General features: G+C 38.0%; 49 protein-coding genes (2 of these 49 running past the window's edge). 34 read left to right on the plus strand and 15 right to left on the minus strand.

Annotated elements, in window-relative coordinates; genetic code table 11:
* Positions 1-2,317, plus strand: partial view of a TonB-dependent receptor domain-containing protein gene (locus PSF28_RS07910; protein WP_272684875.1) — the 3' portion only. 692 nt of this gene lie to the left of the window's left edge; 2,317 of the gene's 3,009 nt are visible here — the last part of the coding sequence; the start codon falls outside the window, past its left edge; the stop codon is at positions 2,315-2,317.
* Between the two features lie 67 nt (positions 2,318-2,384).
* Positions 2,385-3,155 (plus strand): energy transducer TonB, encoded by a 771-nt coding sequence (locus tag PSF28_RS07915; RefSeq protein ID WP_115167291.1) that lies wholly within the window; start codon positions 2,385-2,387, stop codon positions 3,153-3,155.
* Between the two features lie 152 nt (positions 3,156-3,307).
* On the opposite strand, the gene minE is transcribed toward PSF28_RS07915, so the two are convergent.
* From minE to minC, 3 genes are read right to left on the minus strand one after another with little or no spacing between them, the layout of a single operon-like run.
* Complete coding sequence (minE, locus tag PSF28_RS07920) at positions 3,308-3,592, minus strand: cell division topological specificity factor MinE (protein ID WP_004910733.1); 285 nt, start codon at positions 3,590-3,592, stop codon at positions 3,308-3,310.
* Positions 3,593-3,595: 3 nt separating this feature from the next.
* Complete coding sequence (gene minD / locus PSF28_RS07925) at positions 3,596-4,411, minus strand: septum site-determining protein MinD (RefSeq protein ID WP_004910734.1); 816 nt, start codon at positions 4,409-4,411, stop codon at positions 3,596-3,598.
* A 23-nt stretch (positions 4,412-4,434) separates the two neighbouring features.
* Complete coding sequence (gene minC, locus PSF28_RS07930; RefSeq protein ID WP_210839209.1) at positions 4,435-5,136, minus strand: septum site-determining protein MinC; 702 nt, start codon at positions 5,134-5,136, stop codon at positions 4,435-4,437.
* A gap of 129 nt (positions 5,137-5,265) precedes the next feature.
* On the opposite strand from minC, the gene PSF28_RS07935 reads away from it, so the two are divergent.
* From PSF28_RS07935 to PSF28_RS07980, 10 genes are all read left to right on the plus strand, one after another.
* The gene (locus PSF28_RS07935; protein ID WP_210839207.1) at positions 5,266-5,535 is read left to right on the plus strand and encodes a YcgL domain-containing protein; all 270 of its coding nucleotides are present in this window, start codon (positions 5,266-5,268) and stop codon (positions 5,533-5,535) included.
* 48 nt (positions 5,536-5,583) lie between these two features.
* Positions 5,584-6,672 (plus strand): lytic murein transglycosylase, encoded by a 1,089-nt coding sequence (locus tag PSF28_RS07940; RefSeq protein ID WP_272684876.1) that lies wholly within the window; start codon positions 5,584-5,586, stop codon positions 6,670-6,672.
* A 19-nt stretch (positions 6,673-6,691) separates the two neighbouring features.
* Positions 6,692-7,348, plus strand: a complete 657-nt coding sequence (locus tag PSF28_RS07945) for a fumarylacetoacetate hydrolase family protein (RefSeq protein ID WP_102140654.1) — start codon at positions 6,692-6,694, stop codon at positions 7,346-7,348.
* A 20-nt stretch (positions 7,349-7,368) separates the two neighbouring features.
* Positions 7,369-7,809 (plus strand): YcgN family cysteine cluster protein, encoded by a 441-nt coding sequence (locus tag PSF28_RS07950; protein WP_210839203.1) that lies wholly within the window; start codon positions 7,369-7,371, stop codon positions 7,807-7,809.
* 466 nt (positions 7,810-8,275) lie between these two features.
* Entirely contained in the window at positions 8,276-8,485 is a 210-nt protein-coding gene (locus PSF28_RS07955) for a hypothetical protein (RefSeq protein WP_004910742.1), read from the plus strand.
* Positions 8,486-8,576: 91 nt separating this feature from the next.
* The gene (locus tag PSF28_RS07960) at positions 8,577-8,810 is read left to right on the plus strand and encodes a putative hemolysin (protein WP_210839202.1); all 234 of its coding nucleotides are present in this window, start codon (positions 8,577-8,579) and stop codon (positions 8,808-8,810) included.
* A 1,587-nt stretch (positions 8,811-10,397) separates the two neighbouring features.
* Positions 10,398-10,976: a fimbrial protein gene (locus tag PSF28_RS07965; RefSeq protein WP_210840339.1), complete on the plus strand. Its 579-nt coding sequence runs from the start codon at positions 10,398-10,400 to the stop codon at positions 10,974-10,976.
* Between the two features lie 110 nt (positions 10,977-11,086).
* Positions 11,087-11,788 carry a fimbrial biogenesis chaperone gene (locus PSF28_RS07970; RefSeq protein WP_272664955.1) on the plus strand — a complete coding sequence of 234 codons (702 nt, stop codon included), beginning with the start codon at positions 11,087-11,089 and terminating at the stop codon, positions 11,786-11,788.
* Between the two features lie 9 nt (positions 11,789-11,797).
* The gene (locus PSF28_RS07975) at positions 11,798-14,278 is read left to right on the plus strand and encodes a fimbria/pilus outer membrane usher protein (RefSeq protein WP_272664954.1); all 2,481 of its coding nucleotides are present in this window, start codon (positions 11,798-11,800) and stop codon (positions 14,276-14,278) included.
* The gene (locus PSF28_RS07980) at positions 14,269-15,300 is read left to right on the plus strand and encodes a fimbrial protein (RefSeq protein ID WP_272664952.1); all 1,032 of its coding nucleotides are present in this window, start codon (positions 14,269-14,271) and stop codon (positions 15,298-15,300) included. The genes PSF28_RS07975 and PSF28_RS07980 overlap by 10 nt, the downstream gene beginning before the upstream one ends.
* 100 nt (positions 15,301-15,400) lie before the next feature.
* Here the strand turns inward: PSF28_RS07980 and PSF28_RS07985 are convergent, their stop codons facing one another.
* Complete coding sequence (locus PSF28_RS07985) at positions 15,401-15,703, minus strand: helix-turn-helix domain-containing protein (RefSeq protein WP_272664951.1); 303 nt, start codon at positions 15,701-15,703, stop codon at positions 15,401-15,403.
* A 503-nt stretch (positions 15,704-16,206) separates the two neighbouring features.
* Positions 16,207-16,827 carry a DJ-1/PfpI family protein gene (locus tag PSF28_RS07990; RefSeq protein ID WP_210840522.1) on the minus strand — a complete coding sequence of 207 codons (621 nt, stop codon included), beginning with the start codon at positions 16,825-16,827 and terminating at the stop codon, positions 16,207-16,209.
* 179 nt (positions 16,828-17,006) lie between these two features.
* Here PSF28_RS07990 and grxB point away from each other — a divergent pair, with 179 nt between their 5' ends.
* Positions 17,007-17,645 (plus strand): glutaredoxin 2, encoded by a 639-nt coding sequence (gene grxB, locus PSF28_RS07995; protein WP_272664950.1) that lies wholly within the window; start codon positions 17,007-17,009, stop codon positions 17,643-17,645.
* A gap of 78 nt (positions 17,646-17,723) precedes the next feature.
* Here the strand turns inward: grxB and PSF28_RS08000 are convergent, their stop codons facing one another.
* Positions 17,724-18,161: an META domain-containing protein gene (locus tag PSF28_RS08000; protein WP_210838512.1), complete on the minus strand. Its 438-nt coding sequence runs from the start codon at positions 18,159-18,161 to the stop codon at positions 17,724-17,726.
* Between the two features lie 14 nt (positions 18,162-18,175).
* Entirely contained in the window at positions 18,176-19,174 is a 999-nt protein-coding gene (locus PSF28_RS08005; protein WP_272684926.1) for a 2-hydroxyacid dehydrogenase, read from the minus strand.
* Between the two features lie 234 nt (positions 19,175-19,408).
* Here PSF28_RS08005 and PSF28_RS08010 point away from each other — a divergent pair, with 234 nt between their 5' ends.
* From PSF28_RS08010 to PSF28_RS08020, 3 genes are read left to right on the plus strand one after another with little or no spacing between them, the layout of a single operon-like run.
* Positions 19,409-22,006 carry a YdbH family protein gene (locus PSF28_RS08010; protein WP_272684877.1) on the plus strand — a complete coding sequence of 866 codons (2,598 nt, stop codon included), beginning with the start codon at positions 19,409-19,411 and terminating at the stop codon, positions 22,004-22,006.
* Between the two features lie 11 nt (positions 22,007-22,017).
* Positions 22,018-22,230, plus strand: a complete 213-nt coding sequence (locus PSF28_RS08015; protein ID WP_102140371.1) for a YnbE family lipoprotein — start codon at positions 22,018-22,020, stop codon at positions 22,228-22,230.
* Positions 22,227-22,556 carry a YdbL family protein gene (locus tag PSF28_RS08020; RefSeq protein ID WP_272684878.1) on the plus strand — a complete coding sequence of 110 codons (330 nt, stop codon included), beginning with the start codon at positions 22,227-22,229 and terminating at the stop codon, positions 22,554-22,556. Before PSF28_RS08015 ends, PSF28_RS08020 begins: the two co-directional genes overlap by 4 nt.
* A 79-nt stretch (positions 22,557-22,635) precedes the next feature.
* On the opposite strand, the gene PSF28_RS08025 is transcribed toward PSF28_RS08020, so the two are convergent.
* The gene (locus PSF28_RS08025; RefSeq protein WP_272684879.1) at positions 22,636-23,235 is read right to left on the minus strand and encodes an FMN-dependent NADH-azoreductase; all 600 of its coding nucleotides are present in this window, start codon (positions 23,233-23,235) and stop codon (positions 22,636-22,638) included.
* A 215-nt stretch (positions 23,236-23,450) separates the two neighbouring features.
* Between PSF28_RS08025 and hrpA the strand changes: the two genes are divergently transcribed.
* Complete coding sequence (gene hrpA, locus PSF28_RS08030) at positions 23,451-27,350, plus strand: ATP-dependent RNA helicase HrpA (RefSeq protein ID WP_272684880.1); 3,900 nt, start codon at positions 23,451-23,453, stop codon at positions 27,348-27,350.
* A gap of 284 nt (positions 27,351-27,634) precedes the next feature.
* Here the strand turns inward: hrpA and PSF28_RS08035 are convergent, their stop codons facing one another.
* Together PSF28_RS08035 and ydgH are read right to left on the minus strand one after the other, a co-directional pair.
* Positions 27,635-28,975: a basic amino acid/polyamine antiporter gene (locus tag PSF28_RS08035; RefSeq protein ID WP_371031719.1), complete on the minus strand. Its 1,341-nt coding sequence runs from the start codon at positions 28,973-28,975 to the stop codon at positions 27,635-27,637.
* 353 nt (positions 28,976-29,328) lie between these two features.
* Entirely contained in the window at positions 29,329-30,279 is a 951-nt protein-coding gene (gene ydgH / locus PSF28_RS08040; RefSeq protein WP_210838503.1) for a DUF1471 family protein YdgH, read from the minus strand.
* A 385-nt stretch (positions 30,280-30,664) separates the two neighbouring features.
* Between ydgH and pntA the strand changes: the two genes are divergently transcribed.
* Complete coding sequence (gene pntA, locus PSF28_RS08045) at positions 30,665-32,194, plus strand: Re/Si-specific NAD(P)(+) transhydrogenase subunit alpha (protein WP_210838501.1); 1,530 nt, start codon at positions 30,665-30,667, stop codon at positions 32,192-32,194.
* A 13-nt stretch (positions 32,195-32,207) separates the two neighbouring features.
* On the plus strand, positions 32,208-33,596 hold the full coding sequence (gene pntB / locus PSF28_RS08050) for a Re/Si-specific NAD(P)(+) transhydrogenase subunit beta (RefSeq protein ID WP_210838514.1): 1,389 nt from the start codon (positions 32,208-32,210) through the stop codon (positions 33,594-33,596).
* A gap of 127 nt (positions 33,597-33,723) precedes the next feature.
* Here pntB and PSF28_RS08055 read toward each other — a convergent pair whose 3' ends face one another.
* Positions 33,724-34,920 carry an MFS transporter gene (locus PSF28_RS08055; protein WP_210838499.1) on the minus strand — a complete coding sequence of 399 codons (1,197 nt, stop codon included), beginning with the start codon at positions 34,918-34,920 and terminating at the stop codon, positions 33,724-33,726.
* Between the two features lie 169 nt (positions 34,921-35,089).
* Here PSF28_RS08055 and PSF28_RS08060 point away from each other — a divergent pair, with 169 nt between their 5' ends.
* Positions 35,090-35,722 carry a TetR/AcrR family transcriptional regulator gene (locus PSF28_RS08060; RefSeq protein WP_210838497.1) on the plus strand — a complete coding sequence of 211 codons (633 nt, stop codon included), beginning with the start codon at positions 35,090-35,092 and terminating at the stop codon, positions 35,720-35,722.
* Between the two features lie 45 nt (positions 35,723-35,767).
* Here PSF28_RS08060 and uspE read toward each other — a convergent pair whose 3' ends face one another.
* Both uspE and PSF28_RS08070 read right to left on the minus strand, forming a co-directional pair.
* Positions 35,768-36,715: a universal stress protein UspE gene (gene uspE / locus PSF28_RS08065; protein ID WP_210838495.1), complete on the minus strand. Its 948-nt coding sequence runs from the start codon at positions 36,713-36,715 to the stop codon at positions 35,768-35,770.
* A gap of 125 nt (positions 36,716-36,840) precedes the next feature.
* On the minus strand, positions 36,841-37,596 hold the full coding sequence (locus PSF28_RS08070) for an FNR family transcription factor (protein WP_004254821.1): 756 nt from the start codon (positions 37,594-37,596) through the stop codon (positions 36,841-36,843).
* A 364-nt stretch (positions 37,597-37,960) separates the two neighbouring features.
* On the opposite strand from PSF28_RS08070, the gene PSF28_RS08075 reads away from it, so the two are divergent.
* The 5 genes from PSF28_RS08075 to PSF28_RS08095 all read left to right on the plus strand — a co-directional run bounded on the left by PSF28_RS08075 (position 37,961) and on the right by PSF28_RS08095 (position 43,563).
* The gene (locus PSF28_RS08075) at positions 37,961-38,971 is read left to right on the plus strand and encodes an NAD(P)H-quinone oxidoreductase (RefSeq protein ID WP_210838493.1); all 1,011 of its coding nucleotides are present in this window, start codon (positions 37,961-37,963) and stop codon (positions 38,969-38,971) included.
* Between the two features lie 404 nt (positions 38,972-39,375).
* The gene (locus PSF28_RS08080; RefSeq protein WP_272684927.1) at positions 39,376-41,316 is read left to right on the plus strand and encodes a pyridoxal phosphate-dependent decarboxylase family protein; all 1,941 of its coding nucleotides are present in this window, start codon (positions 39,376-39,378) and stop codon (positions 41,314-41,316) included.
* Between the two features lie 20 nt (positions 41,317-41,336).
* Positions 41,337-42,545, plus strand: a complete 1,209-nt coding sequence (tyrP, locus tag PSF28_RS08085; RefSeq protein ID WP_004910783.1) for a tyrosine transporter TyrP — start codon at positions 41,337-41,339, stop codon at positions 42,543-42,545.
* 270 nt (positions 42,546-42,815) lie between these two features.
* Positions 42,816-43,367 (plus strand): PadR family transcriptional regulator, encoded by a 552-nt coding sequence (locus PSF28_RS08090; protein WP_210840240.1) that lies wholly within the window; start codon positions 42,816-42,818, stop codon positions 43,365-43,367.
* Positions 43,360-43,563, plus strand: coding sequence for a DEAD/DEAH box helicase (locus PSF28_RS08095; protein ID WP_272684881.1), 204 nt, complete (start codon positions 43,360-43,362; stop codon positions 43,561-43,563). The genes PSF28_RS08090 and PSF28_RS08095 overlap by 8 nt, the downstream gene beginning before the upstream one ends.
* Before the next feature lie 226 nt (positions 43,564-43,789).
* Here PSF28_RS08095 and PSF28_RS08100 read toward each other — a convergent pair whose 3' ends face one another.
* Positions 43,790-45,535: an ABC-F family ATP-binding cassette domain-containing protein gene (locus PSF28_RS08100; protein ID WP_272684882.1), complete on the minus strand. Its 1,746-nt coding sequence runs from the start codon at positions 45,533-45,535 to the stop codon at positions 43,790-43,792.
* 418 nt (positions 45,536-45,953) lie between these two features.
* Between PSF28_RS08100 and PSF28_RS08105 the strand changes: the two genes are divergently transcribed.
* The 6 genes from PSF28_RS08105 to ahpF all read left to right on the plus strand — a co-directional run bounded on the left by PSF28_RS08105 (position 45,954) and on the right by ahpF (position 54,199).
* On the plus strand, positions 45,954-46,430 hold the full coding sequence (locus PSF28_RS08105) for a GNAT family N-acetyltransferase (RefSeq protein ID WP_272684883.1): 477 nt from the start codon (positions 45,954-45,956) through the stop codon (positions 46,428-46,430).
* Positions 46,431-46,801: 371 nt separating this feature from the next.
* On the plus strand, positions 46,802-47,872 hold the full coding sequence (locus tag PSF28_RS08110) for an HlyD family secretion protein (RefSeq protein ID WP_272684884.1): 1,071 nt from the start codon (positions 46,802-46,804) through the stop codon (positions 47,870-47,872).
* Positions 47,869-50,625 (plus strand): ribosome-associated ATPase/putative transporter RbbA, encoded by a 2,757-nt coding sequence (rbbA, locus tag PSF28_RS08115; RefSeq protein WP_272684885.1) that lies wholly within the window; start codon positions 47,869-47,871, stop codon positions 50,623-50,625. Before PSF28_RS08110 ends, rbbA begins: the two co-directional genes overlap by 4 nt.
* Positions 50,626-50,630: 5 nt before the next feature.
* Complete coding sequence (locus PSF28_RS08120) at positions 50,631-51,755, plus strand: ABC transporter permease (RefSeq protein ID WP_272684928.1); 1,125 nt, start codon at positions 50,631-50,633, stop codon at positions 51,753-51,755.
* A 188-nt stretch (positions 51,756-51,943) separates the two neighbouring features.
* Positions 51,944-52,507 (plus strand): alkyl hydroperoxide reductase subunit C, encoded by a 564-nt coding sequence (ahpC, locus tag PSF28_RS08125; protein WP_004910793.1) that lies wholly within the window; start codon positions 51,944-51,946, stop codon positions 52,505-52,507.
* A 117-nt stretch (positions 52,508-52,624) separates the two neighbouring features.
* Entirely contained in the window at positions 52,625-54,199 is a 1,575-nt protein-coding gene (gene ahpF, locus PSF28_RS08130; RefSeq protein WP_272684886.1) for an alkyl hydroperoxide reductase subunit F, read from the plus strand.
* A 101-nt stretch (positions 54,200-54,300) separates the two neighbouring features.
* Here the strand turns inward: ahpF and PSF28_RS08135 are convergent, their stop codons facing one another.
* The gene (locus PSF28_RS08135) at positions 54,301-54,846 is read right to left on the minus strand and encodes a TetR/AcrR family transcriptional regulator (RefSeq protein WP_210837578.1); all 546 of its coding nucleotides are present in this window, start codon (positions 54,844-54,846) and stop codon (positions 54,301-54,303) included.
* An 85-nt stretch (positions 54,847-54,931) separates the two neighbouring features.
* On the opposite strand from PSF28_RS08135, the gene PSF28_RS08140 reads away from it, so the two are divergent.
* From PSF28_RS08140 to PSF28_RS08150, 3 genes are all read left to right on the plus strand, one after another.
* The gene (locus PSF28_RS08140) at positions 54,932-55,537 is read left to right on the plus strand and encodes a DJ-1/PfpI family protein (protein ID WP_210837580.1); all 606 of its coding nucleotides are present in this window, start codon (positions 54,932-54,934) and stop codon (positions 55,535-55,537) included.
* A 440-nt stretch (positions 55,538-55,977) separates the two neighbouring features.
* Positions 55,978-56,955, plus strand: coding sequence for a DUF1852 domain-containing protein (locus PSF28_RS08145; protein ID WP_210838840.1), 978 nt, complete (start codon positions 55,978-55,980; stop codon positions 56,953-56,955).
* A gap of 29 nt (positions 56,956-56,984) precedes the next feature.
* A protein-coding gene (locus PSF28_RS08150) for a methionine synthase (RefSeq protein WP_004254558.1) crosses the window boundary here: on the plus strand, positions 56,985-57,671 show its 5' portion. The gene runs 345 nt beyond the window's last position; only the first 687 of its 1,032 coding nucleotides appear in the window; its start codon is at positions 56,985-56,987; its stop codon lies beyond the right edge, outside the window.

A 57,671-nucleotide genomic window follows, 5' to 3' on the forward strand; every position in this document is an offset into this window, starting at 1 on the left:
TCACGAAATGCTTGTTGATGCTCGTAGTAAAGGTAACGCCAAATTCTTTAATCTGAAAGATAACGCAGCGCGCATTGCCATTGGGACACGGCAAGAAAAGTTTGATTTGATGTTGGCATACAGCTACCGCAACCAAGGCAACTATTTTGCAGGGCGCCGTGGGGCGGATAAATTTTATGATGATATCATTACCTATGACCCTAATAACCCGAATAAGGCGATAGACCCCTATATACCCTTTGTAGCTAGGATTTACGGGCCAAATACAGAGGTGGCGAATACCTCGAATGAAATGTCGACGTTGTTGACTAAATTAAATTTGATGTTACCGAATGCGCAAGATTTATCTCTGGGTTATATGCGTACAGTGAGTCATTATGGCGAAATCATGCCATCACAAATTCGTTACTATGATCTTGAGGGGAAAATTCCGCAATGGCCTTTGGCTAACTTAGCCTTAAATACGTTTTATGCCAATTACTCGTTCAAACCCGAGTCCATTGGTTGGATTGATTTTCGCTTAGGTTATTGGTTAACAAAGACCGATTTAAATTCAAATACCGCAGGGGGGCAACCAAGGGAACCATTAGAAAGGGATTGGAATTATGAACTCAACCGAGATAATGGTGTGGGTAAAAACCCTGCTATCAATGGCACCTTAGTTGATGGCATTAAATTAAACCAACTTAACGATCGCTATGGTGTCTCATTATCCAATAAATTTCAAATTACACCTGAATTTAAAGTGACTTTAATGGGAAGCTTAATTGATGAAACCATTGGTAGCCGTGAAGATATTTTTAATTCGGATTCTAGCCCCAAGGGGAACATGTTCCGTGCTATCCCAAGGGAAGGTAAGCGTCGGGAATATAATGGTACTGTTCGGTTTGATTGGCAGCCAACTGATTGGTTAAGCCTGAATGCAGGGGCGCAATATATTAGTTACTGGTCAAGGGATTTATTAAAAGAGAGACGCATTGCGGCCAAAGATGTAAATTATGCGCCCTATAGCCATATAACCGCTCGAAACTATAGGTTATCCCGTTTATTAAGTGCAGAAGAATACCAAACAATACAGCAGTATGTTGATGATAAAGGGAAGACATTTAAAGATACAGTAGAAAGATCTTATGAAAGGCGAATTTTTATCGAGAAAGCGCTAAAAATGAAAAAGAATGCTTTAGGATATACAGGCTTTAATCAACGCAATAGGAAAAATTTAGAATTTAGAATCACAGAAATGGACCATATAGTGAAATGGAAGGTCGATGAAAATAACCGATTTATACGCAAAAATAACCCATTCTATAATGGGGAAGTTGATTTAAAAGAAGAAGCAATAGACCCTGTAACTGGCTTAAAAGCCAAAAAACATCGATTGGGGCATAGTAATACTTATGGATTAGATGAAGTGTTCTATACAGATGACCAAAAATTTAAAGCGCCGAAAAGAAATGAAGAATCAGCTTGGGCGCCTGCATTAGGAGTAACACTTTATTTAACAGAGAATGACCGAATATTTGGGCGTTATTTAGAGACCGTTAGAATGCCAAGTATCTTTGAAGACACTATTGGTTTTTCAGGGGGACGTGAAGCAAACTATGTGCCGCCGGTTTATTTGCCAGAACGTAGCCATACAATAGAACTGGGATATGTGCGTAATTTCCAAGAACTGGTTGCGGCAGAAAATCATGCTGACTTACGTATAAATTACTACAACACCGTAGTCACAAATGCCTTTGATAGGAACGACAGGTTAGTCTTTACGCAGGTTGATAAACATAACACGGCTGGTTTGGAGCTATTGGCACGTTATGATAATGGTTGGGTATTTGGTGACTTAGGGGTAGATTACCGCTTAAAAAATGAAGTTTATGATGAAGTCTCATTGATGGTGATGGACCCCTATAACAAATTTGGGGGCTCAGAGTGTACAACAGCTGGGTTCCCCGGCGGCTATTTACGTACTCAATTGCAACCCAAATATAGTATTCATGCCAACCTAGGTTTACGTTTCTTAGATGAAAGCTTGGAAGTGGGGAGCCGTATGCGTTATCACAGTAAAGCAAAAAATGAGGATGAGGCGGAAATGATAGATAAATATCCATTCTCATATGCACCATTAAATAATAGCCCAATGAGCTGGAATGCGGTTTTTACTGCTGATGCTTATGTTAATTACCAGTTTAATAAAGACCTATCGTTTGAATTATTAGCTACAAATTTATTTGATGAATATTATATTGATCCTCTAACCCGCAGTATGATGCCGGCACCGGGTAGAACTATACGCTTCAATGTAACAAGTCGCTTCTAAAAGGGATTCCCCTTCGTTGATGTAGTTATGTTTTGGCATTAGCGAAGGGGCTATTAGGGATATTAAAATGCTTACTCTACGTTTTAATTTTGCTGTTATGGTTTCGCTATTATTTCATTTTGGTATCGTTTTTTATTGCTTAAGTGCTGAAAAAACACGTCACGCACAAATTTATACGCCAATAAAGGCGGCGATTATCTCTATTGCATTGACGCAAAATGCAATTGAAAGGCAAATAAATGATGTCACATTAAATAATAAGCGAACTGGCGGTTTACTTTCTGAGTCGCAACAAAATGAAAATGCGGTAATCAAAGTTGCTAATAAAAAAAGTACGCATAGTGATGAAAATAAAGTTTCGGATGTACAGAAAAAAGTTATCGAGAAAAAAGAACAAAAACAACCAAATAAAAAAGTGATTAAGCAGAAAGAACAACAACAAAATAAAAAAAACGATGATGTAAAACAAGAACAGCAAGCTGGCCAAAATAGTACTTTATCAAATGCCGCAGGGGAACAGGGTGCGCAAAATACGAGGGCAGTAGGGGATAATATAAGTGCGAATTATCAATCTTATATTGATAAATTACGTAGAGAAATAGAGCGCCATAAACGTTACCCAAGAAAAGCGAGAAATACCCATACCCAAGGAAAGGTTTTGGTGAACTTTACGCTTACGTCATCGGGGGAAATAACAAGAGTGAGTATTGCTAAGTCTTCTATGCATACACAACTCGACCAAGCTGCGTTAACGGCTATAGCAAAGAGTCGCTCTGTTGGTATACCACCAGAAGGTTTAAAAAAACAGATAACATTGGCCATTGAATTTGAGTTATAAATTGCCAAATAGAAGGTGGCTTTCAATCTGAATAGATGTTTGAAATTAGCGCCCGAGGGGGGTGCCTTTATTTATTTTTATATTAATAAGATAAAAGCAAGCCGCGACCTATTGAATTAATCCTAAAATTAGACAGCGGCTTTCTTTGCAAATTACTTTTCTTCTGTTGTTGTTTTTATTTCGTCACCTTCAGGTAGCGTAACGTTTAGTTCAAGAACAGAAATATCATCCCCTTTTTGCTCAAATTGCACTGATAACATCTCAGGGTCAACTTGGACATACTTACAGATAACCTGCAAAATATCTCTTTTCATATCTGCAAGATATGGGGGCTCGCTATCACCGCGGCGGCGTTCTGCGACGATGATTTGTAATCGCTCTTTTGCGATATTCGCTGTCGTTTTTTTTCTCGACAGAAAGAAATCCAATAAAGCCATTATTTATCCCCCAAATAGGCGTTTTAAGAAACCTTTTTTCTCTTCTTCAATGAAACGGATAGGGCGATCTTCACCTAAAATACGAGCAACACAATCATCATAGGCTTGGCCTGCATCAGATTCTGTATCCAAAATGACCGGTTCACCTTGGTTAGAAGAGCGCAGTACAGATTGGTCTTCCGGAATAACACCAATCAAAGGAATACATAAGATTTCCAGAACATCTTCCATGCTTAGCATATCGCCACGGGTTACACGGCCAGGGTTATAGCGTGTTAACAATAAGTGTTCTTTAATCGGTTCTTCACCTTTTTCTGCACGACGTGATTTTGACGCTAAAATACCTAAAATACGGTCAGAGTCACGGACAGAAGACACTTCCGGGTTGGTAGTGATAATGGCTTCGTCAGCAAAATAGAGCGCCATTAAAGCGCCACTTTCGATACCAGCGGGGGAGTCACAAACAATAAAATCAAAACCAAGGTCGTCGCTCAATTCGTCAAGAATTTTGCCTACTCCTTCTCGAGTTAATGCGTCTTTATCGCGTGTTTGCGAAGCAGGTAAAATAAATAAATTTTCGGTGCGCTTATCTTTGATTAAAGCCTGGTTCAGGGTTGCATCACCTTGGATAACGTTTACGAAGTCATAGACTACTCGACGTTCACACCCCATGATGAGGTCAAGGTTACGTAGGCCGATATCAAAATCGATCACTACTGTTTTATTCCCTTTTTGTGCCAGGCCAGTAGCTATGGCCGCGCTTGAAGTGGTTTTACCAACGCCACCTTTACCTGAAGTCACTACAATTATGCGTGCCATGAATAATTCCTTGTAAATAAGGTCTAATTTAAATATTCGATATTAAGTTTGTTATCAACTAAACAAAGTTTAGCTGCTTTGGCGAGAAATTCAGCAGGGATTTGATCGCTCAGCCAATATTCACCTGCAATTGAGACCAGCTCAGCTTGCAAATGAGTACAATAAATCTGACTTTCAATATCGCCAGAGGCTCCTGCTAATGCACGGCCTCGCATCACGCCATAAATATGGATATTACCATCTGCTAATAGTTCTGCACCTGCACTAACATTACTTGTGACGATCAGATCACTATTTGGTGCATAGATACGTTGTCCAGAGCGAACTGGGGTATTGATAATACGAGTTTTACGATATAAAGGCTCAGTTTGAACTGTAGCAGCCTGAGGCTCAGGCTGAATCTCAACAGGTTTTTGACTTTTACCTTCGCTTAATATCGGTAAACCAGCATCGTTTGCTTTTTGTCGCATTTGCGGGTTAGTACACCCACTGACCCCAACAATACGTAATCCCGCAGAAACAACAGAACGATGAATGCTCTGTAAATCTGCATTTGGGGATAATTCAGCAATGTTAATTACGACAGGAGCATTTTTAAAGAAATCAGGAGCTTGATTTACTTTATCTTGCAGCGCTTTTTTGATGAGTTTAGGCTCTTCACTGTATAAGTGAATAACTGAAAGAGTAAAACTGCTGCCTTTAAGTTCTATTGGCGATTGTGGCATCTATCCAGACTCAGCAAATTAAAATTTCCGAAACAATCCTCGGGTGAAGATATTCTGTAAAACAATAGCATGTTATAGTTACTATATACTTCAAGCAAGCTAATGAACTAAGAAAAAGAGTTAAATATAATGATTTGTGCAATTTATAGAAGCCCTAAACGTGACCAAACTTATCTTTATATTGAGAAGAAAGATGATTTTTCACGTGTTCCTGATGAATTATTAGCCCAATTTGGCACACCTCAGTTTGCTATGCTTATCTCATTAGATAAGCGTGAAAAGCTTGCCAATGCTGACTTGGCAAAGGTTAAATCTGACCTCTTAGAAGTTGGTTATTATTTACAATTCCCACCTCCGGTGGAAAATTTGCTTTCAGAACACAAAGAACTGAATAACTAGAGCAAATTAAGAAAATCCTGAAAAGCAATGACAGTCTGGAGGAGACAAATGAAACCAACGTTATTATATACATTAGTCGCTGGTTTGTTTTTAACAAGTTGCTCTGCAACACATAACGAATCAATTGTTACTCAACCGATTACAGCAGAACAAAATGCGGCGATAGCCCAAGAAGTCGTTGCTTTAGATCAAGCATTTCCTATTGAACAACGTGAGCCATCACAATTTCCGGCTTATGTGGAATTACTGAAAGAACATGCTATTGAACAGGGGATTAAGCCTGCCACCATTGAACGTGCTTTTGCTAATATCCATTTTATTGAGCGTGTAGTGAAAGCAGATAAAGGCCAACCAGAGAAAAAGGCGACGGTTACCTTAGAAAGCTATTTAAAAAACGTATTACCACAATCACGCATCAATGCAGGCTATGACAAATATTTAGAAAACAGATCCACTCTAGATGCCATCAGTGATAAATATGGGGTTCCACCTCAGTTTATTGTTTCATTATGGGGTTTAGAAAGTGGTTTTGGGCGCTCACAGGGTAAAGAGGATGTTATCTCGGCACTCGCGACATTATCTTTTGAAGGACGAAGAGAAGCGCTTTTTAGCAAACAACTTTTAGCTGCGCTTGAGATAATGGATAAAGGTTATATCCCAGAAGATCAACAGCTCAAAGGTTCATGGGCTGGAGCGATGGGCCAGAGTCAATTTATGCCAACTTCTTATTTGTCTTATGCAGCAGATGGTGATGGTGATGGCAAAATGGATATTTGGAATAATAAATCGGATGTTTTTGCATCCATCGCTAATTATTTATCAACAGAAGGTTGGCAAGCTAAATTACCATGGGGTTACCAAGTTAACTTACCTGTAGATTTTAATAAAACGTTGGAAGGCGTAAAAGCGGAACAAGGGAAAACTGTTAGTGAATGGCAAGAATTGGGCGTTACATTACCTGCATTTGCTCAGTTACCTTCAGGCGTAAAAACGTGGGTGGTTATTCCAGATGACCCTGAAGGCAGGGCATTTTTAGTGACCGAAAATTTTCGAACCATAATGCATTGGAACCGCTCGTATTATTTTGCATTGAGTGTATGCATGATGGCAGATGGCATCGCTAATAAAATACAATAACGATAATAGGAGTACTATTATGTATCAACATCGTGACTGGCAAGGTGCGTTACTGGATTTCCCTGCAAATAAAGTTGTTTGTGTTGGTAGTAATTATGCAAAGCATATAAAAGAGATGGGCTCTGCTACACCGGAAGAACCTGTTATTTTTATAAAACCAGAGACTGCCTTGTGTGATATTACTCAATCCATTGTTATTCCAAAAGATTTTGGTGCTGTTCATCATGAAATTGAGATGGCAATTTTAATTGGTATGCCATTAAAAAATGCAGATGAAGATCGTGTATCGCGTTCTATCGCCGGTTATGCAGTTGCATTAGATTTAACCTTACGTGATTTGCAAGCTAAATTTAAAAAAGCAGGCCAGCCATGGGAAAAAAGCAAATCATTTGATGGCTCATGTCCAATTTCTGGTTTTATTCCTGTTAGTAGTCCGAATGACTTACAAAATGTTCAGCTTTCTCTGGAAATTAATGGTGAGGTTCGCCAAGAGGGCTCGACGCGTGATATGATCACACCGATTTTACCTCTGATTAGCTATATGTCCCGCTTTTTCACATTACGTGCAGGGGACGTCATCTTAACGGGAACACCTGAAGGTGTTGGCCCATTAGCTTCTGGTGATATGCTAAAATTATCAATTAATGATCACTCGCTGACTACACGGGTTATTTAAGTATAGGATTAATAAGTATTATGTCGCAGTTCTGGCAAGTTAAAACGTTAGATGAAATGACGGATGAAGAATGGGAATCTCTCTGTGATGGTTGCGGGCAATGCTGCTTGCACAAATTAATGGATGAGGATACAGATGAAATCTATTTTACTAATGTCGCTTGCAATCAGTTAAATCTAAAAACTTGCCAGTGTAAGCATTATGAAGACCGCTTCAGTTATGAAGCGGATTGCATAAAACTTAATCGCTATAACTTAGAAACATTTGAATGGTTGCCAGGTACTTGCGCTTACCGCTTGTTATTAGAAGGAAAGTCACTCCCGGCCTGGCACCCATTAAAAACCGGTTCTAAAGCGGCAATGCATAATGAAGGTGTATCCATTCGCCATATCGCGGTCAGAGAAATTGATGTGGTGGATTGGGAAGAACACATTATGAATAGGCCGAAGGGTAGAGGGTAGTAGTATCCCTCTATGATACAGTAAATTATTATGGAAATACCGTTGTCAACTGTAGGCTTATTTGCCATCTTAAATATTGCTATTTTACCAGCAATAATTTCTTTTTTTGGAAAGTTTAGCCAAGCTGCATCGATGATAATTTATTCATTTTAATTGGTGCATTATAGTGGGTTAAATGAAAGTAAAGAATAATCACATCACAACAAGGTGTGATTTTTAATTCTATTAATCATAGAAATTTTCAATGAATATTCAATATTACCTTCTAGTTATTAGTTTTATCAGACTCAAAATTCTAACTGCATGAAAATCCATCTTTAAAACCGACCACTCACAATATTTATGTGCTATAGCTTAAAACTATCATATTTTTATTTGAGGAAAATTGTGATTTGTGACCTCCCATTTTGCTTTTATCAAGATACTTAGCTAATCTATTTTTTCAAGAGTAACATGGGGGATGGAAATGAAAACATTTGGTGTGGTACTCACAATTATAGGTCTCATTACCGCGATTATTTCTTACAATATGGATGTAAGTATTCCTATCGTTTATGGGGAGAGTGTGAAGGATTCAGGGCTAGCATTTGATAGGCAGAATTATATTATTGGCAGTTTGCTAATTGCATTTTTTGGTATTTTGATTGTTCTTTTCGACAACAAGAGGCGTAAGTAAAATGAGTTTTATTTTTTAATAAAATCAGATTATATTCATCTCATTCTATAATAATAAATGAATGTTCCAAATTAACTAAAGAATATTTCTTATGAAGAAAATACTTATGTTAGTGAGTTTAGCTGCTATTTCCGGATGTGTTTCCAATACAACCGCAATTGAGTCAAAAGCGGTAGGCATGGCCAATCCTGCTTCTGTGTATTGTGAACAAATTGGGGGGAAATTAGAAATTAAGATAACAGAGAAAGGGCAAGTCGGATACTGTATCTTACCTTCAGGTGATAAAGTAGAAGAGTGGGCTCTATACCGCCAGAACAAACATTAATCAACTACTACAGCGAAAACTTATTTAAGATTTTGCTGTAGTTCCAATCTAACAGTTCCAATCCAATAATATTTCTATTTTGTGTTAATTATTTCTTCAAATTAGCCGATATTGCTACAGGCGGTATGCGTATTTTTGTCATTCGATCAACTAGATAGCAATGGTAATACACAGGACTAATACTTATTAGGCTCATCATAAGGGTAGTTGCAATATTTTGATGGCTTCATATAGATTTAGTAAGGATGACCTCATCTGTTTATGGCAAATTATTGATATAAAATATTTTTATCCATTAATGTCTCATAATCGGTAAATTGTTGTACTAAAATAGAAACAGCTACCTTATGTTATGTAATTGCTAAATAAATTAGTCTTATTAGGGCGATTGATTTACCAAAAAGACGTTAAACTGTCTGCCAGTGGATAAGTAATAGAGCAAAACAGCATCTTTTAGCGATGACTTTTTGGATTTGATCACACTTTAACACACGTAATGAGTGATTTAGGAATATTCTTAATGTCAAAAATTGATGTGTAGATCACATTTCTGTAGGGTGTTCGTTTTAAGAAAACCTCATTATTTTCATGAAGTTATAAAACAAGAAAATTGACATAACACAGTTTATAGTTTGTACAGTTAATCGTGTTTTCTTATCCTATATCAAAAATAATGATAATTTTTTTTAACATAGGCTCGGCTAAATAATTTGGTATTTTGGTTTTTACTACAATATCAAGTTGAATGAATAAAGGATTATATTGCGATTTTATCGCTATTTCTTCTATCGCTTTTATTTCCCACATTCCATTTATTTTTTAATTTTGATTAAAATCGACATTTACCTCGCTAAAAATCACATTTTTAAATTTTAATAATGACCAAAGCAGACTGTTAATATAAAAGAGCGCTTATACACCCATGGTGTGTTAATTTGGCATTCAAGCATAATAATTCGAAATTTAATATTTGTAATTGTCAGGTGTTACATATCTTCATAGATAAATAAATATTAATTAAATTAATGTTTTAGTCTTTAATTGATATTCATTATTAGATTGATGCTGTGGATATTTTGCGACAAAAAGTATCAAAATGTGAATTAAAATATATATTCAATCTGAATATAACGATTTTCTTTGTTTCTAATAATCTTTATTTTTTAGTTTAGTTGATTTAAAAAAATAAAATTTAAAACTAAGCGATATTAAAGTCCAAATATTAAGCTTTGTGCGAGTAAATTAGTGGAATCAATGCATTAAAAAACTCAATCAATAGATCATTTTTAATAGCCTGTGGCTATCAAAAAATTAATAAGTGATGGAAAAAACGATTTAATTAAATTTAAGTTATTATGTATCCTCTCTTCGAAATCATATCGTGCATATGATTATAAATTCTAAATAGGACTAATTAAGAAAGATATTTACTTGCATTAGTAAAAATGGTTTAAAAATGAAACATAAATGACTAACTGTATTCAATATGCGGTGGAGTTTTTATTTTTCTTTATTTACCAATTAATTAAATAAAAGCTTAATAAGTTCTTTAAATGTAAGAATAAAATCTCATATTAGGAAATGAAAATGAAGAAAGTACTACTGACCGCTGTTGCTACAGCAATCATCGGCTTATCAACAGCTAACGCAGCAAATAAAGTTGGCGGTGGCCAAGTTAACTTTAACGGTAAAGTAACTGATGTTTCTTGTACTGTTTCTGTTGACGGTCAAGGTAGCGATGCAAGCGTCTACTTAGCACCAATTTCATTAGAAGAAGTTCAAGCAGGTGGTAAAGGTACATTATTAAAACCAAAAACATTTGCAATTGATGTGACTAACTGTTCTGCAACATCAGTTGGCGGCAATGCTAAAACGATCGGTGTGGTGTGGACTGGTGGTAACTTATTAAGTGGTAGCGAAAAATTAGGCTATTTAGCGAATACCGATTCTACTGGTGCGAAGAATATCCAATTTGTTTTATCGGCTGATGACGCTAAAAAATTCATCGTACCAGGCGGCGACAAACAACAGCCATCCGAGCTTATTACTCAAATTGACCAAGGTTCACGTTTCCAATATTACGTAGGTTATATCACCGATAAACCAACAGAAGTTACTGCAGGTGAAGTTAAAAGCTACGCAACTTACGAAATCACTTATCAATAAGAATAGGTTGGTTGTTTTAAATTAGTGTTATTAGACGTTGCAGTAAAACACTAATGGATATTATTGCAATAAGCGGTAGAACACTGCCGCTTTTATGTTTTGAGGTTTAAATGAAAGCTATCGTATTAGCATGTTGCTTTATCTTCAGTATTAATTCGTTTGCTAACAATATAATTGTTAATGGTACGAGATTTATTTACCCTGGAGATGAGAAAGAGATCACCGTACAACTTTCAAATACAGCAGAACGTCCAGCGGTTGCTCAAGCTTGGCTTGATACAGGTAATGCATCAGAAACACCTGATACGATAAAAACCCCATTTCAAATTACTCCTCCTGTTTCTCGAGTAGAAGCAAAAGGTGGTCAAAATTTACGCATAAAGTTAATGGATAAAGGGCAAATTCCTCAAGATAGGGAAAGTTTATGGTGGCTTAATATTCTAGATATTCCGCCTACTGTAAAAGGCAAAGATGGGGAAATGCAGAATGTTTTACAGCTAGCAATTCGTTCTCGTTTTAAATTCTTTTACCGACCTGTTGGGCTAGGTAGCCGAGAATTAGCACCTGAACAGTTAGTTATCAAAACAAATGGTAAGAATATTGCTATTGAAAATCCAACACCTTTTTATATTACGGTCACAAAAATATCCATCGATGGAAAGGTTGGTCTCACAGATAAAACTGTTTTGATAGAACCCAAAAATCAAACATTAGTTGAATTAAAGCAGGCAATTAAGTCTGGCAGTAAGGTTGTTGTTAACAATATTAATGACTATGGTTCAGATGTTGCGGTGACTCTAACTGTAAAATAGGAATATATAATGAAACAGCGAGAGTTAAACAATAAATATAGCAATACACTCTCTGTAGTCTGCTTTATTACGTCATGGATTGTTCCCGTATTCCATGCCTCAGCTGAAGAAGAAACCTATGAATTCAATAGTGGCTTTATTATGGGAAGTAAAGACAACGTTGATTTAGACCGTTTTAATGCGACAGGGATTAGTCCAGGAAAGTATTCAGTTGATGTATATACGAATAATGATTGGAAAGGGCGTTACGAACTTAATTTTGAAGAACAAAAAAATAAACAATTAGGGGTTTGTTATACCCCTGAGTTACTTTCAAACTTAGGTATTGATACTGAAAAATTTAATCCATCAATTGATAAAAACAGTGCTACTTGTCTGCCGTTGAATGAGTGGAACAGCGACAAAGAAGTTAAAGATATATTTCATACGTCGACACTACGTTTAGATATTTCTGTACCGCAAATTTACGAACAAAAAATTTCTCGGGGTTATGTTTCTTCGCAATTTTGGGAAACAGGAATTCCTGCATTAAATATTGGTTATATGGCTAATTACTATGATAGCCATATTAGTGGAAACCAAGGTTCAAATAGCTCTAGCGCCTATTTAGGCGTTAACGCTGGCTTGAGTTATGATGGTTGGCTATTGAAACATATAGGAAATTTGGGTTGGCAGCGTTCTACAGGTTCTGAATGGAATAGCAATCAAACTTATCTGCAAAGGCCTATTGCCGCACTAAAATCAAAAGCGACTATTGGGCAGTTTTATACGGATGGTAATTTATTCGATAGTATTGGCTTAAGAGGGGCTAAGCTAACAACGGATGACAATATGTATCCAGATGGAATGACAACTTATGCCCCTGAAATTCGAGGGATCGCTCAAAGTAATGCCTTAGTGACGATTCGGCAAAATGGCAATATTATTTACCAAACAACCGTGTCTCCTGGGCCATTTAGTTTAAATGATGTTTACCCATCTGGTTATGGTAATGATTTGAATGTTACAGTAAAAGAGGCTGATGGTAGCGAGACTAATTTTAGTGTGCCATATTCTTCGTTAGCACAATTATTACGTCCAGGGTTCACGCGTTACCAAATAGCGGGCGGTAAATCTGATTCTGAAAATTTAAGAAATCGTCCTTTTGTTGTGCAAGCGACTCTTCAGCATGGGATTAATAATACATTTACCCTTTATGGTGGGGTCACTGCTTTTGATGATTACCAAGCTTATTTGTTAGGAAGTGGTATTAATACTGGGATTGGTGCGGTTGCAATTGATGTAACACAATCTCGCATTGTATTTAATCACCGTACAGATTATGGGCAAAGTTATCGTTTTACATTTAATAAGTTATTCACTGAAACAGACACAAATCTTGTGTTAGCAGCATATCGATATTCAACGAAAGATTATTACAATATTAATAATGCACTTTATGCTATTGATAACGATAAACGTGGCGTTGTCGATACATTAGGGCGAGAAAAAAATGGTTTCAGTTACACTATTAACCAAAATTTACCTGAAGGTTACGGTGGAATTTATTTCATGGGGCGTATTTCAAGTTATTGGGATAAGTCAGGAACAGAAAAACAATATCAACTAAGTTACAACAATAGCATCAATCGCCTTTCATATGGTTTGTCATTTATGAGGGTGTATACACAAAATAGTCATGATAAAAAAGATGACAGGATCGGTGTGAACTTGAGCATTCCTCTTTATTGGGGAGAGAATCAGGTGTCTACTTTAACGTCTAATACTACATTTAATAATGAAAAGTTCGGAAGTAGCCAAATAGGTACCAGCGGTACGTTTGACCGTGATAATAATTGGACATACGGAATCAATACCTCAGTTGCAAATGGTGGTGCGAAAAATATCGGTCTTAATACTAGCTACCGTACATCGTCGGCCAATACAAATGCGAATTACAGCCAAGGTGAAGGTTATCGTCAATATGGTATAGGCGCAAATGGGTCATTAGTTTTGCACTCCGGTGGAATAACGCTAACGCCGAATAATGCAACCACAATTGCATTGATTGAGGCGAAAGACGCAGAAGGTGCATCAGTGGTAGGGGCGATGGGGACGACAATTGATAGTCATGGTTATGCTATTGCGCCTTATGTAAGAGCTTATCGCACTAATAAAATCGAAATTGACCCGAAAGGCAGTTCTGAAGATATTATTTTTGAAAATATGTCATCACAGATAGTTCCTTATGAAGGTAGTGTCGTTAAGGTTAAATTTGGTACTAAGATTGAAAAAAATGTGGTTTATAGCGTTAAAAGATCTAATAACAAACCACTACCATTTGGCGCTAATGTGACAGATCAAAAAGGTGAGGCAATCGGTATTGTTGGGCAAGGTGGTATGGTGTTCATTAGCAGTGAAATTACAACTGATGCCATTATTACGTGGGATAAAGGTCAATGTACATTCTCATTAGCTGCAGGAAATAGCAAGGAAGTTCTATGTCAATAAAAAATCAATGGGTTTGGTATATTGGGGTAGGGTTACTATTTACCGCAAATGGAGTTTCTGCAAATAATGGACGCCCTGGATACATCTATATGAATAGTTGCGAAAGAACAAGTCAGCCGGCATATAGAGTAGATATGAGACTTGGAAAAATTGTTGTAGATCCTAACCTTCCGGTTGGTAGTGTAATTAAAACACAAGATTATTCAATGAATACCAACCAAACCTACCTCTGGTGTCGTGGAAAGGTGAATATTGAGGCTGAAGTGGTCATGCCTGATTTACGCGATATTGGTGGGAAAATTTACCAAACGAATGTTGAAGGTATTGGTTTAAAATTCCACCGTTCATCGGGTCGTCAATACTCAATGACTTACCCAAGCACTTTTCCTTTAAATGTAGGGAATTATGATACGAGAGTTACATTAAATGATTCCGTTTTCACATTAAGCTTGATCAAGACAGCCAAATATACTGGAACAGGAACATTGGCAAGCGGAATTTATACAACTTATGGATACAAGCCTAATAATAATCCATATCTGGTAAGTTATTTGGATGCAAATGCTATTACTATCGTTTCGCCATCCTGCCAAGTGACAAGTGGTGAAAATCAAAATGTAATGTTAGACCCTATAAAACGAGTTCAATTAACAGCGAGAGACCAGCCTGCTGGTGAAAAAGATTTTACCATAAAATTGAAATGTAGTGGCGGTACTAGTTTTACGGGTAAGACTAATATTGATGTTACTTTTAACGGGATAAAAGCGACAGGAACTCAAGTAAATGGTGTTTTAGCAAACCAAAGTACCTATAGCCCAGCAAAAGGAATTGGTGTTCAAGTTATAGAACGAAAAGATAAAAGCCCAATCAATTTTGGCCGCCCATATCGTGTAGCATCATTAAATAATAATGATACAAAAGATATCGATATAGAACTTATCGCTCGTTATTTTCAATATGAAGATAGAACTTCACCCGGTGAAGTTTATGCTCAAATGCGTTTTGATATTACATATGATTAATTATTAAAAGTATTTTATTTAATAATAAAGGCTGACTTTATATTTAGAGTCAGCCTTTATTTTATATTCAAAATGATAATTCGTAGTTATTATAGAAGACTTATTTCAAATCAACAATTATACTTTCAGCAACATACTGTCGTTCTTTATTGATATGTTCGGATTCATCATTTTTTTCATTTTTTAATCCACTCGTATAACCTTGGAAAAACCATTCAATGGGGCAATTTAGCGCTTCAGCGATATCAACTAAATGATTGATAGGTATTTTATTAATTCCATTCTCATAACGTGAGATTTGCTGTTGACTTAAATTTAATTTATCAGCTAAATTAGCTCCAGATAGACCGAGTTCTTTTCTCCGGTTTTTTATTTTAATGCCTATTATAGTATGAATGTCCATATGACATCCTCAATTTATATGAAGGGTTATTATTTAATGCACTTAATTAAAATTACATTTGATAGTATATTAAAAACTAAAGTGTTTTAAAAGATTTAATGAACATAAATATGATGAAAATCGCGATTTAGAGCTTTAAACATTAATAAACAATAACATCATTTATAGTAAGGGATTATAACGAAAATAAGTAAAAATAGCGAATGCAGAATTCATCAAACTAAGATTGTTAAAATAAGAATTAATATTAACAAATTCAAATTGATACTTAAAATTTAATTGCTATAAAAAGTTTGATTATTTCCTTTGTTTTCAATTGGTTGCTTTCTGTTTGGGATGTGTAAGATTGAGGATGTAAAGTTAAGTTATAAGAGTAAATGTTAATTTTTTGTTTTTTATAGGTTGGTAGGGTTATTATTTGAATAATTAAAGATGACTAATAAATAAATCAATAATATTTATTAACTATCAAATAAGTTGATTTAAATAAAGCTATAAACATCTTAAATGATTACTTTTGAAAAAGGGTCATGATTGGCATCTTTATTCCATATATACTCCATTTTAAGAGCAATATTATTTGCAATGTCTCGGTTATAAAAATCGCAGATAATCTGTAATGACATATCAATACCTGCACTAATACCAGATGAGGTATAAAACTTATTATCATGAACCCATCTTGCTTTAGATTGCCATAATACCTGGTCATTGAGTGAAGTTACCCACTGATAAGCGAGCTTATTTGTTGTAGCCTTAAAGCCGTTTAAAAGGGATGTTTGAGCAAGAAGTGCGGAACCAGTACAAACTGAAATGACAGTTTCCGCATACTCAACCTGTTTTTTCAGCCACTGAATATAATCATCATTCTGCGATAATGAGCGAGTACCTTGCCCTCCAGGTATTAAAATATATTGATAACATGGGGTAAGTATAGGGCGTGTATTGACTGTAACTCCTTGAGAGCTGGTCATAGGTTTCCCTGAAGGTGAGATAAATTCAATTTGGCAATGTTCTAAGCGGCCAAATACTTCAACAGGTCCCATAACATCAAGGGTTTCAAAATTATCAAAAAGGATAATTGCGATAGAATTTAGCTGCATATTTTTCTCAAGTTTAGCCATTATTAAACATATTTTCCCATGATCTATATTTAATTATTGGGATTTTGTGCACTCTATTACATTTATTTTTCCTTGCGCTAAATAAAATCTTACAAGCGTGATAAGACATAAATGTAACCACTCAAGTATACTGTATAAAACCTATTATAACTTTTATTACCAAATTAGTGAGGTTAACAATGAAATTATATATTTATGACCACTGTCCGTTTTGTGTCAGAGCAAGAATGATTTTTGGTTTAAAAAAGTTAGCAGTAGAGCAAATCGTTTTATTCGATGATGACATAGATACACCGACAAAAATGATTGGTCGAAAAATGTTACCTATTCTACAAAAAGATGATGGGAGTTATTTACCTGAAAGTTTAGATATTGTTCATTATGTTGATAGTATTAATGAACCTAAATATGCAGGAGGGAGTATTACTCCTGAAATAGAGACTTGGTCTAAAACGGTTTCTGCTGTGGTATATAAGCTTGTAACTCCACGCTTTACTCAAACGGATTTCCCCGAAATCAGTACAACGGAAGCTAGAGCAGCATATATAAACAGAACATCAAAATCTTACGGCGACTTAAATGAGCTTAAAAAAGAAACACATACGTTGCTAGTTGAATTAGAACCGCAATTATCTTTATTAGATGCGTGGTTAGAAACACGGAGTGAAGATATTGATATTAATGATTTTATTATTTTTCCAATCTTACGCAGTTTGAGTATTGTCGAGCACTTATCATTTAGCACAAACATTCGAAATTATATGGAGCGAATTGCAAAATACTCGAATGTTAACTTGTTATTTGATAAAGCAAAATAACCTATTTGGCTGTAAGTTCAGTGGATTTTGTTAAACGCCAACCGCCTCTAAAAGAGGCCGGTTGTGCAGGATAATCCATTAATGGACGTAGTCACGTAGTGTATAAACTAATTTGTAATGGCCCTGAATTAATACTAGCTGATTGTTTTTTAAAGAAATAACAGCGCCATCAGACAGTACTCGGTTTATCATTGAATCCCATTTAGATAAATCTTCATCAACACATTCGAGTTCCGTCCTAGTTAAGTTTTTTACAGTAATTTTTGCGTTTTTGATATCGCCAAACCCGTTAAAATCATTACACATTGATGCAGAAACAAACATTTTCTCGCCAAAAGAAAGGGAAGGAGTTGTTTGCTTACTGTTAATGGCCTTACCATTCACTTCAGTGAGAATAAAACGATGATGCATTAATTTATTTTCAAGTGCTTGGTCATCATTTCGCGCATTGACTTGATGAGTTTGGCAAGCTGCTAGCAATAAACCCAAAATTGTAAGTGGAATTAGGCGTTTCATGGTTCCAGACCCAACTATGCGTTAACAATATTAGGGCAAATTTCCCCACGACTTATTTGACGGATATTATTAAGCGTAGTTTGACTGATGCTTGTTAATGCTTCCTCCGTTAAAAACGCTTGATGCCCTGTAAACAATACGTTGTGGCAAGAGGAAAGTCGACGAAAAACATCATCTTGTATGACATCATTAGACTTATCTTCGAAAAATAAATCTCGCTCATTTTCATATACATCCATACCTAAAGCGCCAATTTTCTGCGATTTTAGTGCATTAATTGCCGCAACAGAATCGACTAATGCGCCTCGGCTTGTATTGATGATCATGACGCCATTTTTCATCTTCTTAAAGGCGTCTTCATCGAGTAAGTGATGATTTTCTGGTGTTAATGGACAATGAAGAGAAATAATATCTGATTGCTCATATAAAGTATCTAAGTCAACATATTCAGCGCCCAAATCTAAAACAGCCTGGTTCGGGTAGGGGTCATGTGCGAGTAAACGCATTCCGAATCCCTTTAAAATACGTAGTGTTGCTTGACCAATTTTTCCGGTGCCGATAATACCCGCAGTGCGGTTATGCATATTAAAGCCTGTTAACCCCTCGAGAGAGAAATTTGCATCTCGAGTACGCTGGTACGCTCGGTGGATCCTGCGATTAAGGCATAGCATCATACCAACAGCATGTTCGGCGACAGCCTCAGGAGAATAAGCGGGCACGCGGACAACCTGAATACCTAATTCTTTAGCTGCTTGTAAATCAACGTTGTTAAAGCCAGCACAACGTAAAGCTAAAATTCGAATATTTAGTGCGGCAAGCTCTTTCAAAACAGCGCGATTAGCTTCGTCGTTAACGAAAATACAGATGGCATCGGCACCAACCGCATTTTTAGCGGTCTGAACCGTCAATGGAAAATCAAAATATTCAATACTAAAATTAAATCCAGAATTTTGATTTACTTGTTCCATGTGCTTGCGGTCATACTGTTTGGTACTATAAGAAACAATTTTCATCACAAAGACTCCAATTTTTAGGAACCAATTAGAAAAGAGTAGGTAAAAAGGTGTACCTACAAAATATAAACTCAGAATAAGACAATTAAGTTTGTAAATCACCTATAAATTAAGAAAATAGGTATCTGTTTACGATTGAATGTGGTTTATCTTTGTTAGTAACAGGTTTAATAAGAAAATTTTGCTGAAATTTATCACGTGCGCTATAGAGCAATTCGAATAAGGGACGCAGTAATGCAGTTAATAAAAAGAGTATTCAGAATATTACTCTGCTTTTTGGGGGGAATCGCTGCTCTCTTAATACTCTTATGGATAACGATATCTCACTGGATGCCAGTTGTTGCATCGCACTATCTTCCTAAGCCACTTAAACTTTCATTTTCAGAACCAAGAATTAGTTATGGTCAGTTGGATATAGCAAGTATCAGTATAACAGCAAACAATTGCACATTGGTTCAATTGAATAGCACAAGGCTTTCTGTCTTTCCCTTGCATGCTATTGTGGATGGCCTTGATATAAAAACTGAATGTTTAAGCGCTCTTGAGCCAACTAATGAAACAGTTAATGAACCAATTAACATTGAAGAGCTTATCGATAATCTCCCTTTTTTTTCATTAGTTATCAATAATACCAATATACAACTATGGAGTGATTACCAAGGCAGTATCTGGTTGCGTAAAAATCAGGTTAACTCTCTACAGTTTGATTTTAGAGGGGATAATTTAAGATTGTCATCTTTAATTACGGCTGAGCATCAATTGGTTATTAAAGATTTCTCTGCGTACCTACCAGAACAAAAGCAAACAATAGAGTTATTTGGTGATGTTCAATTGCCATTAATGGCTAATCAATTTCCCGAAAAAGGGGAATTGAATGCCTACTTTAAGTTAATCAACCCAGAAAAATTTTTACTGGCTGAATTTGGTTGGGTGAATGGCCAAGGTGCATTAACGGTTAAGGATACAGAAACACAAGAAGAATTACTTTATCTACCATGGACACTATCACCATCTAACATACAGATATCCCAAGGAAAATGGCAATGGAAAGAAGCTGATATTCCTTTGCAAGGGGGCGTTAATTTTCAAGTCGATAACTGGGATAAAACGTTAAGTGAAATGATTTTCTCAGGGCGTGTCAATATGCTTACACAAGCGAAGAAAGGTAAAGCTAATATTGTTTTAACACTGCCAGCCACTCAAATAGACTTACTCGATACGAATATTAATTTTAGTTTAAATGGCCAAGTTAAATATGATGATATGGTGCTGGATATTCATTTACCCGCCAAGCTTTCAGGCCAGTTGGCAGCACCAAAAATTGCGTTTTTATCTAGTTCACTATTAAGAGCTTATGGTCGCCTTTCTGAAACACTTGTTCTTAACGAAGTGAGATTACCACTAGCAGGAACATCATTAAGTGAAGAAGGTATTTCAGGACGCTTACAAGCTATCTTTAAGGTTAAAGAGCAGTATTGGGGTGATTTCGACATTCATTTGGATGGCAAAGCCAATAATTTTACCTTAGATAAGGGTAAATGGTTTTGGAATTATTGGGGAAATGCCAATTTGCCTTCATTATCTGCTAATTGGGATATTAAGGGCAATGGGAGTTGGCAGGACACTTTAATCACATTAAATAGCCTAAATACAGGTTTTGACCAAATACAATACGGGCTCTTATCGATGAGGGCTCCGCGTTTACAACTAAGTAAGCCATTAGTTTGGCAACGAGCTCAGAATAAAGCCAATTTTAATGGAAAATTACAGCTTACCAGTGAACGGATGCAATTCGGCACTGAAAGTTACTTACCAAGGATCACATTAAACGCAGATCTTAATGGAAAATCTCCTGCTGAGTTTCAACTTAAAGGTGACTTAAGTACTAAAGATGTAGGGCCAATAGTCATCTTTGGGCGCTGGGACGGTGAAAGATTAAGAGGAGAAGCTCGTTGGCCTGAACAGTCGGTCACGGCTTTTCAAACGTTAATTCCTGCTGACCTTGGTATTGAATTAAAACAAGGAAAACTATTTTCTCAAGCTGCTTTTTCAATAACGCCGGAAGATGGTTTTATTGCAGGAGGACACTGGCGTGTAGAGAATACTAGTCTTTGGTTAAAAGATGGTGAATTATCAGGGTTAGATTTTGTTTTACCGTGGCGTTTAAAACAAAGTACTTGGACTTTGGGTGGTAAAGCACCCGTTGAATTGCGTATTAAGCAGCTCAATAATTTATTCGAATTAACTGACATTAAAGCAGATCTCTCGGGTTCTTATCCGCCAACGGAAAATTCACCATTAAAACTGACTAATGTCGGCTTTAAAACATTAGGGGGTGAAATATCGATGGATTTACTGCGTTGGCCACAAACGCAAGCCGCTACGATAAAATTAAGGCAGATTGAACTTAGTCAGTTATTTACCATACTAAAAGTATCTCAATTTGCGGTATCCGGTAAAGTTAATGGTGAATTACCTTTTTATTTAAATAACCCAGAATGGATAGTTAAAGATGGATGGTTAGAAAATAGTGGGCCATTAACATTACGACTAGATACCCAATTTGTTGATTCTATCCGAGAAGATAATTTATCTGCGGGTTCCGCAATGGGGTGGTTACAATATTTGGAAATAAAACGCAGCCGTACAGATGTTAATGTTACAAACTTAGGAATGTTAAAGATGACAACAATCCTTGAAGGGTATAACACACAAGAAAAGAAAAAACGTGAAGTTCATTTGCATTATCAACATGAAGAAAATATCTTTCAATTATGGCGCAGTTTACGATTTGGTAGCTCTTTAGAAGAGTGGTTGGAAAAAAATTTATAATGAGCAGAAGAATGAACGTGAAAATATTAAAATTCACTACAGCTATATCAATTGCGTTGTTGTTATCAGCTTGCTTGCGAGTTGAGGTAGCAACACCGGATAAGCCCATCAATATTAATATGAATGTAAAAATTGAACATGAAATTCAAATAAAAGCAGATAGGCAAGTAGAAGAATTATTGAAAGAAAATAGTGATTTGTTCGGTGAGGTAAATCCCAAATGAGTCGAATTATCAAGGCACTAGCACTATGTTCATTATTAACTGCTTTTCAGACAATAGCAATTACGGTTGATGAAGCCAAAGAAACAGGTCTATTAGGGGAAACTCTGTCGGGCTATTTAGCTCCGATTAATACGAGTAATCAGGAGGCTACTAAACTAGCGGCACAAATTAATCAAGAACGAGAAAAAAGATACAGCGAAATTGCTGCAAAAAATAACCTAAACACAAATGAGGTCGCTAGGATAGCAGGGCAAAAACTCGTAGAACGGGCAAGTCCTGGGGAGTTTGTGCGTGGCATTAATGGCCAATGGTTACAAAAGAAATAAAAAGCGCACTCAGAAAGTGCGCAAAATATAACAATGGTAGTTTTGGGTTTTAATAATATATGACTTAAAAGACTATATCTTAAGCGATAATAGTATTTATATGACTTTGTGCTTGTTGATGTGCTCGTTCAACGGACTCTTGGCCTAACGATGTTCCTTCAGCAAAAATGAACTCAACGTCTGTAATGCCAATGAAATCTAAAAATAATGTTAAATAAGGCACCATGGTATCTGTTGGTGTGCCTTTATAGATACCACCTCGACTGGTTAATACATAGGCACGCTTGTCTTTTAATAAGCCAACAGAACCTTGTTCTGTATATTTAAACGTGTGCCCTGAGCGAGCGATAAAGTCGAAGTAATGTTTTAAATGAGAAGAAATCGTAAAGTTATACATTGGGGCTGCAATAACAATCACATCGTGAGCTTTAATTTCATCAATCAACGTATTTGACAGGTCCAAATGTGCTTGTTGTTGTTCTGTTTTCGTGTCACTTGGACCAAAAGCTGCTAAAATTTCACCGTCAATCGCTGGAATTGGCTCTTTGACTAAATCTCGTACAGTTACTGTATCTGCTGAGTGTTTTTCCTGCCATTGTTGAATAAAGTAATCTGCCATTTTATTGCTTTGTGAATAGTCAGCCAGAATACTTGATTTCAATAGTAATACTTTACTCATGTGTTCCTCTATTTTTAGGTAAAACTTTATTGGTAATGATACGTATGGTGTAACTGATTGATAGGAAAAAAATTAGATAGCCTTCTTCAAAAAAATTGATGGTATTTTTATGTGATAACAACAATTAAAAAATAAAAACGAAATTTAGCCCTTACAAATTGCGAAGTGGATTGGCTAGCGTGCATTGAAATTTATTAAAGATAAGGATTTAACAGGTGAAATCCATTCTGACAGCATTAACCGCTGATATTGGACAAACTTCATTACGTGACCAATGGTTACTAAAGAAAAGAGTGCAAGGTATTGCAAAGATCCAGAGCGAAAAATCGCGCTCTGCGGTACTTGACGCTATTAAAAAAGATATTGAAAAGGCCAAACAAAAAGTTGAAATTAAACGATTAAATGCGCCTAAAATTGTGTATCCGGATAATTTACCCGTCAGCCAGAAAAAAGAGGTTATTTTAGATGCTATTAAAAAGCATCAAGTGGTTATTGTTGCAGGTGAAACGGGCTCCGGAAAGACCACCCAAATTCCAAAAATTTGTCTAGAACTTGGCAGAGGGGTCCTAGGATTTATAGGTCACACTCAGCCAAGACGTTTAGCCGCACGCTCAGTCGCGACTCGTCTTGCTCAAGAACTTGAATGTGAATTAGGTTCAAATGTTGGCTATAAAGTGCGATTTAGTGACCAAGTGAGTGAAACAACTCAAGTCAAATTGATGACTGATGGTATCTTGCTTGCAGAATTACAAAATGACAAATTGCTGTTGCAATATGACACTATTATCATCGATGAAGCTCACGAAAGAAGCCTCAATATCGACTTTATTTTAGGTTATTTACGTCAATTATTACCAAGACGCCCTGATTTAAAAGTTATTATTACATCAGCAACTATTGACCCAGAACGTTTTTCGAAACACTTTAATCATGCTCCGATTGTTGAAGTGTCTGGCCGTACCTATCCGGTTGAAGTCCGTTATCGTCCTATTATGGGAGATCAGAACGATAGCGACCGTGACCAAATAGATGGGATTATAGATGCAGTAAATGAGCTATCTGTTGAAGGTAATGGCGATATATTGATTTTTATGAGTGGTGAGCGGGAAATTCGTGATACCGCAGATGCGTTATCAAAACTTTCTTTACGTCATACTGAAATCTTACCATTATTCGCAAGGCTTTCTAATAGTGAGCAAAATCGCATCTTTCATCCTCATGGAGGACGTCGGATCATTCTTGCAACAAACGTAGCAGAAACATCATTAACTGTACCTGGTATCAAATATGTCATTGATACCGGTTATGCACGTATTAGTCGTTATAGTTACCGTACAAAAGTACAGCGTCTCCCTGTTGAAGCTATCTCTCAGGCTTCCGCTAATCAACGTAAAGGGCGCTGTGGCCGTGTTTCCGATGGGATTTGTATTCGTTTATATTCAGAAGATGACTTTCTATCACGCCCAGAGTTTACAGACCCTGAAATTTTACGGACGAATTTAGCATCAGTTATATTACAAATGACTTCTATTGGTCTTGGTGATATTTCTGCATTTCCATTTGTAGAGGCGCCAGATAAACGTAATATCCAAGATGGTGTGAAATTACTGGAAGAGCTAGGTGCAATTAAGTCCCACAAACAGGCAGATAAAGGCTATCAATTGACAGATACAGGTCGGCAGCTAGCTCAGCTTCCTGTTGACCCAAGACTTGCTCGGATGGTGATTGAAGCACGTAAACATGGTGCAGTTCGTGAGACAATGGTGATTGTTTCTGCATTGTCAATTCAAGATCCGAGGGAGAGGCCGTTAGATAAGCAGCAAGCTGCTGATGAAAAACATCGTCGTTTCCATGATAAGCAATCAGATTTCTTAGCCTTTTTAAATCTTTGGGATTACTTAAAAGAACAACAAACACAGCTTTCTAACGCCCAGTTTAGAAAAATGTGCCGCCAAGATTTTCTCAACTATTTACGTATTCGAGAGTGGCAAGATTTATATACCCAACTGAGGCAAGTGGTGAAAGAGCAAGGGTTTGCCATTAATAGCTCGGAGGCAGATTTTCGAAGTATTCACGTTTCGTTATTGGCTGGGTTACTTTCACATATTGGTCAAAAAGATACCGATAAACACGAGTTCACTGGGGCTAGGAATGCACGTTTTACTATTTTTCCGGGTTCTGGTTTGTTTAAAAAACCACCAAAATGGGCAATGGTTGCGGAACTTGTTGAAACATCGAAATTATGGGGAAGAATTGCCGCATCCATCGATGTTGAGTGGGTTGAACCCTTAGCTGAACATTTAACTAAACATAGTTATAGTGAGCCTCATTGGTCAAAATCTGAAGGCGCGGTAATGGCCTCCGAAAAAGTGACTCTATATGGGCTACCTATTGTTGCGTCAAGGCAGGTTAACTATGGGAACATAGACCCATTACTATGCCGTGAGTTATTTATTCGTCACGCTTTGGTTGAAGGGGATTGGGTTACTCGCCACGCATTCTTTAAAGAAAATCTGAAATTATTATCAGAAGTAGAGGATTTGGAGCATAAATCACGTCGACGTGACATTTTAGTTGATGATGAAACATTATTTGCATTTTATGACCAACGTATCCCGAATGATGTGATTTCCTCCCGTCATTTTGATAATTGGTGGAAAACGGCATCTAAGCAACAATCTGACTTGTTAAGCTTTGAAAAAAGTATGCTGATTAAAGAGGACGCCAGCAATGTTTCAGCTCTTGATTACCCTAACTATTGGCATCAAGGGGATTTAAAATTTCGGTTGAGTTACCAATTTGAACCTGGAACTGATGCTGATGGTGTGACGGTACATATACCTCTTGCTGTATTAAATCAGGTTCAAAATATTGGCTTTGATTGGCAAGTTCCTGGGCTGCGTCATGAGCTAATCGTTGCTTTAATTAAATCACTACCTAAACCTATTAGACGAAATTTTGTCCCTGCACCTAATTATGCTTCTGCATTTTTAGAACGAGTGCCAGAGCCTGAAGGCAGTGTATTGGATAAACTTGAACGTGAATTACGCCGTATGACGGGTGTCACTGTTGAACGCGAATCATGGCAATTAGCGCAGCTTCCAGCCCATTTAAAAATGACGTATCGTGTTGTAGGTGACAAAAATAAAACTGTTGCAGAAGGGCAAAATCTTGATGAGCTAAAAAATAGCTTAAAAGAAAAAGTGCAAGAAACATTATCTGAAGTTGTGGATGACGGCATTGAGCAACACGGGTTACATATTTGGAGTTTTGGCGAGTTGCCTCAACGTTATGAGCAAAAAAGAGGCGGATATTCCGTTAAAGCTTATCCTGCGTTAGTCGATGAGAAAAATAGCGTTGGTATCAAGGTATTTGAAACCGAATTGGAGCAACAGCAAGCTATGTGGGCCGGAGTACGTCGGTTATTGCTGTTAAACATTCCATCGCCAATTAAATATCTACATGAAAAACTACCAAATAAATCAAAATTAGGTCTGTATTTTAACCCTTATGGTAAGGTATTAGAGTTAATTGATGACTGTATTGCTTGTGGCGTCGACCAAATAATTGCTGATTTTGGTGGCGCGGTATGGGATGAAGTGCAGTTTGAAAAACTGAAAGAGTTTGCACGTGCAGAATTAAATGATGTGGTTGTTAATATTGCTAAGCAAGTTGAACAAATATTAACAGCGGTGTTTGCTATCAATAAACGTCTAAAAGGGCGGGTTGATTTTTCGATGGCGATAGCGTTATCGGATATAAAAACACAAATGTCGAATTTGGTATTTAAAGGTTTTGTGACCACTCATGGTTGGAAGCGCTTACCTGATATTCTTCGTTATTTAAATGGGATAGAGCGGCGATTAGAAAAATTAGCGATTGACCCTAACCGAGATCGTGCTCAAATGAGTAAGGTAGAGCATGTTCAGAATATGTGGCAACAATGGCTAGTTAAATTATCTCCAATTCAGAAAAATATGCTAGAAGTTCAAGAAATTCGTTGGATGATTGAAGAACTGCGAGTTAGCTTGTTTGCCCAACAGCTTGGAACACCATACCCAATTTCGGATAAGCGCATTATTCAGTCGATGGAACACTTATCACAACAGCTGTAAGAACTATTATTTTTTACTAATTAGCGCTTCACATATTGATTATGTGAAGCGTTTTTTATTTTAGTTAATCTTGGCTTATTTAGTTACAACATACTAAAGGAGAGTTAAAAATATAAACTTTCGAGTTCGTACAACAGTCATTTTCACTAAAATAAGAGAGAGAAAAATGGTGAAAGAGGGGCCATTACTAGAAAATTATTGGGCTATTAAGCGACCGGAAACTAGGATTTTACAGTAAACTAGGGCTTAAATTTATTTATTAAAATTAAGCCCTTTGCATAAAATTAGGCAACCAAATAATAGAGTGCAGGAATAGCGGCTATCGCAATGGCATATGCCATGATTTTTTCAATCGCTTTTAATGGCATTTGGTTGGTTTGCTGCTGACGAGCATAGAAAAAGACCAAAATACCTGGAGCATACAAAACGACGGATAATAGCAAATTAATTAACCCTGATGCATAAAGCAGCCATAAACCATAAAGGCTGGCAATAGCTCCAACGGCAAGTAATGCTTTATTATGACGTTCAAAAGCTACTTTTACTAAAAATGCGCCAACAAGGAAATAAGGGACTAAAATCATTTCAGAGGCGATGGTAAGCAATGTGTTGTAATTACTCCCACTAAGCCAAATAAGAACCAAAGAGAGTTGTACTGCACCATTGGTGAGCCATAAAGAAGATGATGGTGCATCATTTTTATTTAATTTGTTGAATATTTTAGGGAATGATTGATATTGGGCTGCGATATAAGGTACTTCGGCAGCCATAATAGTCCAGCTTAGATAAGCCCCACAAACGGAAATAATTAGGCCTGCCGCAATAATAATATCACCACTCGAACCAATTAAATTTACCATGAGCGGAGCCATGGATGGGTTTTTTATTTCTGCGAGTTCAGCTCTAGGCATGATACCGAGGGAAAGTAAGGTAACAAGAATGTAGATAATTAATGCAGAACTTACTGCAAAAATTGTTGCTAAGCCAACATCACGGCGATTTTTAGCTCTAGCAGAAACGACAACAGCACCTTCGATACCAATAAATACCCAGAGTGTAATCAGCATAGTATCTTTGACTTGTTCCCAAACCGGAACGCCAAATTCGATACCACTAAAATCTGCATTGAAAATATCAAGTTTAAATGCAAAAAAAGCTAATACAATAAATAAGCCAAGAGGAACTAATTTTGCCATTGTAGCAAGTTTATTAATCCCAGCGGCTGTCTGTACCCCTCGAAGAACTAAATAATGAACAAACCAGAGAAGTATGGACTCTCCGATTAGAGCTTGCCATGTATTCCCATCACCAAAAATAATGTTATCAGGCGTATCCGTAAAAAAACTGATTGCAGCGAATACGATAACGAGATAAGACACATTGGCAACTACCGCACATAGCCAATACCCCCAGGCTGAACAAAAACCAATTAACTCCCCGAAGCCGACTTTTGCGTAAGTAAATATTCCACCGTCAAGGTCAGGACGTATACGGGAAAGTAACAATAAGGCAAATGCCAAAAAGAGGATACCCACACCCGTAATTGACCAACCAATTATTAATGCGAGTGGGCTGGCAACTTCCGCCATATTTTGAGGGAGACTAAAAACACCGGCGCCAACCATTGAGCTAAGAACTAGCGCTGTTAGTGCGGTAAGACTCAAAGTATTTTTCAAAGTAAATCCTGAACGTTCAGAAATCAAAAGTTAAAATGACGTTAAAATGCCATTGAAATAATTAGTTTAACTAGTAGCCATTAAAAAAGCAGATAGAATGACTGCATGTTTTCATGGGTGTGGATTCTACGAACGAAATGACAGATATGCAATGGCAATGTATGCATTTTTAAGGATGTTTTATGCACTTTTTCAAAAGAATGGAAGTGAATAGAGCCAAAGAAGATAAATAACGTAAAGAGAAAGTATAAAAACAAAAAAACCAGCCGAGTAGGCTGGTTTTAACATCACGTAATACTGGGTTATTTAAACAAGTCAGCACTGATAGTGACACTTCCACCATTAGATTGCCATTCTCTTGTAATATGGAAATATTTAGCCCCTTTAGCTTCAGCACGTTTTGCTATTTGGTAACGTACTTCTGGCGTATTGGTGTAATATCCTGAGAATGTAATAGAGTCAAATGGAACCATTTGAGCTGCTGCTGTTTTGTTCACTTCTTCAATAACATAGCCACTTGGCAGAGTCACACTAGTACGACCTGGCTGGCTGCTAGAGGTTTCAAAGAAACGACCGACTGCGCTTGTTGGCTCTTCAGAAGATGCAACACCTGGGATACGTACTTTTTTAGCTGCTTCACCGCCTTCAGCTAATAGAGCTCGACCAGCTTCTGAATCAGCAGGAATCACTGCGTCTTCATTAAGTACTTGTCGTTTCGGGGCATCTTTCTTATAGATGTAAGCTGTTGCTAATGTGTTTCCACCATCATTCATTGCGATATTACGAACCACATAGAACGAGGCTGCATTTTTCTCAAGGGCTTTTTTAGCAATAGCCTCATAGAGGTCTGGCTGAGAAGGGTAAAAACCGCTTACCGTAACAGTATCAAAAGGCTCATATTCTGTTGCGTCAGTTTTTGACATTTCCTCAACACCACCGAATACACGGCGTTTCGGTGCACTAACTTCTGGTGCATCTTTTGCGTAGACATCTGCAACAACACGCATGTTGCCGCTATCACCTACATCATCAAGGCTTTGAATGTAAAAGGCATATGCCCCCATTTTATCAGCCCTACGGGAGACTGCATCGGATGCTTCATAAATAGCATTAAAGCGCCCGGTAACTGTTATACGCTCATAAGGTTTTAATTCAGTAGCCTGTTTTGGCGTCAATTCAACAGCCGCCTGAGTAGCAGTTATACTAGTTAATGATAACACCGCGGCTGCGATGACCGTAGTTTTCAGCTTCATACAAAATCCTTCCGCCTTGCGCAATTTATTATAAACATGCTGAATCTTAGTTGTATCACATGTACGTGATTATTACACGTAACGGAACCCGTTGTCTCATGATTTTCTTTTTATGAGAAATAAATAATTATTGACTAGTTAAATTTACCAGATTTTTTAAAGTATCCAGTATTTTATTGACCTAAAACTAAGATTTTCACTGCGAATTCCATTTACTGTCTAAGAATCGAGATCAATTATGGATCAAGAAGCTTATTTTCAGTAGGTTATTAGAACATTAAAAATCTGTTTATGCACAAAATAAGACTTTTCTCTGTGATGATAGTCATTATTTTAGCAAACACTCTATTAACAACATTACATTAGGCATTAAAAAGGGAACATTATGCGTATTGGTATACCAAGAGAAAGACTTGCCAATGAAGCGCGTGTTGCAGCTACACCATCAACAGTAACTCAACTTCTTAAGTTAGGTTTTTCTGTCTGTGTAGAACAAAATGCGGGCCATTTAGCCAGTTTTGACGATGTAGCATACGAACAAGCGGGGGCAGAAATCGTTGATCGTGATACCGCATTTGCTGCGGATATCGTTTTTAAAGTCAACGCGCCACTGGATGATGAAATTCCTCTGTTAAAAGAAGGGGCAACACTGGTGAGTTTCATTTGGCCGGCACAAAATGCTGAGCTAATGGACGCTTTAAAAGCTCGGAAAATTAACGTGATGGCGATGGATGCCGTGCCACGTATTTCACGTGCCCAGTCACTTGATGCGCTGAGTTCAATGGCAAATATTGCAGGTTACCGTGCAATTGTTGAAGCTGCTCATGAATTTGGCCGTTTTTTTACGGGGCAAATTACGGCAGCAGGTAAAGTACCTCCAGCGAAAGTCATGATCATCGGTGCTGGGGTTGCTGGTCTTGCTGCAATTGGTGCAGCAGGTAGCTTAGGCGCTATTGTCCGCGCTTTTGACACTCGCCCTGAGGTGAAAGAGCAAGTTCAGAGTATGGGGGCTGAATTCCTTGAGCTAGATTTCAAAGAAGAGGCTGGTAGTGGCGATGGCTATGCCAAAGTGATGTCAGAAGCATTTATTAAAGCTGAGATGGAATTGTTCGCTGCCCAGGCGAAAGAAGTCGATATCATTGTGACTACGGCACTGATCCCAGGTAAACCCGCCCCTAAATTGATTACCAAGGAAATGGTTGAATCAATGAAACCAGGGAGTGTGGTTGTCGACTTAGCGGCGCAAACCGGTGGAAACTGTGAATTAACCCAAGCTGATAAGTTGGTTGTGACTGACAATGGTGTAAAAATCATTGGTTACACCGATTTACCAAGCCGTTTGCCAACTCAATCATCACAGTTATATGGAACAAACCTTGTTAACTTGATGAAACTGCTATGCAAAGAAAAAGACGGTGAAATCAACATTGATTTTGACGATCTGGTTATTCGCGGGGTCACAGTGATTAAGCAAGGTGAAATCACTTGGCCAGCCCCCCCAATTCAGGTATCTGCTCAACCGCAGGCGAAACCGCAAGCGGTTGAAAAAGTTAAAGCGCCTGAGAAAAAGATGTCACCGACGCTGAAATATGGCTTGATGGCATTAGCTATCATCTTGTTTGGTTGGTTCGCTAATTCAGCACCAAAAGAGTTTTTATCACACTTTACGGTATTTGCATTAGCTTGTGTGGTCGGTTATTACGTGGTTTGGAATGTCACTCATGCATTGCATACGCCGTTAATGTCAGTCACGAATGCTATTTCAGGGATCATTGTCGTTGGGGCCTTGCTCCAGATTGGAAGCGGTGGCTGGGTAAGCTTCTTATCCTTTATCGCCATATTGATCGCCAGCATCAATATTTTTGGTGGGTTCACTGTAACCCAACGCATGTTAAAAATGTTTCGTAAAGGGTAAGGGGTAACTTATGTTGTCGAGTGGAATTGTGACAGCAGCTTACATAGTTGCTGCTATCCTATTTATTTTCAGCCTTGCGGGGCTATCCCGTCATGAAAGCTCCCAACGAGGGAATACTTACGGCATCATCGGGATGGCTATTGCATTGGTAGCCACGATTTTAGGTCCTCACAGTGCTAATGTGGGCTGGATGATCGTTGCGATGGTTATTGGTGCAGTGATTGGTATTCGCTTAGCGAAAAAAGTTGAAATGACAGAAATGCCTGAGCTGGTGGCTATTTTACATAGTTTTGTCGGTTTAGCAGCAGTGCTGGTTGGTTTCAACAGTTTTATCGCAAGTGAAGGACACGCTGATGTTGTGATGGAAAACATTCATTTAACTGAAGTTTTCTTAGGGATCTTCATTGGTGCGGTTACCTTCACCGGCTCAGTGGTCGCTTATGGTAAATTATCAGGAAAAATGTCATCAAAACCGATGATGTTACCTAATCGCCATAAACTGAATTTAGCAGCGTTAGTTGTTTCATTTATTTTGTTAGTGATTTTCGTTAAAACAGAAAGTGTGGGCTTACAAGTCTTCTTGATGCTAATCATGACTGCGATTGCTTTAGCTTTTGGCTGGCATTTAGTGGCATCAATTGGTGGGGCGGATATGCCTGTGGTTGTTTCAATGCTGAATTCTTATTCAGGTTGGGCTGCTGCAGCGGCAGGTTTCATGTTAAGCAATGACTTGTTGATCGTCACAGGGGCGTTGGTCGGTTCTTCAGGTGCGATTCTGTCTTATATTATGTGTAAGGCGATGAATCGTTCATTCATTAGTGTCATTGCGGGAGGCTTCGGTACAGATGGCTCTTCAACGGGTACTGAAGAAGAAATGGGTGAGTACCGTGAAAGTACTGCAGAAGAAGTCGCTGAAATGTTGAAAAATTCAACATCGGTGATTATCACTCCAGGCTATGGTATGGCGGTTGCACAAGCACAATACCCTGTTGCAGATATCACCACTAAACTACGTGAACGTGGTATCAAGGTGCGGTTTGGTATTCACCCTGTAGCAGGGCGCTTACCTGGACACATGAACGTATTATTAGCAGAGGCCAAAGTACCTTACGATGTCGTATTGGAAATGGATGAAATTAATGATGATTTCTCTGATACTGATACCGTTCTGGTTATTGGTGCTAATGATACGGTTAACCCAGCGGCTCAAGAAGATCCAAACAGCCCAATTGCGGGGATGCCTGTTCTTGAAGTTTGGAAAGCAAGCAATGTTATTGTATTTAAACGCTCAATGAATACAGGCTACGCTGGGGTACAAAACCCGTTATTCTTCAAAGAGAATACACAAATGTTGTTTGGTGATGCGAAAGATAGCGTTGATGCAATCTTACGTGCATTGTAATTTAATGAATCGTTAATTTACTTCAAAATTAGCAATAAAGTAAGAAGGGGTGATTGGCTAATACCAGTCACCCCTTCTTGACATTTAAGAGCTAAATCAATTTATGTGATGTAATTTTATAAACGTATCATTTGATGCAAAATCTAGCGCAATTGGTTAGCCCGCGAGCAAAGGTAAACACTAATAAAAACGCGAGTGTTGATATTGTGAGCATGCTCATCATGAGAACTCCGCCATTGAAATTATCCATGACATATCCTCCCACTAAGCTACCAATAGTAATTAAAATTAAAAACATAAAGGTAATTAAGGCTGAACCTTTTTCGGTTAATTCTGGAACATGAACGTGCATCCACATGTTGATTGTTGCAGGAACCATACCTGCAGCAATTCCCCATGAAAAAACAAATATGATACTGGTCGCCCAATTAAAATCTAAAACGGATAATGCGAGAAAAGCTAAGGCTAATAAAAGCGCACTAATTGCAAAATTATAACGAACATTATGTTTTCCGACATAGCCCGCCAGTATATTGCCAACGACGCTGGCCACCCCAAAAAAGAGTAATAATGCTGAAATTTGCCCCTCGATAAAACCTGCGGTGTGTTTAAAGAACACTGTAAAATAATTATAGGCAGAGAAATGCGCTAAAAAAATCAATGTGAATATAACTAACCCCTTACGTGCAATAGGGTGCGAGGGCATCAATAATAACTCTTTCCATTGCATAGATGAGGACGGTTTTAATGATGGTAAAGAAAAATACTGCATAAAAAATGCGATGGCGCCTGCAATAACTAATGCAATATAAGGGGTTCTCCAACCATAGTTATCAGATAGCCAAGCACCTAAAGGTACGCCGAGTACGGTGACTAATGTGACCGCCGAAAAAAATATTGTTACGGATGTGGTGATTGACATGTTTTTAGGTGCTAAGCGTACGACTAAGCCAGCAGCAACCCCCCAAAAACCCCCCAATGCAATTCCTAATGCGAAACGGCCTAATAAAACTAAACTAAAACTAGAAGCGAAAGCCGTAATTGCATTGGCTAAAATCATGAGAGCAACTAAGAAAAGTAATACTTGGCGTCTATCGATATTTTTTGCATAAATGGGAACAAATAGGGAGGATGCCATACCTGCGATAGATGTGACTGTCACGGTAAGTCCTGCGGTACCTGTTGATATTTGGAAATCATAAGCGATATTATTCAGGACGCTTATCGCTAAAAATTCACCAGTAACAATAATAAAGCAAGCAAAAGTTGCAGATAATAGTGAAAGCCAGTTACCATTGTGCGAAGAAAAATGAGTTGTTGTCATTTGCTTTCCATGAAAATTGAGTTATTTACCAAAAAGAATAATTTTATAGTGACCGCTATAAAATTATGGTGCTATTCTTTATGCTAATTTAGGTGCTGTCAATTATTTTTATAGTGATCACTATAAAATAGTTGTGGCACCGTGAGTTGACTGCGAGTAAAGTGAGAAGATGAATCAAATAAAACGCGGGCGGCCTAAAGGCTTTGACCAACAAGATGCATTAGCTAAAGCCATGTTACTTTTTTGGCGAAATGGCTATGTTGCAACCTCAATTAGCGATTTAACTCAAGAGCTAGGTATCACTGCACCTAGTCTTTATTGTGCTTTTGGTGATAAAGCATCGTTGTTTAATCAATGTATTGATTATTATTTGATGAATGAAGCTTGCCCTATTTTGTCTATCGTAAAGCAAGCTAAAACGGCGAAAATTGCGATTGAATTACTGATGTATGAAAGTGCCAAAAGGCTAATTCAGCCAAACAAGCCTGCAGGTTGTATGTTGATTACTGCAGCAATGAATGGGGCGAAGCAAATCGAAGATGTACAATTAAACGTCCAAGAAAAACGGAAGAGTTATCAAGAGATTCTACTGGAGCGTATGCGTAAAGGTATTGCTGATGGCGATGTTGCTCCAGATGCACCGATTGAAGCTATCGTTGATTTTTATATCACGGTAATTGATGGTTTTACCATACAAGCATGTGATGGAATTGAACTTGAAAGGCTAAATCAAGTTATTTTTAATGCTATGCAGGTTTGGCCAGTACTTAATTCCAACCAACATAAACAGAATCAGGATTGAATTGCTCCCCTAGTGAATTAGAGGGAGCAATTTTTAAATGATTAATTAATCTTCATCAGCAGGGGTGATAGGGCAGACAAAACCGTCAGGTTTAATCGCTAATAAATCACATTTTAGCTTATCGATGACATGCTCTGCGGTATTTCCCAAAAAGGCAGCTGAAATCCCTGTACGGCCTAAAATACCCAGTACCACAACCCCTGCATGTAATTCTTCACACATGTCAGGAATAATTTTTTCAGGTAGGCCTTCACGGACATGGGTGTACCTTTCATCAATCCCAAATTTTTGCCGTAGCTCTTTCATCGCAATTAAATGCTGGCCACGTAGTGCGTTGTTATATAAGCTCGGGTCGAAATCGGGCAACTCTATGGCAATATTCATTGGCGCAACAGGATATGCGCTTACTAAATGAATTTCCTGTTCTTTAATAATGCGTGTTGCTAAGTCTTTTGTTTTTTCGACCAATTTGATATTGAGGTCATCGTGATAAGATTCCTCATTTGATAAATTAACGGCAACAACCACGGAACCATGGTCTGGCCAGACTTTATCTTTCACCATCCAGACGGGAGCAGGGCATTTTCGGAGTAAGTGCCAGTCTAACGGGGTAAAAATAATTGACTCGAAATTATCGGTTTGGTGTGCCATTTTCAGTAATAAGTCATGTTCACCACTGATAACTTCCTGAATAATGGCCTCATATGGCTTGTTGTGCCAAATAACTTTAATTTCAATATCAATGCCCGCTTCAAGATAAAAATGAGCTTGTTGTTTGATCCACGCTGCTTTTTGGCTTATTACACCTTTACGCATGGCATTACGCTCTTCAGGAGACAGTAATGTTGTCATGTCATAGGAAAGGTCGTAGATAGGCAAAAACGCTTTTATCCGTCCACCATTACGCTGCACGATGTAGACAGCACGTCTTAATGCAGGCTGATCATCCTGATTTGGGTCAATTGCAACTAGCAGGTTTTTATAGTTTGCCATATTGAAATCCTCTCGATACACGGATATTTCCATATAGATAAACTATGATATTGAGATTAAATAGGCAAGAAATCTGGGGAAAAAAATAAAAACGGATCACTGATAACGTGATCCGTTTAGGGATATTAGCATGTAATTGCTGAAACTTTACCAGCAATATCAGTCAGTTTAGCCATATCTTCGATAGTGATATACTTGCCTTTAACACTCAACATGCCACTTTTTTGAAAGCGGCCTAATAAGCGGCTGATGGTTTCAACGGTTAATCCAAGATAGTTACCAATATCTCCACGAGTCATGGTCAATCTAAATTCTCTTGGTGAAAAACCACGTTCCGCAAAGCGGTGTGAGAGGTTAAGAATAAATGCAGCTAAACGTTCTTCCGCATTTTTCTTAGATAATAAAAGGATCATTTCTTGATCACCTTTAATTTCACCGCTCATTAAACGCATAATTTGCTGACGTAAATTAGGCATTTTGCCTGATAAATCATCTAAGGTTTCAAAAGGTATTTCACAAACCATTGATGTTTCAAGTGCTTGTGCAAAACTTGGGTGCTGTGTATGAATGATGGCATCAAAACCAACAAGGTCTCCAGCTAAATGAAAACCGGTAATTTGCTCATCGCCTTCTTCGGTTATTGTATAGCTTTTTATTGTACCTGAGCGGATGGCATATAATGAACGCAACTCATCGCCCGCTTTAAACAAAGCTTGGCCTTTTTGAATTGGTTTCTTGCGTTCGATGATATTATCAAGTTGATCCAGTTCATGTTCATTCAGCGTAAAAGGAATGCAAAGTTGGCTAATACTGCAGTCCTGGCAATGAATAGCACAACCACCAGACTGGATGCGACGAACAACTCTTTTTTCTGGGATCATATTTAAGGCTCAATCAAGTTAAAATTATTGATATGAGTCAATTTTAACATAAGATAATGCAACTGGTAAGTAGTAATGTATGACAGAATCGACTTAATAAACAAAAAAGCCAATCAGAGAACATGCAAGAAATTAGTGAATTTAGATATTAATGCTAAATTAAAGAAGATTACTAAATATAAAATTTGATATAGATTAAATTTTATCCTCTAAACGATAAAAAGATGATAGATATCACTATTGTAATTAATACTTAAAATTATAGTGCTTGAGCACGAAATATTAAACTAATTAGCATTAATTTAACACGAAAATAAATTTATGAATATCAATTTTTCAAATTAACCTCAATAAGGAGATTATAATGACACTTACTCAACAGTCTTTACCCACTTCGATGACAGTTGTTGACATTATAGAACCTGGTGGGTCAGAAAAGCTGCGATTAATTGATGAACCGTTACCTAGAATTTCTGCAGGGTATTTACTTGTTAAGGTGGAAGCTGCGGGCGTTAATCGCCCTGATATTTTTCAGCGTAAGGGATCTTATCCTCCACCGGCTGATGCTTCACCGATTATGGGGCTTGAAATTGCAGGAACTATTGTAGGCAAGGCGGATGATGTAGAGGAATGGCAGTTAGGTGATAAAGTTTGTGGGCTGGTTGCTGGGGGCGGTTATGCGGAATATTGTCTAGTGCATAAGCACATCGCCTTACCGTTAGGGAATTTATCTTTTATCGAGGGGGCGGCAATACCTGAAAACTTTTTTACTGTTTGGGCAAATGTTTTTCAAATTGGCAAGTTAAAAAAAGACGAAACAGTGCTTATTCACGGGGGAACATCGGGTATTGGTAGTGTGGCGATTATGTTAGCGAAAGCGTTTGGCGCAACAGTGATTACCACTGTCGGTTCTGAGAATAAGGCTGAAGTTGCAAAATCGTTAGGTGCAGATTGTGCTGTTAACTATAGAAAAGATGATTTTGTTGAGGCTACGCTCAATTATACCTCTTCTCGAGGTGTAGATATGGTCGTGGATATTATCGGTGGCGATTATGTTGTAAAAAATTATCAAGTTGCTGCTAAGTTTGGGCGCATTATCCAGATTGGGATGATGAAAGGTAACCCTAAAGAGTTAAATATGATGCCTTTAATGGTAAAAAGATTAACTCATACGGGATCAACAATGCGCTCTCGAACTATTGAAGAAAAAGTTTTGATCGCTCAAGAGCTCAAAGAACAAGTTTGGGGGATGTTACAAAAAGGTGAAATTAAACCTATTGTTAACAAAATCTACCCTTTAACCCAGGTAAAAGACGCTCATGAGTATATGGAATCAGGTGACCTTACTGGTAAAATTATCCTAATAAACAATTGACTATAATTTTTTAATCTGGTTTTTATTGTTGTGTTACGATATTTTTATAATAATAAAAACCAGTCCGTTTATAACAAACAATTTACATAATCAAGTCTTTTTAGCGTAAATATCTCTTTACAGTTAACTAAATTTTGATTTTTTGTGCTCGCCCACAAATTAGAATGAAATTCCAATTGGTTTGTTAATAATTTAATAAAAATAGATTATATCTATAAATAAGTTGGCCATTAACGGTTTGTTTATCAATAATTAATCCTCAAATGATATTTTTAAATGTATATCATTAATATATTGATATCTTTTATGTAAACACAGCCCGTTATGCACTTTCCAATGATATTAAGTTAAGTGACTTAAATGCAACTAGCGGCTGCTAATTGCAGTTTGAAGGTGTAGTAATGATGAATAATTTTAAAAATGCAAAGATGAATGTAGATGCATTGTTTTTAGGTCCTAAATCTGAAAATGCTGTCTTTTTCAAAGAAATGATGGAATATTCAGTCAGTGAACACATGCATTGGCGCTCTAGCTATCATCCAGAAGACCCTGATCTTATCTCTACCGTTGACCGCTATGCCCCTGAATACCGAGATACGTTATATCGTACAGAAGGTATTCTTAATCAACTCTCTTCAAAATTAAAAACAACATCAGTTCCATGGTTCTCTCCACGTTATATGGGCCATATGAATGCAGATACGCTGATGATTTCTAATTTAGCTTATGTTATGGCGATGATGTACAACCCCAATAATTGTGCACAAGAATCCTCACCAACGACAACCGTTTTAGAAATAGAAGCCGGGTTAGATTTATGTGCCATGTTTGGTTATGACGTACAACATGCTTGGGGGCACATTACATCTGGTGGAACGGTAGCTAATTATGAAGGATTATGGGTAGCTAGAAATATTAAAACACTACCGTTGGCGATTATGCAGCATCCAAAATCCCAATACCTACTAAAGGGGAAAACAGAAAAAGAGTTGCTCAATCTTTCAGTGCCTACAGTTCTAGATTTAATTGACGAATTAAAGAAACAGCAAATTTTTGAAGAAATTCGTGATTTGACCTGTCGTGGCGTTGGAATAGAGCAAGGAAAACTCGGTAAGTTATTGGTTCCTCAGTCTAAACACTATTCATGGATGAAAGCGATGGATATCCTTGGTTTAGGCCAACAGAATATTGTGCAACTACCCGTTGATGCAAGTTATCGAACGGATGTGTGTAAAATGCGTGAAACCGTATTTGCATTGATTGAGCAAGGAGAACCTATTTTAGCGGTCGTTGCCGTTATGGGAACCACAGAAACTGGCGCAATTGACAATGTCAAAGAAGTCATTGAGCTACGACGTGAATGTGAGCAACGTTTTGGTGTTTCTTTTTATGTGCATATCGATGCTGCTTATGCGGGATACGCTTGTGCGATGTTTCGTGATGAAGAAAATCAATTTATGGAGTATGAGAATTTAATCCAACGGTATCATAGTGAAGGACTTTTCCCTGAAAATATGGTGTGGCCAAAACGCGATGTGTATGAAAGTTTTAAAGCATTAAGCCAAGCTGATTCTATTACCGTTGACCCTCATAAAGTGGGGTTTATTCCGTATGCGGCGGGGGCAATTTGTATGAAAGATAAGCGAATTGTAGATTTGGTTTCTTACCATGCCGCTTATGTATTTGAAGAAGTGCAAGAAAAACAGCGTAAAGCAGAAAAAACGCAAAATGTATTACTTGGCTCTTCCATCATGGAAGGATCAAAAGCGGGCGCAACCGCCGCAGCGGTATGGGCTGCACACCGCTTAGTCCCATTAAATGTTTTAGGGTATGGAAAAGTGATTGCCGCAGGGATCATCACAGCTAATTGGATGATTGACAAAATTAATCAATGTGAGCCTTTCATTATTGATGAGCGTCAATTTTCAATTATAGCGATGCCTACGCCTGATTTTCACATGATTAACTTTATGTTTCGCGAAATCGGGAACACCTCTTTAGAAAAGCAAAATCAGCTAAATAAGCGGCTATATGAATTATGCTCTTATGCTGCAGGTCGGAGTTATTCTAATGATTTTCTCACCTCATCAACTTCGCTAACTTATGACGAGTATGGTGATAATCCATTGAATTTATGTCGAGATGCACAATTCTCTGATAATGAATGGCATAAAGTGCGGTCAATTTATGTACTACGGGCAGCAATCATGACGCATTGCTTGCGTGATAGGGCACACTTTGAAACCTATTGGGCGGAGTTAAAAAATATCTTTGAAGATAAACTGCAACAACTCATTAATGAAGAAAATAAGTTAAATCATTCCAATTATAAAATTAATATTTAATTGATTGTTAGGATCTCAATATGAAAAATCGCACACTTGGTAGTGTATTTATTGTTGCAGGTACTACGATTGGCGCAGGTATGTTAGCTATGCCTATCGCGGCTGCTGGTAATGGGTTTTTAGTTAGCTTGGCTATGTTATTAGTGTTATGGGCATTGATGTGTTACACAGCATTGCTTTTGGTCGAGGTTTATCAACATGAATCCCACGAAACGGGGATTGGTAGTGTTGCGCAGCGGTATTTAGGGTCTAGTGGCAAATTTATTACGGGTTTCAGTATGATGTTCCTTATGTATGCACTGACAGCTGCTTATGTCAGTGGTGCAGGGGAAATCATTACTTCAAATTTAAAAAGTAGTTTTGCCATTGAAATGGCCGATTGGATGGGAATTGTTGTATTTACCGTCATTGGTGGTGGAGTTGTATGTTTCGGGACTTCATCCGTAGATTTTATCAACCGTATTTTATTTGCTGCAAAAATTGTTTTTCTAGTCATTATATTGGCATTAATGATACCGCATGTTGAGCAACAAAATTTATTGGCTGCACCAACTGAAAAAGTTCTCATTTTATCTGCGATACCGGTATTTTTTACCTCATTTGGTTTTCATGGTAGCGTCCCAAGTATCGTTAAATACATGGGAGGGGATGTCAAAAAACTGCGGGTTATTTTTATCATCGGAAGTGCTATCCCATTGATTGCTTATATTTTATGGCAAATCGCAACCTTAGGGAGTATTGGGACAACCACGTTCGTTGGTATTTTGGCTGAAAACGCAGGGCTTAATGGACTATTAGATGCAATTAAGGATGTGGCTCAATCAGGAAAAACAGAGTTAATTGCACAAATGTTCATGAGCTTGGCTCTAGCGACATCTTTCCTTGGGGTTGCTTTAGGGTTATTTGACTTTTTAGCAGACTTATTTAAACGTCAAGATAATGCTTCAGGGCGTCTACAAACAGGTTTACTAACCTTTGGACCACCGTTAGTTTTTGCTTTATTTTATCCTAAAGGGTTTGTGATGGCGTTAGGGTATGCCGCAATTGCACTTTCAATACTAGCTTTATTACTACCTAGTGCAATGGCATTTAAATCAAGGGCATTGAACCCACAGAAATATCAAGTATTGGGTGGTGGATTAGGTCTATCATTGGTATTTATTTGTGGCATTATAGTCATTGGTGTTCAGTTAGGGATTGTTTTCAACATATTACCTAATATTGGTTAATAAATAGTTTACTTGCCAGCTGTCTCTTGATGGCTGGTTTGTTCCTTTCCTAAAAGCTTTTCTCAAATTTACTGCATAATTTACTCAGTTAGACAATTTACCGCACATTTTTTACTGTTGTATCGACATTTAGTCGGTATAATCCATATAAGAATGATTATCATTAGCACGTTATGCACAAAACAGATATATCTAAAGCTGGCATTTTCTGCAAAAGTAACTATTATATTAGATATATCGGTTTTAGAATGAATAACCCTGAGAATTTTAATGGCCAGTGAACAACAACTAGACCCGTGTTTGTGTAACGGTAAAAGCGTCAGTCGTATGTTTAACCCTAAACAGTTAAGGATTTATATCCTACATTTACTGACAGGGGGAATTAATTATGGTTATGAGTTAATAAAAAAAATTGCAGAAGAAACGGCAGGTTTTTATTGTCCAAGTCCGGGTGTGATTTATCCGACTCTAACATTATTAGAGGAGTTAGGGTTTATTTCAGCGGGTAAAGATAATGGAAAAGGGCGCAAGTGTTATGTGATTACTCCAGAAGGCCGCTGTTTTTTATTACTCAAAGCTGAAATACTGGCAGAAGTTCAACTAAAATTAAAATATGCACAGGAATTAAAAGCAGGCAATCAATTTGCTAATGAAATTGAATGTGCTGTAGATAAATTTAAGTCATTGTTGAGACACCAAATCGTGATACAACAGTTGACAAAAGAAGAGACAACAAGAGTCGTTGAGATCATTAACTGCGCAGTGGAACGAATTGAGCAAGTCAATGCAGTGTTAGTGGCAGAAGGAAAATCAAATGGCTAAAACGAATGATATTATACGAGCAAAAGAGCATTTATATATGAAAGAAACAAGCAAAATACCACAGAGCAACGCCCCGGTTACTTCTGAAAATGAACCGCCTGTGAAGACGAATAAAGATGTTAAGTTTAAAGAAGTTGTTTGTCCTAATGTCCCAACGTCATATTTTAAGCGAGCTAAAAAACAAAAAATAAAATAACAATTTGGATAGTTTACAAAATCTTTATTCACATGAAAGGCATAAAGAATAAACGCAATTATTTTCATTATTGATGAATAACGGTACTTAATTTTCTATTATTTCGTCAATAAGGTAAATTTTAGGGTACATATAATTATTTTGTAAACTGTAACTATCATCCTATATCTGTATACGGCTTATTAAGAAGGTCCCCTGATCACTTAACGTCATCAGGGGGTATCGGTTATAAGCCCAATTTAGCGTGTATTTGGGCTATTTCATTTATCCACTGTTGTTGTAACTGTGGTTTTTGGTGGCTTAGTTTGCGTTTTTGATCCGCAAGTAACTTTTGCTCTAATATCAGCAATGTTTCTAGTAGCTCATCTTCATGAGCAGTTTCCTCACAAGAAATTTTAATCGCCGATTTAACAGAGACATCTCTCCCAAATGTAGGCGTTAATAATGACTGGGATTGCAGCTCGATTTTATGATAAATATCATCAACATTAAGGTATTCCTCTAGCCGATTATCATCGATAAACCAGAAGCGTTGGCAGCTATTTTCAATGAGCCATTTATCATGGCTTACAACCAATAATGCCCCAGAAAATAAGCTAATTTGCTCACAAAGCGCTTCCTTGCCTTCTAGATCAAGGTGATTGGTAGGCTCGTCCAATAAAATCAACTCGTACTGAGCTAAACTTAAACCAATAAACAATAACCTAGCGCGTTCTCCACCACTTAGTGCCGCTACTTTCTGTTGATGGCGTGTATAAGCAAAACCAGCGCCAATTAAGGCCATTTTTCGTTGTTCATCGGTTAAGGGAGCAAAATGACGTAGTGCCTCTAGTAGGCTATCATTATCATTTAGCTGCTCTAATTGTTGGTCATAATAACCAGCACTGATTGCTGGGTGAAACTTCAATTGCGAGCTATAGCGCAAATCTTGTTGATAACATTGCCAAAGTAGGCGTAATAGTGTTGACTTACCACAGCCATTAGCGCCCATGATAGCGATACGATCACCACTTTTCACTTGATGAAATGCCGTTTTAAACAACTGATTTCCATTCGGTGTTGAAACAACGGTGTTTTCCAACTCTAAAACTCTATCTGCAGGAATGGCTTTGCCATTTAAAGCAAGCTTCCATTGATAGCCTTCAGTTAACTCAGTTTGGGCATCTTTAAGCCGGTCAATATGTTTTTCCATCTGCTTAGCTTTGCGTGATAAGGCTTCATTGTCATACACATGTCCCCAAATAGCTAAGCGCTTAGCACTTGATGCAATACGGTCAATTTCTTTTTGCTCGGCTTGATTACGACGTGCATCAGTGATGTCTTTTTCACTTAATGCTTGCCGTGCTGCACTGCAAGGTAACCGATAAAAATGCAGTGATTTATCTCGTAAAATCCAAGTGCAGTTACTCACCTTATCTAATAATGACTGGTCATGAGACACGAGTACGAAACTGCCTTTCCATGACTGTAAGAAATTACCTAACCAAATAAGTGTGGGTAAATCTAAATGATTACTCGGTTCATCAAGTAGTAGTAAATCGGGTTGCTCAATTAAAGCACGACCTAGAAGCAAACGAGTATGTTGCCCTCCACTGATGGCATTAGCTTTTTGTTCCCACTGTTCAGGTGTAAAACCTAATTCTGATAATAAAACTTCAGCCCGCCAGCGTTCAGTGACTTTGTCTTGTTCAGGTAATTTTTGAACTAGTGCATCAAGCAGTGTCAAGGAAGCAATATTATCGGGTAAATGTTGTTCAATATAAGCAGTAACGCAGTGATTCGCATAAGTAATACTGCCATTATTAGGGGACAACTGCTGGGTTATTAGCTTCAATAATGTACTTTTTCCGCTTCCGTTATGGCCAATTAAACCAATACGGTCGCCTTGTTGAACGGTAAAAGAGATATCATTCAATAAAGTCGAGGTTGAAGTATCGTAATTTAGTGATTTTACAGTTAATAAAGTGCTCATAGCTTACTCAAATTTTAGGCATAAAAATGCCAGGGTATAGTCGTCACGACAACCCAGTAAGCTGAGGGAAGATTTTCTTTAGTGGCTTCGCTCAGGCAGGGTTATCGCAGTATAAAACTGTGAAAGCCTGAGCTCTGGCGATTACCAAAGAAGTGTGAGTATTCAATAAGATCACACAACAGCATAGATTAGCCTCCTTAATATTTGTTAAGTTAATCCATGAGATAATCATAGCAAACATAGTCTTTGGCAAACAATGTCCAGAAATGCGTTGTTTAATTATTATTGTTAAATTAAGTATATCCACAGATATAAATGATACTTATATCATGCACGAAGAAATGAATAATACTGCTGTGAATTGGGTTCTTCGTTGGTAGCGTTTAAAATTAGGATTCAAAAGCTAAGAGAGCCCCAAATGAACGTAGAAATAAAGTCAGCAACCCACCAAGATGCCGCTTTGATATTAGATATGATCATTGAACTTGCGGATTACGAAAAAGCACGTCATGAAGTGAAAGCAACAGTTGCTGATATCGAAAATTCCTTATTCGATGAAAATTCAAGCACTGAAGCATTGATTTGTTATGTCGATGGGCACCCTGCAGGGTATGCCGTATTCTTTACAAGCTATTCAACATGGTTAGGTAATAGTGGCATTTATTTAGAGGATTTATATGTATCCCCTAATTTTAGAGGGGCAGGAGCCGGGAAAAAACTATTGAAACATATTGCAAAATTGGCTGTGGAGCGAAAATGCCAGCGTCTGGAATGGAGCGTTCTTGATTGGAATCAGCCAGCAATTGATTTCTATAAAAGTATAGGTGCGCAACCACAGGATGAGTGGGTTCGTTACCGCATGGACGAGAAAACGATAGCTGAATTTGCTTGCTAATATTTATTCAAATCAAATGCTATTAATAAAGCCAGTAAACTAATTGACTGGCTTTATTTTTTATATATTGAATTAAATGTATACAATTAATGCCTTATTATTGTTTTTATCTGTCTATTCTACCTTTTTGTGACACAAGGCAACTTCACTTAACTTAAATGCTGATAAAATGTTATTAAATTAGATAGATAGCTAATTTAATAACTGTGTTTACACGTACTAACATAGTTAAAAAATAAAAAATTATTACTTTTGTCTTAGTTGTATTTATTTAGCATATAGGACAGTTATCTCGTTTTATTAATATTTACCAGGTTAATAATCAAAATAATTGTTGTTCCTTGTTTTCTCATTTAATGGAAAGGGATGGTATGAAAATAAATAAGCAAAAAATATCTTTTTACATCATTTTAATAATAATTATTGTTGCGGGTGGTTTTTATTACTGGAATGTTAACTCAGGTGGGCTACCTGCTGGATTTGCACAAAGTAATGGTCGTATAGAAGCAACGGAAATTGATATTGCGACTAAGACTGCAGGGCGCATTGAAACGATTAACGTCAAAGAAGGGGATTTTGTTAAAGAAGGGCAAGAACTTGCTCGTATGGATACACGAGCGCTTCAAGAGCAGCTTCATGAAGTACAAGCCCAGTTGCGCCAAGCGATTAGTGCAGTGACGACAGCCGAATCTGCTTTAGCCCAACGAAAAAGTGAAAAAGTTGCTGCTCAAGCCGTTGTTCGTCAACGTGAAGCGGAATTAGACGCTGCACAAAAACGGTTAAATCGCTCTAGAGCTTTGGTAAGAACAAACGCTGTTTCTCAACAACAAGTCGATGATGATACAGCACAAATGCAAGGTTCTCGCGCAGCATTGGAAGCGTCAAAAGCCCAAGTTGCCGCCGCGACATCAGCGATTGATTCTGCAAGCGCCGGTATTGTTCAAGCGAAAAACCGTGTTGATGCAGCGACAGCAACGGAACGTCGCATTATTGCGGACTTAGATGACAGTATTCTAAAAGCACCAAGAAATGGGCGTATTCAATATCGTGTCGCTGAGCCTGGAGAGGTACTTGGCGCTGGTGGGCGGGTCTTGAATATGGTCGATTTAAGTGATGTGTATATGACCTTTTTCTTACCGACTGAAGATGCAGGTAAAGTTGCCTTAGGCAGTGATGTTCACATTATCCTTGATGCTGCACCAAACATCGTGATCCCAGCAAAAACCACGTTCGTGGCAAGTGTTGCACAATTCACACCCAAAACCGTAGAAACACAAAATGAACGCTTAAAATTGATGTTCAGAGTACGTGCGCGTGTTTCCCCTGAGTTATTAGAGCAACACTTAGAATATGTCAAAACAGGGTTACCCGGTAAAGCGTATGTGCGTTTAGATCCGAATGAATCTTGGCCTGCTGAACTTGAGGTGAAATTACCACAATGACCAATAAACTGATGGATGATGTGATTATCGATATACAGCATGTCAGCCAGCATTATGGTGATAATTGTGCGTTGGATGACATTGTACTTTCCATCCCAGCAAGAAAAATGGTTGGGTTGATTGGCCCAGATGGCGTAGGAAAATCAAGCTTGATTTCTCTGATCGCGGGGGCAAGAGTAATTCAACAAGGCCAAATAACGGTACTTGATGGTGATATGAATGACATTGAACACCGTCGAGCTGTTTGCCCTCGTATTGCTTACATGCCCCAAGGTTTAGGGAAGAATCTCTACCATACATTATCTGTTTATGAAAACGTCGATTTTTTTGGTCGTTTATTTGGCCAATCAAAAGCTGAGCGTGAATATCGCATTCAAGATTTACTTGAAAGTACAGGGCTTGCCCCCTTTAAAGACCGTCCTGCTGGTAAGTTATCAGGAGGCATGAAACAAAAGTTGGGATTATGCTGTGCGTTAATTCATGATCCCGATTTATTAATTTTAGATGAACCTACCACTGGGGTTGACCCGTTATCTCGTGCACAATTTTGGGATTTAATCGATCGTATTCGTTTGCGACAAACCAATATGAGTGTTTTGGTCGCAACAGCTTACATGGAAGAAGCCGAACGTTTTGATTGGTTAGTGGCAATGGATGATGGCAAGGTGCTTGCCACTGGCCATGCATCTGAATTAAAAGCACAGACGCAATGTGATGACCTTGAAGCTGCGTTTATTCAATTACTACCAGAAGAAAAGCGTAGCGGGCACAAGAAGGTTGTGATCCCTGCGCGTGATACCACAAAAGACAATATTATTGCCATTGAAGCCCAAGATCTAACCATGCGTTTTGGCAACTTTGTCGCTGTTGACCATGTTAATTTTAAAATTCCGAAAGGGGAGATTTTCGGTTTTTTAGGCTCCAATGGCTGTGGTAAATCGACCACCATGAAAATGTTGACGGGGTTATTACAAGCCAGTGAAGGGCAAGCATGGCTATTCGGTCAAGAAATTGATCCTAAGGATATCGAAACCCGCAAACGCGTCGGTTATATGTCGCAAGCCTTCTCATTATATAGTGAACTCAGTGTTGAGCAAAACCTTGTTCTGCATGCCAAGCTTTTCCATATACCGGAAGATAAAATTCCTCAGCGTGTAGATGAAATGTGTCAGCGTTTTGAACTCGAGGAAGTCAGGGATACTATGCCTGATGATTTGCCTCTTGGTATTCGCCAGCGATTATCGCTCGCCGTGGCGGTGATCCATGAACCTGAAATGTTAATCCTCGATGAGCCAACGTCAGGGGTGGACCCTGTTGCCAGAGATATGTTCTGGAATTTAATGGTCGATTTATCAAGGCGTGACGGCGTCACAATTTTCATCTCAACTCACTTTATGAATGAAGCCGAACGCTGTGACCGGATTTCACTGATGCACGCAGGAAAGGTACTTGATTGTGATACGCCTGCAAACTTAACCAAAAAACGCGGATTAGCGACGTTAGAAGAAACTTTTATTGCTTATTTGCAAGATGCGGTAGGTGATGCAGGACAAGGGCAAGAAACTGCGCCTGAGTTTCATGTTGACCCTGAACTGAAAGAACAAGCGACTGAAGCATTGAAAAAACGCTTTAGCTTGCGTCGGTTATTCAGTTATTCCATTCGGGAAGGAATGGAATTGCGTCGAGACCCTGTCCGCTCAACACTGGCGTTATTGGGGACTGTAATTCTTATGTTTATCATGGGTTACGGTATTAGCATGGATGTGGAAAATTTACGCTTTTCAGTACTCGATCGCGACCAAACAGGGCTAAGTCAGGGATATACTTTGAACTTAGCAGGTTCACGTTACTTTATCGAACAACCACCAATTAAAGATTATGATGACTTAGAGGCAAAAATGCGTAGCGGTGATGTCACTGTTGCGATTGAAATTCCACCTAATTTTGCTAGGGATATCGCTCGTGGTAATAACGTCAAAATTGGCGTGTGGATTGATGGTGCCATGCCAAACCGTGCTGAAACTGTGCGTGGCTATGTACAAGCAATGCACTTAGCATGGCTAAGTACGATGGCTGCTCGTCAACCCGTAGGTGTTGCTGGTATGCCCGCTATCGACATTGAAACTCGATATCGTTATAACCCAGATGTTCGCAGCTTGCCGGCGATTGTTCCCGCGGTTATTCCATTATTATTAATGATGATACCCGCCATGCTGAGTGCGTTAAGTGTTGTTCGAGAAAAAGAACTTGGTTCGATTATCAATCTTTATGTCACACCGATCACCAAATTAGAATTTTTACTTGGAAAACAGCTCCCTTACATTTTATTAGGTATGTTTAACTTTGTATTACTTTGCATATTATCAGTGTATATATTTGGTGTTGAATTCAAAGGTAGTTTTCTGACATTAACGCTGGCAGCATTTCTGTATATCACTATTGCAACAGGTATGGGGCTGCTAATTTCATGCTTTATGAAAAGCCAAATCGCAGCAATTTTTGGTACTTCTATCATCACGTTGATACCAGCAACTCAATTTTCAGGAATGATTGACCCTGTCTCATCATTGGAAGGTATTGGCCGCTGGGTTGGGATGGTTTATCCAACATCACATTTTTTGACTATCACGCGAGGAACCTTCTCTAAGGGGTTAAATTTATTCGATTTACAGTCATCATTTATTCCATTACTGATCACCGTACCACTGGTTATTGGGCTAAGTGTTTTATTCCTGAAAAAGCAGGAGGCATAGTGATGATACGTAAAATTCAGAATATATTTAATTTAGGTATCAAAGAATTACGCAGTTTAGGCCGCGATAAAGCGATGCTAGCTTTAATTGTTTTTGCTTTTACGGTGTCAATATATTCGTCAGCAACCGTGACACCCGGCTCTTTACATAATGCCCCCATTGCAATTGCTGACCAAGATAAGTCGCAGTTATCAAACCGGATAATCAATAGCTTTTATGCACCTTACTTCTTATCACCCGTAGATATCACACCAGACCAAATTGATGGTTTGTTAAACCGTGGCTCATATACATTTGCATTAGATATTCCGCCTAATTTTCAACGTGATGTACTTGCCGGCCGTCATCCGGAAATTCAGGTGAATATTGATGCAACACGAATGAGCCAAGCCTTCTTAGGGAATAGTTATATTCAAAATATTACCTTAGGAGAAGTGAACGAATTTTTAGCAAAATACCGTAGTAATGCGAGTTTGCCTGTCGATTTGGAAGTGCGCATGCGCTTTAATCCTAATTTGACACAGTCATGGTTCGGTTCTGTTATGGCAATTATCAATAATATTACGATGCTATCGATCGTTTTGACGGGAGCTGCACTCATCAGAGAGCGGGAGCACGGTACCGTTGAGCACTTGATGGTCATGCCACTAACACCATTTGAAATTATGATGTCAAAAATATGGTCAATGGGGCTGGTGGTACTGATTGCATCCGGTGTTTCCTTAATTTTAGTGGTAAAAACATTGCTACAAGTCCCCATTGAAGGGTCTATCTTATTGTTTATGTGTGGGGTTGCCTTGAGTTTATTTGCGACAACATCAATTGGTATTTTTATGGGGACAATTGCACGATCCATGCCTCAGTTTGGTTTGTTGATGATTTTAGTACTGTTGCCATTAAACATGCTTTCTGGCGGGATGACAGCACGAGAAAGCATGCCCCAGCTCGTTCAAGATATTATGTTAACCATGTCGACCACACACTTTGTTAGTCTAGCTCAGGCGATTTTATATCGCGGAGCAGGTTTCCAAATTGTTTGGCCTCAATTTGCAGTGCTCGTTGTCATTGGCGCTGTATTCTTTTCCCTCGCACTCATTCGTTTTCGCAAAACGATTGCCACCATGGCTTAACTCACTGAACATAAAATAGACCTTATAAATAAAACGCTTGCTGAACAGAACAGGAAGCGTTTTAATGTCTCACCTATTGATTTTTAAAATATGATTAGGCTGTACCTATCAAATCGATAGTAGGTAATGATTGGATTAAGCTGCTGTAAAACAGTAACTTAATAGGCAACCAAACAGGAGAACATCATATGTCATTAATTAATACTCAAATCAAACCATTTACTAACCAAGCATTTAAAAACGGTGAATTCATCGAAGTTTCTGAGAAAGATGTTGCAGGTAAATGGAGTGTTTTCTTCTTTTATCCAGCTGACTTCACCTTTGTTTGCCCAACAGAATTGGGTGACATTGCTGACCATTATGAAGAATTCCAAAAATTAGGTGTTGAAATTTTCTCTGTTTCTACTGACACACATTTTACCCATAAAGCATGGCATGCAAGTTCAGAAACTATCGGTAAAATCAAATATGCAATGATTGGTGACCCAACAGGCGCATTAACACGTAACTTCGAAAACATGCGTGAAGATGAAGGCTTAGCAGACCGCGGTACTTTCGTTGTTGACCCACAAGGTATCATCCAAGCGATTGAAGTTACAGCAGAAGGCATTGGCCGTGACGCTTCAGATTTACTGCGTAAAGTAAAAGCAGCGCAATATGTTGCTAGCCACCCAGGTGAAGTTTGCCCAGCTAAATGGAAAGAAGGTGATGCAACGCTGTCCCCATCTTTGGACTTAGTCGGCAAAATCTAATTAATCTAGCTTAATTGATTAGTACTGAATAATTCAGGTTGCAGGTGTCTAGGCCTGCAACTTGGATCATGACGGGTATATGTACCCGATTTTATGATAAAAATTAAAGGGGATTACATGCTCGACAATAATTTACAGGCACAATTGAAAGCCTACTTAGAACGTTTAACTAAGCCCGTTGAATTAGTTGCTAATATAGATGACAGCCAAAAATCAAATGAAATCAAACAGCTGTTAGAACAAATTGCGACGTTGTCCGATAAAGTTACTGTGCGTGAAGAACGCAATAATACAGTAAGAACACCGTCTTTTTTAATTACTAACCCAGGTACAGATAGTGGTTTGCGTTTTGCAGGCTCGCCTTTGGGACATGAATTTACTTCTCTTGTGCTGGCTTTATTGCAAATTGGTGGGCACCCATCGAAAGAAGCACAAGAGTTATTAGAGCAGGTTAAAGGCCTTGAAGGTGAGTTTCATTTTGAGACTTATTATTCTTTATCTTGCCATAACTGCCCAGATGTTGTTCAGGCACTGAACTTGATGGCAGTTTTAAATCCAAATGTTAGTCATACCGCTATTGATGGTGCACTTTTCCAAAATGAAATTGATGAACGTAATGTAATGGGCGTTCCTGCGGTTTTCCTGAATGGAAAAGAGTTTGGTCAAGGGCGTATGACATTAAGCGAGATTGTTAGCAAAGTTGATACCAATGCAGATGCGCGTGCAGCAAAATCACTAACAGAGCGCGAACCTTTTGAAGTACTTGTTATTGGTAGTGGCCCAGCAGGGGCTTCAGCGGCAATTTATACAGCTCGTAAAGGGATCCGCACTGGTGTGATTGGTGAGCGCTTTGGTGGCCAAGTCATGGATACAGTTGATATTGAAAACTATATTTCAGTTATCAAAACGGAAGGCGCCATTTTTGCCGGTGCATTAAAGACCCACGTGGATAACTATGATGTTGATGTCATTGATGGTCAATCAGTTGCAAAACTGATCCCAGCTGCAGAAGAAGGTGGATTACACCAAATCGAAACAGCATCCGGTGGTATCTTAAAATCACGTAGTATCATTATCTCAACGGGTGCTCGCTGGAGAAATATGGGTGTTCCGGGGGAACAAGAATATCGCACTAAAGGCGTAACATTTTGTCCGCATTGTGATGGCCCATTATTTAAAGGTAAACGTGTTGCTGTTATTGGTGGCGGTAACTCGGGTATTGAAGCGGCTATCGATTTAGCGGGTGTGGTTGAACATGTGACCGTTCTGGAGTTTGCACCAGAATTGAAAGCGGACTCAGTGTTACAGCAAAAAGCCCGTAGCCTGAAAAATGTCGATATTATCGTCAATGCACAAACCTTAGAAGTAAAAGGCGATGGCAGTAAAATGACGGGGCTTGAATACAAAGACCGCACTAATAATAGTGTTCATTTACTTGAAGTTGCCGGTGCATTTGTACAAATTGGTTTATTGCCAAATACCAATTGGTTAGGCGATACCATTGCCAGAAACCGTATGGGCGAAATTGAAATTGACGCTCGTAATGAAACCAGTATTAAAGGTATTTTTGCTGCTGGTGACTGTACCACCGTCCCTTATAAGCAAATTATTATCTCCGCCGGAGAAGGGGCCAAAGCCGCACTTAGCGCATTTGACTACCTTATCCGCACAAGTACCAGAACCGCTGAATAGGTGTAATTTACTTTATATTCAGTGAGTTGTAGTCAAAAGGCACTCGGGGCGAGTGCCTTTTTTTTGTGCATAAAATGTGTCAATATTAAAAATAAATAACTTTAAAAACGGAAAAGAAGTTTTTTTAAACTCAGTGTATTAAGAATAAGTTGGTTAAATTCCTGAGCATCGTGTCGATCTCCTGACATTTGGCCGCCAATGAAACATAAATGAATTAATTTCCCAATTTTTTCGGCGTAGTCGTGAGGAATAAAAAGCAGATGCAATTTTTTAATAATGAATGATAAACGCTTTTCATCAACACGGTGTTGGTACTCGGCAACTAGAGGGTCGTTAAGCGCCCAAGCTCGGATTGTTATTTCTCTTGATGGATGTTTTTGGGAGACTACATCAAGATATCTTTTTAGTACATCATCAAGAGTACGCTCCATGTTAGCTTGTGCCAACATCAGCTCGGTATATTCAAACTCCCAACGAGAAAGCAATGTACGTACAAAGTCTTCGCGGTTTTTAAAATGATGGTAAAAAGATCCTCGGGTTACATTTAGCTGCCTAGCAATATTTTCACTGGAAAAGCGGGTATGTCCCTCAGTGTCTAATATTTTAAATCCTGCGTTGACCCAACACTCTCTAGTTAATTTTTTCATTGTTCAATACAGACTGTGTATGGTGAAAATATTATTGCTACTGTTTAACTCTAACTTGTATTAGTAAGAGTGTAAGGGAAATTAGATGAAAGAAATAGCGATTATCGCTTTCGATGATTTTACAGATATCGATTTATTTTTGATGTGGGATATTTTGGGGCGTAATCAACAGGATTGGCGTGTGCGTATTTTAGGCGCAACACCAACAGTTTATTCTGCTCATGGATTAACCGTTACGGTTAATGGTGCGGTGAGAGAAGCCAATACTGCCGATGCAGTTTTATTTAGTAGCGGTAAGATTGGTATCCCAAATGCTTTAATCAATCCTAATTTTTTACCTGAGTTACATTTGGATCCAAAACGTCAATATATTGGTTCTATCTGTGCTGGTGCATTTATCTTAGATGAGCTGGGTTTATTACCAGAACGTGCAGCAACAACTCATCCTGATGCACGTGAAGGCCTTGTAAATAGAAAAATAACCCCTATTGATCATCCTCTTGTATGCCATGGAAAAGTTGCAACTGCGGGAGGCTGTTTATCTTCCGTATATCTTATTGGTTGGCTGATTGAGTCTCTATTTGGTAAACAGAAACGCAAAGAAACCTTGAGCCATGTCTTACCTGCTGGACAACAATTAGAATTTGAAAATTTAATACAATCAACACTAAACCAAGCCAAACATAATTAACTTCTTGTTGGTGGTGCATAAATAATGTGCCACCTTTTATTATTGTAGTTAATGACTTTGACTGTATCACCTAAATATTTTTCATTGTATTAAATAAATTTATTTCACTAACCAATGTTTAAGTCTTCATGTCGAATATTCATCCCCTCTAGGAAAGTGTCCATGAAATAAACTTAACATAATGAATTATAATACAAAATAATATTTCTTGGTTCTCTGTCACATAATTAAAGTAAGTAAAATAGATGATCATGAAAATCGTTCATGTTTGAAATGAAATTAAGTCGCTTTCACTCAATCAACAGCTCTGGCATAAATTAGATAACGCAAACGAATTAACGTATTTACAACATAAAAATTGATGAATGGACAACTAAAACTTCTAGAAAATCAAGAAGTCAATTGAGTTTCCATCTTGGAATTTAGGGTGTGACGAGACGATGAACAAAAATTTTACATTTACGATTAAAAGTAGTCTTTTTGACGAAAATTATAATCCTTCTGAAAATACACGTATTACAACTAACTTTGCTAATTTAGCCAGAGGGAAAAATCGCCAAGAAAATTTGCGTAACACGCTTGTCATGATGAACAATCGTTTCAATACATTAGCATACTGGGATAACCCTAAAAGTGACCGTTACTCTATCGAACTTGAAATTATTTCTGTTGAGATGAGTGTTGAAGGGAATAGTAATACCTTTCCTGTGATTGAAATATTGAAAACCAATATTGTTGATCACAAAACAGGCGAACGTACTGAGGGCATAGTTGGAAATAACTTTTCATCTTATGTGCGTGATTATGATTTTAGTGTTTTATTGCTAGATCACAATAAAGACCAAGCAAACTTTAGTATTCCAGAAAATTTTGGTGACTTACATGGGAATATCTTTAAATGTTTTGTTAATTCTAGCGAATACAAAACCCATTTTAGTAAGGCACCAGTCATTTGCTTAAGTGTCTCAAATAAAGATGTTTATCATCGTACGGGTAATCAACACCCTGTATTAGGTATTGAATATCAGCAAAATGGGGCTTCATTAACGGATCAATATTTTAAAAAGATGGGATTACAGGTTCGTTATTTCATGCCTCAAAACAGTGTTGCACCGCTGGCATTTTATTTTACGGGAGATCTGCTGAGCGATTACAGCAATGTTGAATTAATTAGCACGATTAGCACGATGGAAACATTCCAAAAGATTTATCGCCCTGAGATTTACAATGCGAACTCCGTTGCGGGATCATGCTACCAACCGAGTTTGACGAACCAAGATTATTCATTAACAAAAATTGTTTATGACCGCGAAGAACGTAGCCGATTGGCTATTGAGCAAGGGAAATATACGGAAGAACACTTTATTGAACCCTATAAGCATATTCTAGAGCAATGGTCTGCTAACTACGCGCTTTGATTAATTATAAAAATTTAAGGTCAATTATTATGAAAACATTATTACCAACATCTACCGCGGGTAGCTTACCAAAACCTTCTTGGCTTGCTGAACCTGAGACGCTTTGGTCTCCTTGGAAGTTGCAAAATGAAGAACTCATTGAGGGAAAACAAGACGCATTGCGCTTATCCCTTGAAGATCAACTGCGTGCAGGGATTGATATTGTTAGTGACGGCGAGCAAACCCGCCAGCACTTTGTGACGACATTTATTGAGCACCTCAGCGGTGTTGATTTTGCAAAGCGTGAAGTGGTTAAAATTCGTGATCGTTATGATGCGAGTGTGCCAACAGTGGTTGGCGCGGTTGAACGTCAAAAGCCTGTTTTTGTCGAAGATGCTAAATTTTTACGTAAGCTAACGAAGCAGCCGATAAAATGGGCGCTTCCTGGACCGATGACGATGATTGATACCCTGTATGATAATCATTACAAAAGTCGTGAAAAATTGGCGTGGGAATTTGCTAAGATTTTGAACCAAGAGGCAAAAGAGCTTGAAGCGGCGGGCGTTGATATCATTCAGTTTGACGAGCCAGCTTTTAATGTATTCTTTGATGAAGTTAACGATTGGGGTGTAGCTGCACTAGAAAGAGCGATTGAAGGGCTAAAATGTGAAACCGCGGTTCATATCTGTTATGGGTACGGCATCAAAGCCAATACAGATTGGAAGAAGACGCTGGGT

Source organism: Providencia sp. PROV130 (genome assembly GCF_028482225.1).
Taxonomy (GTDB): Bacteria; Pseudomonadota; Gammaproteobacteria; order Enterobacterales; family Enterobacteriaceae; genus Providencia; species Providencia rettgeri.

Coding starts and splice junctions, on each gene's coding strand:
- grxB (WP_272664950.1), top strand. CDS start 17,007: ATGAAATTATATATTTATGACCACTGTCCGTTTTGTGTCAGAGCAAGA.
- PSF28_RS07950 (WP_210839203.1), top strand. CDS start 7,369: ATGTCGCAGTTCTGGCAAGTTAAAACGTTAGATGAAATGACGGATGAA.
- PSF28_RS08135 (WP_210837578.1), bottom strand. CDS start 54,846: ATGAAAAAATTAACTAGAGAGTGTTGGGTCAACGCAGGATTTAAAATA.
- PSF28_RS08075 (WP_210838493.1), top strand. CDS start 37,961: ATGACACTTACTCAACAGTCTTTACCCACTTCGATGACAGTTGTTGAC.
- PSF28_RS08090 (WP_210840240.1), top strand. CDS start 42,816: ATGGCCAGTGAACAACAACTAGACCCGTGTTTGTGTAACGGTAAAAGC.
- PSF28_RS07970 (WP_272664955.1), top strand. CDS start 11,087: ATGAAAGCTATCGTATTAGCATGTTGCTTTATCTTCAGTATTAATTCG.
- PSF28_RS08005 (WP_272684926.1), bottom strand. CDS start 19,174: ATGAAAATTGTTTCTTATAGTACCAAACAGTATGACCGCAAGCACATG.
- PSF28_RS08025 (WP_272684879.1), bottom strand. CDS start 23,235: ATGAGTAAAGTATTACTATTGAAATCAAGTATTCTGGCTGACTATTCA.
- PSF28_RS08080 (WP_272684927.1), top strand. CDS start 39,376: ATGAATAATTTTAAAAATGCAAAGATGAATGTAGATGCATTGTTTTTA.
- PSF28_RS08095 (WP_272684881.1), top strand. CDS start 43,360: ATGGCTAAAACGAATGATATTATACGAGCAAAAGAGCATTTATATATG.
- minD (WP_004910734.1), bottom strand. CDS start 4,411: ATGGCACGCATAATTGTAGTGACTTCAGGTAAAGGTGGCGTTGGTAAA.
- minE (WP_004910733.1), bottom strand. CDS start 3,592: ATGGCTTTATTGGATTTCTTTCTGTCGAGAAAAAAAACGACAGCGAAT.
- PSF28_RS07940 (WP_272684876.1), top strand. CDS start 5,584: ATGAAACCAACGTTATTATATACATTAGTCGCTGGTTTGTTTTTAACA.
- PSF28_RS07955 (WP_004910742.1), top strand. CDS start 8,276: ATGAAAACATTTGGTGTGGTACTCACAATTATAGGTCTCATTACCGCG.
- PSF28_RS08145 (WP_210838840.1), top strand. CDS start 55,978: ATGAACAAAAATTTTACATTTACGATTAAAAGTAGTCTTTTTGACGAA.
- PSF28_RS08020 (WP_272684878.1), top strand. CDS start 22,227: ATGAGTCGAATTATCAAGGCACTAGCACTATGTTCATTATTAACTGCT.
- PSF28_RS08110 (WP_272684884.1), top strand. CDS start 46,802: ATGAAAATAAATAAGCAAAAAATATCTTTTTACATCATTTTAATAATA.
- PSF28_RS08055 (WP_210838499.1), bottom strand. CDS start 34,920: ATGACAACAACTCATTTTTCTTCGCACAATGGTAACTGGCTTTCACTA.
- PSF28_RS08140 (WP_210837580.1), top strand. CDS start 54,932: ATGAAAGAAATAGCGATTATCGCTTTCGATGATTTTACAGATATCGAT.
- PSF28_RS07945 (WP_102140654.1), top strand. CDS start 6,692: ATGTATCAACATCGTGACTGGCAAGGTGCGTTACTGGATTTCCCTGCA.
- PSF28_RS07915 (WP_115167291.1), top strand. CDS start 2,385: ATGCTTACTCTACGTTTTAATTTTGCTGTTATGGTTTCGCTATTATTT.
- PSF28_RS08015 (WP_102140371.1), top strand. CDS start 22,018: ATGAACGTGAAAATATTAAAATTCACTACAGCTATATCAATTGCGTTG.
- minC (WP_210839209.1), bottom strand. CDS start 5,136: ATGCCACAATCGCCAATAGAACTTAAAGGCAGCAGTTTTACTCTTTCA.
- PSF28_RS07935 (WP_210839207.1), top strand. CDS start 5,266: ATGATTTGTGCAATTTATAGAAGCCCTAAACGTGACCAAACTTATCTT.
- PSF28_RS08000 (WP_210838512.1), bottom strand. CDS start 18,161: ATGAAACGCCTAATTCCACTTACAATTTTGGGTTTATTGCTAGCAGCT.
- PSF28_RS08100 (WP_272684882.1), bottom strand. CDS start 45,535: ATGAGCACTTTATTAACTGTAAAATCACTAAATTACGATACTTCAACC.
- ydgH (WP_210838503.1), bottom strand. CDS start 30,279: ATGAAGCTGAAAACTACGGTCATCGCAGCCGCGGTGTTATCATTAACT.
- PSF28_RS07975 (WP_272664954.1), top strand. CDS start 11,798: ATGAAACAGCGAGAGTTAAACAATAAATATAGCAATACACTCTCTGTA.
- pntA (WP_210838501.1), top strand. CDS start 30,665: ATGCGTATTGGTATACCAAGAGAAAGACTTGCCAATGAAGCGCGTGTT.
- uspE (WP_210838495.1), bottom strand. CDS start 36,715: ATGGCAAACTATAAAAACCTGCTAGTTGCAATTGACCCAAATCAGGAT.
- rbbA (WP_272684885.1), top strand. CDS start 47,869: ATGACCAATAAACTGATGGATGATGTGATTATCGATATACAGCATGTC.
- PSF28_RS08060 (WP_210838497.1), top strand. CDS start 35,090: ATGAATCAAATAAAACGCGGGCGGCCTAAAGGCTTTGACCAACAAGAT.
- PSF28_RS07990 (WP_210840522.1), bottom strand. CDS start 16,827: ATGGCTAAACTTGAGAAAAATATGCAGCTAAATTCTATCGCAATTATC.
- PSF28_RS08035 (WP_371031719.1), bottom strand. CDS start 28,975: ATGGTTGGCGCCGGTGTTTTTAGTCTCCCTCAAAATATGGCGGAAGTT.
- PSF28_RS07980 (WP_272664952.1), top strand. CDS start 14,269: ATGTCAATAAAAAATCAATGGGTTTGGTATATTGGGGTAGGGTTACTA.
- tyrP (WP_004910783.1), top strand. CDS start 41,337: ATGAAAAATCGCACACTTGGTAGTGTATTTATTGTTGCAGGTACTACG.
- PSF28_RS07960 (WP_210839202.1), top strand. CDS start 8,577: ATGAAGAAAATACTTATGTTAGTGAGTTTAGCTGCTATTTCCGGATGT.
- ahpC (WP_004910793.1), top strand. CDS start 51,944: ATGTCATTAATTAATACTCAAATCAAACCATTTACTAACCAAGCATTT.
- PSF28_RS07985 (WP_272664951.1), bottom strand. CDS start 15,703: ATGGACATTCATACTATAATAGGCATTAAAATAAAAAACCGGAGAAAA.
- PSF28_RS08010 (WP_272684877.1), top strand. CDS start 19,409: ATGCAGTTAATAAAAAGAGTATTCAGAATATTACTCTGCTTTTTGGGG.
- ahpF (WP_272684886.1), top strand. CDS start 52,625: ATGCTCGACAATAATTTACAGGCACAATTGAAAGCCTACTTAGAACGT.
- PSF28_RS08105 (WP_272684883.1), top strand. CDS start 45,954: ATGAACGTAGAAATAAAGTCAGCAACCCACCAAGATGCCGCTTTGATA.
- PSF28_RS07965 (WP_210840339.1), top strand. CDS start 10,398: ATGAAGAAAGTACTACTGACCGCTGTTGCTACAGCAATCATCGGCTTA.
- PSF28_RS08070 (WP_004254821.1), bottom strand. CDS start 37,596: ATGATCCCAGAAAAAAGAGTTGTTCGTCGCATCCAGTCTGGTGGTTGT.